Origin of the sequence: Aquimarina sp. AU474 (genome assembly GCF_900312815.1) — a bacterium.
In the GTDB taxonomy this organism is placed as follows: domain Bacteria; phylum Bacteroidota; class Bacteroidia; order Flavobacteriales; family Flavobacteriaceae; genus Aquimarina.
In genome coordinates this window covers 346,028-401,357 of the sequence record NZ_OMPE01000004.1, presented here as the reverse complement: position 1 = coordinate 401,357, position 55,330 = coordinate 346,028, and the positions used below count along the sequence as shown (strand labels likewise).

The window sequence follows — 55,330 nt, the reverse complement described above, 5'->3', positions numbered from 1 at the left end:
AGTGGTACTGATCTGCCATTGATAGGTAATTGTACCATCAGCAGTAGTACCCGTAGTCTCACTAAAGCCTGCTACATCTCCACCAGAACATACCGTCTGATCTGCAGCAATGACTCCTGCAGTAATATTGTTTACCGTTACTGCTAACACATTAGTGGTTGCTGTACACGCTACACTATTTAAGGTACTGGTATCTATTCTTCTAAACCAACTATCCACCGTGACGGTACCATGATCGTACGTCGCTGTAGTCGCTGTAGCAATATCACTAAAGCCAGCACTATCGCTAGTGGTACTGATCTGCCATTGATAGGTAATTGTACCATCAGCAGTAGTACCCGTAGTCTCACTAAAGCCTGCTACATCTCCACCAGAACATACCGTCTGATCTGTAGCAATGACTCCTGCTACTATTTGACAATTATCTCTAAATGAAAGATCGCTACTTAATGCTATCGGTGTTGGTGCAGCATCATTATCTAAATCTCCATAAGTAGCTTGTAAATCTGCAATATCACCTGTAGTAACCGCATCATTTACATCCCAAGTAACAGTATTATCCACAGTATCGAATAAATCATCTATTCCATCTCCATCAGCATCTGCAAAAGTAGTAATTGCATTATCCGTATCTCCATTTTCCTCTATATCCAATATTGTATCTTGATCGCTATCCGAATCTAAATAATCAGGAATAGCATCTGCTGCACCATCAGTGTTTACTGGATTGAGTCCCGGACCTCCTCCATTCGTTGTGAGATACGCATTATTTACCCCGTTATTAGTGGTATATTCTGCAGGAGTAGTTGCTGTGGAAATGATATTCCCTCCTGTAGTTTGTGCTTCTACATTATCAGGAATCCCATCATTATCTGAATCCAAATCTAAATGATTTGCAACACCATCACCATCGGTATCAAAAGCAGGGTCTAGCGTATCGCAAACCCCGTTAATATCAGCGTCTAAACATACCGGAGCTGTACCTGTTCCATTATTATCAAAATCTTGATAATTAAAAATACCATCTCCATCGGCATCGGCTGAAGGGTCAACCGACAAACTGTTTTCGGTAATATCCAAAATACCATCATTATCATCATCAATATCAACAGGATCGCGAACGCCATCTCCATCAGTATCAAATGTACCTATGATAGTAATAATTAAATTTGCGATATCAGTACTAGGAGTACTATCCTGTAAGGTATAAGGCGTTGAATCTATCAACGTATCTCCTGGTGCAAGAGCAATTACAGCAGGATTCGTTTGATCTAGAATATAAGTATAAGAACCGTCTGCGTTTATGGTTAAAAAACCATACATAGTAGCTATCGAGTTTCCAACATTACCTGCAACTCCATTGACTTCAATAATACTAACAATATTCTCTCCTTGCCAAAAAATATCTGATAGTCCAGCTATCTGGCCTCCTGGATCTGCATCGGTGGTATTAGGACCATAATTGTATGATATTACTAATTGATCAATTGGAGATTGAAATGCAACATTAATATTACCTGTAGCGTCGGACTCAATCGCAGTACCTAATCCATAAAAAGTATCTCCCCCAGATTCTACAATACCTCCTGTTCTAATAAATTGAAACGTTATTGGAGTTGGAGAGCCTCCGGCAAATCCATGAATAGTAACTTGATCTTGCCACGCTGTCCCTTGAGAATAATCAATATCAGTGATTAAAAATCCAACATTAAAAACTTCTTGGCTAAAATCAATCACCAGTTGTGTATCTGCAACTGGGTTTGTTGCTGGATCAATATTAAACAAAAGATATCCTGTATGTCCTCCGTTGGTCAAAGTATTTTGGGAAGATTGATTAAATCCAGTTCCTATACCGTCTGGGTCTAATGAAGTAAAATCTAAATCAACTCCTCCTATGGTTACTGTCGATCCGCCTACAAGAGTACCGTTTGCAAATTCGTTTTCCCAGATCAATCTAGATAAAGGTCTATCTAATAAATCCTCTCCATTAACTCCATCACCTTCTATCACATTACCTGTGGCTGTGGTAACAACACCTACGCTAACACTGTTGGTATCATCTACGGCTACAGGTGGATCATCTGCTCCATCTATTGTAATTGTTAAAATTCCGTAATCAAATGCTCCGGTACTATCTTCTGTGGTATATGCAATAATATCATCCAGAGATGTCGTACTAGTTAATCCTGCTATCGCAGAATTTGATGTATCTACTGTATATGTATAACTACCATTGGATTGTACTACTATAGAGCCATATAATGTATTATAAGTAGATCCTACAGCAGCAGGGAATACATTTACTTCTGAAACAGAAAGCACATCTCCTCCAACAGAATTATCTACATCATTAGTAAGTAAGTTACCTGTTGCGGTAGTGGTAAGATTAATATCTACACTGTTAGAATCATCCACCGCATCTGGGGCTACAACAACATTTATAAAAGTTTGAGAGGTTGAAGATCCTCCTGTGGTATCATTAAGGGTTACATCTAGGGTTCTCACTCCCTCTGAATATGGAGAAGTTAAATCACCATAGAAAATTTGTTCCAAGAAATCTGCCATTACGGCATTCGGAATAGGAGTATTTGTTGTCTCTGTAATGGTAAAACTCGTTCCAGTTTGGACTACTCTTAATACTATACCTCCTCCTTGATTATATGTAAAATCGTTATTATTACCTAAAAAATATAAATCAAAACCTCCTCCAGCATTGGGTATTGCCAAAAGCTCACTTGCATCTAGATTACCTGCTACTGTAATAGAAGCACCCGATAATGTTCCTGTATCCGAAGTAATAGCAACATTACCTCTTGTTATACGAAAAACATTAGTAGTAGTCGGTTCTAAAAAGAAGGTATAATCATCACCCGCTTCAATTTCATCAAGATCTAAGGTAGGAGGGTCTAATGGAGATTTAGTACTAAATGTACTTTTGGCTAACCTAAAAGATGGTACTTCCGATTGATCAGACTGAACATTCCTCAAGAATAAGTCGTTGCCGCTAGTGTTAAAAATCTGATCTTGTATATAGAAGTTTTCATATGGTTCTACGTCTATCTTGTCCCTAATATTTTGTCCGAAAAAGGTAACAGAACTACATAAGAATAATAATGTTAATGCGTATTTATAAAAACGATACATATTGTTGTGTTTTTTGTTCTCAATATTGTTTTTTAAGAAGGAAATCGTACTATAATTCTATTCTTGCAAGTCTTAATTAATAATTCTTACAGACAATTCATACAGTACCAATAGACACAGTTTTATATTGATTACTTAAGGTAAGAGACCTTATTAAAACACTCTGGTAAAAAAAAACATGATTAATGATAAAATCTTTTTTGAATCTTTTACGGGTATAAAAAATCAGATTAAACATAAGAGGTAATTTTTAGATAATTGTTAGCATTGAGTTAAGTACCTGCCATGCAATGCATGATAAGTAACACTTTGACTCTACATTTATCTAATCTAGATCATATAAGCAGTTTTGTAATTTTAAAAAAATCACTTAGAAATATAACTCGAAGAGGGGTTTAATTATATTTTCTAATAAAGGGAATTATTACTGCCTATTGATATAAATACTTGTATATAAATTATACTTTTTCTTTAGTTATCTAAATTTAGATATTATACCTTGATATACAATATCTTAAAACCACAAAATTAATATGGCTTAACCATATCAAGATATTTCTTAATATATTGCTTAACAAGTATTTAACATATTGATTCGTCATTAAAACAGATTTTCTATTAAATAATAAACAATAAAAATCACTTTTATGACACGTAAATTGACGATTTGCTATTTACGTATTTTTAATTTTTACCGAGCAGTATTTAGAAGAAAATATTAAAAACAATAAAAAGACCTCTCTTTAATAAGAAAGGTCTTTTTTATTTAAATAAGTTAATTTTTAAGAACCTGTAATACAAGTGCATTGCCCTGTAAAGATATTCCCTTGAACTGTTCCCGGACAAAAATCAAAACAACTATTCATCACATAATCACCACCGTGAATAGTTTTTTGCGCTGATTTGTCTAGTGTTTTTACTCCGTTTAAACTTAATAAATCTTTCATAATTGAAAATGTTTTAAAAATTAATTGTTCTTGAACATTTAAAGACACTCAAGACATACGTCTATTAAAGTTGAGTACGTTAATTGACAATGTTGTGTGTGAATTAAAAAATTTAGAATTATGATTTTGTGTAGTTAAGTGGGATAAAACTACTGGATATAAATCGATTACAGAAAAATTAAATATGGTTTAACCTCAGTTAACATTTATTTAACTATTTGATTTACAGTAATTTATGGGAATCCGTAAAAAACTACGGCTTTACCTCAGTCATTTTGAGCACGTATGTTAATCATGTTCTATTTGACCCCAGTCTTTAAAACAAAACGTGACTATATATCTTACAAAATGGCCAAAGTACTATGTAAAAAAGAATAAGCTGCAAAAACATAGCCTACTAATAAAAGGGTAATGATTCCTATTACACCCACAATTTTATAGGTTAACTTATACTCTAGTTGTTTTACATTTGTTGTTTCAGGGGTTTCTTCTGCGGGGCAAGCTTTTGACTCATTCCTTGAAGTAAAGTTATTGAACTTCATCATAGTTAATTTTGTGTTTATCGTTATTCAAGTCTCTGCTATGCTGGCTCACCAAAGTTTTACATATACAGAGTAGTTTCTTTAAAAGTTAACTACCTATTAAAAAAAATATTACTAGGTTATATGGTTATAGTAAATGACTTTATGGGTATTCCTAAGTATATAATCATATAGGGTATCCAAAAGAACCTTTATCATTTTTATCACACTTCTACGTATGCCAATATTTATATGTGGTTTAAGAAACAGGAATAATGATCGTAGAAAAAAAACAGCAACCATTATTAATAAAAAAATAAAATTGTTCATAAACAGGTATTATATTAAACATTGCTTAATTTACTATACATGCATATTAGTGCATAGATAGCCATATCTGCTTTTTGACAAGTGTAATTTAATAGAGTAGAAAAATTATAGATATGAAAAGTAAATAAGAAAAGGGCGGGTAATTAATATAAAATCCTTCTGCATTTTCATGACATTGTGTACTCTAAAAACATTAAGGTAACCTTAATATGTCTAAAATTATCAATAAAACTTTAAATCACATCAGATACCTACCACAAAAATTTTACGGTTTTGCCATAAAAATAAAAGACTACCAAGAATGGTAGCCTTTTTTATAATAGATATTTTAATGTATTCTTTATATAAAACCTCTTTTACGAGCTTCTTCTAGTAGTTTTTGATCATCTGCTTTGGCAATCGAAAACATCTCTTTAATCTGATTCTTTCTCTTCTCGATAGCACTAAGAGACAAACTCACATAATTTGGTAAATTCTTAGTTTTTACACCTCGTGATAAATGATACAAGATTTTAAGATTCTTTTCGTCCAAAGAAAACTTATTGGTCATCATTTTTCTAAAATGATCATTTACCGTAGCACTATAATACGCTTTACCTTTTACAATATTATTAAATGCCAATAAGAGCTCACTAGATGTAAGATCACTCTTAATTAAAAACCCTGCTGGGTTTATATTTTTAAGGATATTATGAATCCTGTGATCTTCGCGATGCATTGTAAGGATAATGACCTTTGCTTTTGGTAACATTTCTTTGGCGTGCTTTGCCAAATCCTCTCCAGATGTAATCTTACCATCAGATGAAGGTGGTAATTTTATGTCTACAAAAAGCATATCATAGGGAGTAGACTCTGAAGATTTTACAATATTATCGTACGCATCATCACAATTGGATGCAATATCAATTTTAATTTGATACTCTTTTTGGTTTTCTCCTAATAAGGTATTCTTATACCCTTCGATAATCATCGGGTGATCATCAATCATAAGAACTTTTAGCTTTTTCTTCATTTCAAAAATTTGTTGTTTTACTCTTCGAACGGCTCATCATAATATTTAACTTTTTAAAAACACAAATATTATGATCTCTATCAAAGAATTATTGTGTGAACATTAAACTGGTACGCTAACAGATACCACAGTACCTGCATTGTTGTTACTTAAAAATTGAACTACTCCACTCATCTGACTAACTCTCGAAGTAATATTTTTTAAACCAATTCCCTTTTTGACCTTATTACTTTTAAATCCTATTCCATCATCCAAGATAGTAAGATTTATTTTATCTTCAATATAATCGAAATTAATTTTTATACTTTCTGCATTGGCGTGTTTGAATATATTTTGCAAGGATTCTTGCAAAATTCTAAATAAGTTTACTTTTTTCTGGTCATCGATATGCTCCCAATCTATATCCTCATCATTGCTAAACTCAAAGTGTAAGTTATTTACCTCACACAGATCACTAATCAAACTCTCTACAGCATCGATATACGCCACATCAGACGGTATGGCCTCGGTACCTAGATCATGAGAGATTAGGCGTATTTCTTTTTCTATCGATTTAAGCTCATCTATATATTTATTACGTGCCTCGGTAAATCCATCATTAGCCCGTTGGTTAATCCCATCCAAACTTAATCGCACTCCAAACAATCTACCTAGTACCCCATCATGCAACTCCTCAGACATACGATGTTGCTCGAGTTGGCGACCTTCTTCTAGCTTAATTTGCTGATTTAATAGTAATCGATAAATCTCTTGATTGGCCTCTTGCTGGGTTTGTGCGAATAAGAGCTCTTTATTACTTTGCTGCTGCCTAAAAATAATATACCCTAACAAAAACAGCGCGGTTAATCCCAAAATCGCGATGATTAAAATTTGATTTTCTTTACTGATTTGGAGGTTCTCAGCTTTCATTTCATCCGTTTCAAATTCTATACGTGCAAATTTATCTCTAAATAAGCGTTCTTCTTTGACCAAACTATCATTAAGCTTTATATAATTTTTAGCATAATCTAAACCAACTTTGCTTTCAGAAATTTCTGAAAGAAGTTGATATGATCTAAGCAGTTCTTCATTATTATTAACCTCTAAGGCTGTATTCTTTGCTCTATTCGCAAAAAATTTAGCTAAACTATCATTATTAACAGATTTATAATATTCTGCTAAATGTAAAGTATTGGTCGCAATACCTACTAGATCATTAACGCTATCTCTTTTTCTAAGCGCTTCATAAAATAAATCCAATACCTTTTCACTATTATCTCCTGACAAAAATTTGGCATATGCCAAATTATCTAATAACAAGGTGTACCTTTTAGGTCTTTTTTTTAAAAATTCCTTATAAGACAATCCTTTATTGTAATACTTTTTTGCATCTTCATAACGATTTTGAGATTTGTAAACTGTTCCTATATTATTGTTTCCGATAATTGCATAACGTACCTCTTTGTTCGTATTCTTAGCATATTCTATAGATTTTTTATGGTAATTAACAGCATCATCATATCTCCCTAAATACTTAGCAACTGTACCCAAATTTGAATAAGACAGAGGCAAGAAAGATTCGGTTTCATCTTGCGCAATTTCAAATTTTTTAATAGCTCTTACTGTAAGTTCTTCACTTTCAGTATAATTTTTAACTTTTCTAGATAATTTGGCTAAATCTAACAAAATTTTACCATGATCATACGCATATTCTGTCTTATCCACTCCTAAATTATTGTCTAAAGAAAGATAGATTTTGTCCGCTTCTTTAAAACTCTTATAAGCACTATCTAATTCTTTATTTCTATAATATATTCCCAAAAAACCATTAGATTTAGCAATTTTGATGGAATCTGATATTTGTTTCGATAGATCCAGCGCTTTTAAATTTAAATACTTAAACTTTCCATAATCTTTTAAAGAATAGTATACTATAGATATGGCATGAAGTCCTTCTATCTTATTTTTTGAGTTAGGCAAAGTACTTACTATACCGTAAGCTTTTATTAACTCTCCTTTTCGCTCTTTTTTTGACCTTGACCTATCTTTTGATTTCTCAACATGAGATTCAATTAAATTCAATTTCAATTGATCTTCTTCGTGGATTTTATCTTTTGATTTATCTGAACAGCCAATGAAGAGAATCAAAAAAAATAATATCAAAGTTTTTTTGAATAAAAGTTTCATTTCGAAATTAGAATTAAACAGATTAGCCTAAAATAATAATTAAAAACTACAAAAAAAATTAAGGAGAGACTAATTTCCATTAGTCTCTCCTTAATTTTTTATATCTATTTAATATAAATTTATAAAGTTGGTGGGATATCTTCATCTGCGTCTTCTCCATAAACATTATCTATATCCTCAATTCCTATTTCCTCATTAACAGAATTCGTTTCACAAGCAAGAAACATTGTACTTAAAAATAATATAGCGAATAGTGTTTTTATAATTTTCATAATTGTCTTTTTTTAATTTTTTCTAAATTTCTTGATTAATCATCCTCTATGAAGGTTGTATTTCCTCATCTGCATCTTCTCCAAATGTTTCAATATCTTCAATTCCTACCTCATCATTTACTGAATCTGCTTCACAAGCGATAAAAAATGTACTTAAAAATAATATTGCGAATAATGTCTTTATAGTTTTCATAGTTGTCTTTTTTAACAGTTTAATACGTTGTTTTTTGGGCGAAAAGCATTGCTACTTTTCTAACTTTTTAATTTCTAATTTTAATTAAGGGGCATCCACTGCGCTGGTGAATTATACTTTAGTTTACTTAAGCAAAATGTGCTTCTCTAATTGTACACTACAAATGTACGGCGCCGTGCCTCGCGCGCCCAATATATTAAGGTGTGTTTAGTGAATGACCCGATGTGAGAAGTACTTGTACCAATTATACGGGTAGATGGACGGATTTTAAAAAGCTTATAATTTACTGTAGGAAATTAATTACAATTGTTGATGTATTGTACTAGTAAGATACATAACAAAAAAAACCGATAGACGCTGTTATCTATCGGTTAATATTTAAATAATGGTATGTTAAATCAAATTTGCACCAAACTTTTCTTGGCCAAATTATCTTTGATTTCTTCTACATTCATTTTATAAGACTTAGAAAATGGGATCATATCATTGGTGTTTTTGATAGCGCATTTTGCCTTACCAAAATGAATTCTTGATACATAATGCGTATTAATGATATAGCTATTATGAATGCGTACAAAATGATCTGGTAACAGACCTTGAAAATGTTTTAAGGTCTTAAATGCCTCCACCTTATTGCCGTTACTCATGATAAAATCGGTAGTATTATTATCGGCTTTTAGGTACAATACTTCTTCTACATCTACAAAACGATAATCTCCATACGATTTAAAACATAATGTACTGTCAACCACTTGATCAAAGTCTTTTTCGAACCGTAAAAGCGTTCTTACTAATTGGCTTTTACTTAATGGTTTAAGGATGTAGTCTAAAATCCTATTTCGTATACCTTCGATAGCATATTCCGAGGTCTTTGTGATCACAATAAACTCTGGTAACTCAGACATGTATTTGGCTAACTCTGTCATTAATGAGTATTGAGTTTTGTCGCAGTGTATTCCTGGCACTTCTGGTTCTAAAAAGACTAATCGGGGCTTTCTCTCTAAAATTAAATCCAATGCTTCTTGCTCGTCTTTAGCGATTCCTGTACAGATATAATCTGTTTTTTCGTCTAAAGCGATTTGAATAGAATCTGCAATTTTTTGATCATTATCAATAATTACATAAGGATATTTCATAGGGTATGAGATTAAAAAATTAATGTTGGTTGATAAGCATTGTAAAAATCTACTTACAAGATAGGGTTTTCATCCTTTCTTTATATACGGTTTTACCGTAATATTAATACGGAAACCTTTTGTAATCAGATAGTTACACATTGCTTTTAGTCGGCTTTTAAACGCTCTTTATCGATAAAAAACCTACGATGACTTACAACGTTCAAAACTTGATTTAAGTATACCAGAGTAGCATATATTTAAAATAACAAGTGGTTTTGGTAATTAATGTGGGTTTTCACATGTATAAACCCTTAAGTTATTGATATTGTGACCTTAAAAAATCTATTTGTTTTTAGGTATCGTTCTTCAAGAATTTTGAATAATTTTAAAGATACATTCAGACGATATATATTTGATCATGAAAAAAATAGTAATCCTTACAGGTGCAGGAATTAGTGCCGAAAGTGGAATCAATACTTTTAGAGATGCCAATGGTTTGTGGGAAGGTCATGATATTATGGAAGTAGCTTCTCCCATAGGCTGGGAAAATAATCCAGAACTAGTATTAGATTTTTATAATAAGAGACGTAGTCAATTACTAACCGTTGCTCCTAATCAAGGGCATCTGGCTTTGGTAGCTCTTGAAAAAAATTATGATGTATCTATCATTACGCAAAATGTAGATAACTTGCATGAACAAGCTGGGAGTAGCAATGTTATCCATTTGCATGGTGAGTTACTAAAAGTGCGAAGCCAGTTTGATGAAAACCTAGTATTAGACTGGAAAGAGGATCTGCATCTTGGAGATTTTTGTGAACACAACTCGCAATTACGCCCTCATATTGTTTGGTTTGGAGAAGATGTGCCCATGATGGATCTAGCTATATCCATAACAGAGCAAGCAGATGTTTTACTTATTATTGGTACCTCTATGCAGGTGTATCCCGCAGCTGGTTTAATACAATACATCCAACATCATACACCTGTTTACTTTATTGATCCAAATCCATCTATAACACCATCGGATCGCCTTACCATTATTGCCGAAAAAGCAACAACAGGAGTCCCAAAGGTGGTTAATGAATTATTAACCATATAATATAAGGACTGCATAATCTTAGAAAAGTGCAATCTTCGATAGGCTCAGATTGATAGGATGTACTAAAATGTCACTCCAAGCCTGTTGGAAATAACAGGCTAAGAATGACTGGGCGCTTTCAAAATAAGCAAATCGTTTATAAATTGGTATTATTCTGTGGTCTCCGTATCAGGAGTTGCTACGGTTAATGAATCATTTATTTTTATATCTAATGTATCTTCTACAGGTATTGTATCATCACGTTCACGAAGTTGTGTTGCCCAATCTATAAGTTTTTTGGCATCACCGCTAGATAATTCGCCATGGATCCACGTATAAGGTTTTAATGGCATTTCTTTATGTTCAATCTCTTCTATAAACTCTTCAAGTTTATGATCTTTTCGCTTATCGGTATAGGACTCCCACTCAGAGACATTAAAATGTTCTTTACCTTCATCGATATGATGTGCCATCCAATGAGAAATAGGGCTGACCTCCATATACCACGGATATCTAGTACTATTACTATGGCAATCATAACATTGTGCTTGTAAAATAGTCTTTACCTCTTGTGGGACCATTGCTTGCTCCTCGAAGGTGGCAATAGTATCATAGCTAGCTTCGTTCTTATCGGGCCTTAGAAATTGTGCAATCACCAAAACCAATAGCAATAGAATAAAAATATTTTTAAGCATTGTGCGAATTATTTAGTAACATGATCATAGCCTATTACAGAAGAGATAACGTTTTTAACAAGTAATTATTATCAATATCTTCTATTATGCCTTTTCTTCAAATTTAGAATATTAAGAAAAAAGGAGATATTAACTTTGTGTTACATGTCAAGGCATAGGCATTGTATTGATTATTTTTTATTTTTGAAATCCAAAGCACAGCACTCTATGATATCTCTTGAAGACACTATTAGTAACATTAATCATTCTCGAGAACAAAGAGGTTCGTTTGCTAACTTGATTCATACTCATCCCGAATTACTACCTGAACTTTTACAAATATGTGCCAAAATTGATGATGAGATTTCGTGTAGAGCTTCTTGGGGCTTAGAATTTTTATGCAAGAAAAAGCTAGAAGCTATCTTACCGTATTTGGATAATCTGATAGCATTAGCACCAAAGGTACATCAACACCCTGCCGTACGCCCTATAGCAAAAATATACGAGTATCTTATTATAGCATATTATCAGAAAAAACACCCTAAAGTACGACAATCTCTTACACGTATACATCGAGAACACATTACTGAAACTTGTTTTGATTGGTTGATTACAGATCAAAAAGTAGCTCCCAAAGCGTATTCTATGACATCTTTATATCTATTAGGTACAGAGTTTGACTGGGTTCACCCTGAGTTAAAGATCACTTTAGAAAACAATTATAATACTGGCAGTGCAGCCTATAAGGCCAGATCAAGAATGATTTTAAAAAAAATATCTTAGTTTTTTCAAAAAAGTTACTCGCTACCACAAGAACTCCAGAAACTTGGAAAAATCTCATTTCCAGAATCGTAAATCGAAACATAAACTTTATCTTTGCACCTTTCAAAAAAAAACACAACATTATGTCTATATTTCCTTTGCAAGCTATTTCTCCTATTGATGGTCGTTATGCTGTAAAAACTAAAAGCTTAAGCACTTTTTTTAGTGAGGAAGCATTAATTAAATATCGTGTCTTAGTAGAAATCGAATATTTTATTGCTTTATGTGAGTTACCCTTACCACAATTGCAAGATATAGATACTTCTTTATTTGATAAACTTAGAGATATCTACATTTCTTTTTCTAGTGAAGATGCTATGGCAATTAAGGACATCGAAAAAGTAACTAATCATGATGTTAAGGCTGTTGAGTATTTTATCAAAGATAAGTTTGATGCACTTGGACTACAGCAATACAAGGAGTTTATTCATTTTGGATTAACCTCGCAAGACATTAACAATACAGCTATTCCTCTAAGTATTAAAGAGGCAATTAGTAATGCATACATCCCACAATACTTAGAGTTGTTAGATAAGCTAAAAACTTTGGTTACAGAGTGGGCTCAAGTATCGATGTTGGCACGTACACATGGGCAACCAGCTTCTCCTACCCGCTTAGGAAAAGAGTTTCAGGTATATGTAACTCGATTAGAAGCTCAGTTTGATTTATTAAAAGATATCCCAAGTGCAGCAAAGTTTGGTGGTGCGACAGGAAATTATAATGCACATAAAGTTGCTTACCCTACGATAGACTGGAAAGCTTTTGGAACCCACTTTGTTCAAGAAAAATTAGGATTACACCATTCATTCCCTACTACTCAGATCGAGCATTATGATCATATGGCAGCATTGTTTGATGGGTTAAAAAGAATCAATACCATATTACTAGATCTAGATAGAGATGTCTGGACCTATGTATCTATGGATTATTTTAAACAAAAAATCAAAAAAGGTGAAGTAGGGTCTTCGGCCATGCCACATAAAGTAAACCCTATCGATTTTGAAAATAGTGAGGGTAACCTTGGTATTGCCAATGCGTTATTTGAGCACCTTGCAGCAAAATTACCAATAAGTAGATTGCAACGTGATCTCACCGATAGTACAGTGTTAAGAAATGTAGGGGTTCCTTTTGGGCATACGCTTATTGCTTTTCAAGCTACACTTAAAGGATTAAACAAACTTTTATTAAATGAAGAAAAGTTTGCTCAGGATCTCGAAAACAATTGGGCGGTTGTGGCGGAAGCAATACAAACTATATTAAGGAGAGAAGGATATCCAAATCCTTATGAAGCTCTTAAAGGGTTAACAAGAACTAATGAGGCTATTAATCAAAACTCTATTGCTAGTTTTATAGAAACACTAGAAGTATCTGATGCTATTAAATCTGAATTAAAACAGATCACTCCTTCAAATTATACAGGGATCTAGATCAACATATACCCAATAAAAAAGCCTTGTAATATAATAATTACAAGGCTTTTTTCATTTTTTGATTTGATGAATGTTATTTTATTTAATCAAAACTATCTGCAATTTGTTTAAACGCACTTAAATCCATTTTTTCTGCAGTTTTTACCAATTTCGCAATCTTCTCTGGCTTCATATTATTACCTAACACCCTTACTAAGGCTAACCCTTTTTCATCATGCTTAGCAAATACGATAACCTCATCGATCTCATCTTCGTCACCCAAAAATTTTATAACTGCTTTGGTACCATTAGATCCTACTCGCATTAATGTTTCATATTTTTCATTGCTCAGTATGGCATTAATAGCCTCACTTTCTTCTTCATATTTACTTTGTAAGTCATCATTTAATTTCAATGCCAAAAAGTTCACTTTTTTTATACTTTCTAAAGTTTCTTTTTCATCTTGCGAAAGGTCGACCTCATTTTTATCCAAAAGACTAGATGGTATATCAACAGCTATAAACGCATTATCGTTTTGATGATCTACAAAATATTGTTGTAATGATGTCTCGCTATTACAGCTCATTATGGATAAAATCCCTATTGCGCCTAAGACTTTAAATATATTCTTCATGATCTTAATTTTTTTGTCTCTAAATTTATGTTAGAGATGGTTGATTGATTGATGAAGACCAAATTTCTTCTAGCCAATGCTAGAAGAAATTTAGTCATTATATTAAATAGGTACTAGTTACCTTTTTTTACCTTTTTCAATTCTTCACCTCCTGGTACATTAAGGTGGTCTGCAATTTTAGATACTTGCTTTAAATCGATATCACCTGTAATGGTTAATACCACAGTATCTGGTCCGTCTCCATTTTCTTTTACTCCATCCAAAAACATAAACAACTCACTTACATGATCGTCGTCTTTTCCTGGCTTAGAATAAAACTTCACATTTTTACCATCACTATTTACTCTCATTAACTCATCTAGTGTAGAGCTTTTAAGATATGATGCTACATCTGCCTTCATTTTCTTTCCTATCTCATCATTATCTGTAGCAAAGACTTTTATGTTTTTAATCTTTTCTACCAGGTTCACATATTCTTGAACCTCTTTATCATTACTTTCTAAATCTATTTTACTTAATAATTTGAACATTTTGCTGGTTACGATCACAGAAGATACATCTTTCATGTTCTCATATTTATCAAAACTATTCTGAGCACTGGCCATATATGGTACCACTGCAAAAACTAAAATAATCACTAACTTTTTCATAATATTTACATTTAAAATACCGGATCATTGTTTACCATATTCCGGAAAATCGTTTTTATCTATTTTATTAACTCTTTTGTTGTGTTTTCGAACTCATTGAGATACACCAAGTTTCTTTTGGCATTATCAAATTCATTCAGGTACACTAGGTCCTCTTTACCCTCATTCATTATTTGAGAAACCATATTGAGGATTTTTTTGGTTTCTTGTAACGCTATTTCTGGATCTTCAAAAGTTCCTAACTCTTCTGGTTCTGGTGAGGTCTTTGTAAAAAAGATCCCCGCAATCAGAGCAACCGACGCGGCAACTCCTACCCATTTTGACCATGAAGTTTTACTTGTTGGAATTTTTGTATCCTTAGTAGCAGTTATGTTGCTCTCTTCCGAAAAAAACTGAAATAAATCTTTGTATCTCTCTAGATGCGACGGCACAGTTTCTCTGGTAAAGTAAACCTTTAATTCTTTTTCTTCAGAAATGGTCGTTTCGCCTTCGAAATACTTCTCCAGTAATTTTTCTATGTTAGACAACTCCATAATTATGTTTTTTTAATAATTCCTCTCTTATTTTTTTTCTTCCTCTTGATAATGCAACTCTTACTGCCGTTTCGTTAAGTCCTAACATTTCGGCTATTTCTGCATTATCATATTGTTCTATATCTCTAAGCTGAATAATCATTCGTTGTTGTTCTGGCAAACCGTTCATGATTTTACCTACCCAATCCAGACTATCTTTTGCTTCAACTTGTCTTTGTAATGAAGCTCGCTCATCTTTATAATTACTATGTACGATCTTCAAATTTCCAGTTTCCTTTGCCTTTAACTTATCATAACAATAATTTTTGGTCATTGTCATCGCAAAAGCTTCTACATTCTTATATTCAGCCATCTTACTTTTATTCCTCCATAACTTGAGCAATATCTCCTGGGTGGCATCCTCTGCTTCTTCATTACTCACCAGTAGACGTTTGGCCAGCCTAAAAAGCTTGTCCTTAAATCCATTAGTAAGCGTTATAAATGCTCTTTCTTTCATTTTTTGATTGGTTGATGTATAAAACTTTTGGTCTTATATTAGGGAGACGACTATACCTACAATTTGTTACATTCTTTTTTAAAATTACAATAAAACAGGTACTTTTAGCGCTATATACTTAAAAAAGACACTATGTTATACTTCAGGCATTTTTTGCTATTCGTTTTAATTGGAAGCCTGAGTACAGGATGTTTTGATGATAAGGATGATGTCCCTCAGATCGCAAGTACAACAGATATAAATAATTTTATCTGGAGAGGCATGAACGTATTTTATTTATATAAAGCCGATGTTGCTGATCTGGCCAACGATCGATTTGCCTCAGATCAAGAGTATAACACCTTTATAAGTAGTTTTGATACTCCTGAAGCCATTTTCGAATCTTTAAAATCTAACGTAGATGAATTTAGTTTTTTGGTTGATGATTACATTGCCTTAGAACAAGCCTTTGATGGTTTAACCATGAATAACGGAATGGAGTTTGGCTTAGTGCGCTATCCAAATGTTCCATCCAACATCTTTGGATTTGTGCGTTATGTGCTCCCTAACACTGATGCGCAAACAAAAGGGATCCAACGAGGTTATATTTTTAATACCATCGATGGTACTCAAATCACCGAAAACAATTTCAGACAATTATTAGAACCTGATACCTATACCATTGGTCTAGCAACTTTTGATGGTACTGATATAACACCAACTGGGGAATCTATTGAACTCACTAAGGCACAATACACCGAAAACCCAGTTTTTATCTCAAAAACCATTGATGTAGGTGGTAGCCCAGTCGGGTATATAATGTATAATGCATTTACAGCAGATTTTGATGCTCAACTTAATGCCGCCTTTGGTCAATTTAAATCAGATGGTGTAACTGATTTAATTCTAGATGTACGATATAATGGTGGTGGATCAGTAACTTCGGCAATTGATTTATCAAGTATGATCACAGGTCAATTTAATGGCCAAGTTTTTAGTACCGAAGAATGGAATAGTGAATTACAAAGTCAACGCGGCGAGGTTAACTTATTTGATACCCAAATTAGAACGGGAGAAGCGATAAATAATCTAAACCTGTCTCGAGTTTATATTCTAACAACAAGAAGCTCGGCATCAGCAAGCGAATTGGTGATTAACGGTCTTGACCCCTATATAGATGTAATACAGGTGGGGGCAACAACCAGAGGTAAGTTTCAAGCGTCTATAACTATTTATGATTCCAACAATTTTGGTCGATTAGGAGCTAACATAGGACATACATATGCCATGCAACCTTTGGTACTTAAATCCATAAATTCTGTTGGGTTTACTGATTATTTTAATGGATTCGTCCCAGAAATCCCGATAGAAGAAGATTTCACGAATCCTGGCACGATTGGTGAGGCTAATGAACCTTTACTGAAAGCAGCAATTGACAACATTATAGGCAACAAAAGTTTTCATAATTATAATATATCAAGGTTAAAAAGTGTTGGCAATAGCAACATGTTTAATCGCGATTATGAACTTATGTATGAATAACGAATTCTGAATGTCAATGTACCAATTAACAGTTGTTAGTATTGCTTAGTATTAGATAAAATCATATTTTTACAAAAATTTAACATTTAAGCTATGAATGCAATCAAATTAAAATTATTACCCCTTTACCTACTTTCATTGCTATTACTTTTTTCTTGTTCTAGTGATGATGATGGCCCAGATCCAGGTCCCGTGGCCATTAATAATCCCGATCAAGATATAGATGAATTTATTTGGCGAGGTATGAATTTTTGGTATTTATATAAAGGAAGCGTTAATGATTTAGCCAATGATAGATTCGCAAATGATCAAGAGTTATTTCAATTTTTACAACAATTTGATTCTCCTGAAGCAACCTACGATGCTTTAAAATCCACAAGGACCATAACTGTTAACAATCAAGTTTTTAATGAGGATCCTTTTAGTTTTATCATTCCGGATTATGTAGTTTGGGAAAATTCGCAACAGGGTGTTGTAACCAGTAATGGTATGAGTGCAGGTTTTATAGTAGTCCCAAACACTAATAATGTTTTAGGATATGTACGCTACGTTGTACCTGGGAGCGATTCTGATACTAAAGGAGTTACCAGAGGAATGTATTTTGACGCAATTGATGGTATAAAATTGACTACAGCAACAGATTTAAGTGCATCTTTTTTTAGTCCTAATGCCTATACCATTGATATTGTTACTTTTGATGGAGCAACAGTAACAGGAACCGGACAAACCATTTCGTTAACAAAAGCCGAAATAACAGAAAATCCAATTCTTAGCTCAAAAACTATAGATTACCAAGGAGAAAAAATTGGATATATGATGTATAATGCATTCCGTGATCCTTTTGACGGAGACCTTAACGATGCATTTGGCCAATTTAAAAACGATGGTATAACAGATTTGATACTAGACTTAAGATATAACCGAGGTGGATCAGTTAGAAGTACTACAGTATTAGCTAGCTTAATTACTGGCCAATTTACTGGTGAAATTTTCAATAAAAGAAATTATAACCCAGAAGTACAGGCTATCTTCCAAGATCAAGCTCCACAAGTTCTTACTGATATATTTACCAATGTGACTCTTGAAGGAAACAATACCCCTCTAAATACATTAGGTTTAACAAGAGTTTATGTTTTGACCTCAAGATTAAGTGCTTCGGCCAGTGAATTAATATTAAACGGTCTTGATCCTTATATAGATGTTATACAAATTGGTGAAACCACTTCTGGAAAATACCAAGGATCTATTACAATTTATGACACTGATAATTTTTCAAGAACTGGTCCTAATCTAAATCCTGATCATAGGTATGCCATACAACCGCTGGTAGTAAAATCATCGAACGCTAACGATGTTACAGATTATGCCGCTGGATTTTTAGCTGATGTGTCCTTCAGTGAAATTAATAGATTATTCGCTGGGCAAGATATTGGAGTAATTGGAGAAGTTGATGAACCTCATTTAAAAACCGCTCTGGATTTAATTACCATGGGTACAACTGCAACTACAGATAGTAATAAGGTTGGAATTACCGATCATGAATTATATTGGGATCCGGAATCAGAACTTCCTGGTTATCAGCATATGTATTATGATCTTGAAAACAGTCCATTTTCCAGAACAACAACAAAAGAGTAAGACTTTTCTTATTATATTAAAAAACCCGTTCTAAAAATTAGAACGGGTTTTTTATTGTTTGTTATTTACAATAATGAATTAGAACTCTAGATTAAATCCTATTCTTGCATTTCTTCCTTTTGTACTAAATCCAAGGATTTCTTGATAATCTTCATTAGTAATATTACTTAAAGAAGCATATACGCTTAATCTTTTCATTAATTGGTGGCTTACATAAAAATCTAATAAACCGTAACTGTCCAATGAAACTGGTGTTGGGGCAAAAGTAACTGGATCTACATTAGCAAAATCATTGTCTGCTCTTTCGGTATTAAATTGATAACTTAAAGAAGTGTAGGTTTTATCATTCCATTGATACCCTATATTAGCATTAAGCATATGCTCAGGTATTCTAATATTATCATCTAGTTTATCGATATTAGTGTAGGTGTAATTTGCTCGAATAACTAACTTATCATCTACTAACTTTGCCGAGGTCTCTAACTCTACTCCATCAACATCAATATCTGTAGGTGAGTTAAAGTTTACAAAAGTTGTAGGATCAAAAGTGATAAAATTCTCTGATTTTCTGTTAAAATAAACCACACTTACAGTTGCTCTTTTTTCATGAGATAATTCAACACCCGCCTCTATGGTCGTACTCTCTTCGGGATCTAAATCAGGATTACCAGTAAAGAAGGCTGAATCAAATAATTGAAACAATGATGGTGTAATATACGCAGTACTATATGAAGCTAACCCTTTGATATAATTGCTCCCAAAAGTATGTGTAAATGATGGGTTAACACTATATACCAACTGATTGCCATAGGTACTATGAATATTTAAACGAGCTCCTGCATTAACATTTAATCCAAAGTCAGAAGTATATACAACATTAACATATGGATCTACGATGTCAAAATCTGCATCATTATCATTAATGGTTTGTACAAGGTCATCACTTCCGAAAGGAATATTAAACAAATTAAAATCGCTATTCGACCCATTTACCCCTAAAACCGTGTAAAATGTATTATTAAAATTATATTTATTATATACATCAAAAGTATAGATCTTACTTTCATATCGTGAAGGGAAACTTGAATCAAACTCACGTTCTAATAAAGCATAACTATTTACTGCATTAAAACTTCCGTTTTTATATTTCAATTCAAACGCGAAACCTCCTCGTAGTTGCTCACTATCGAAACGATTGTCTCCGTCTACTCCTGCTCCCGCATCAAAATCATTTTTGTATCGATCGATATTTCCGAAAAAGTGAAACTTAAAATTTTTATTCCACTGATATCCTAATTTGGTATATACATTATATTTTGAAAACGCATCGCTCTCTGCTCCTTCCGCTTCGGCAGCCGATACTCCATCAGAAAACTGATTTCCAAAATTTGCAACATAACTTACTTTTCCTAAGGTACCATTAACCGAAGCAAAGTTTACAAAATCATTAATGTCATAATCTTGATCTTCTTGCGATTGATTGGTTCCGATACTGGATTGAAAATTGGCCGAAATTTGCTCTTTACTACCTGATTTTGTAGTAATATTAATCACAGCTGTTGCCGCTCCTGATCCATACAAAGTACTAGATGCTCCTTTAAGGATTTCTATTTCTTGTATTTGATTTACAGATAATAATCTAAGATCAAAATCACCACCAGAGGTAGAAGGGTCACTTACTGTTAATCCATCTACTCTAATTACTACCTGGCGATTTCTACCTCCTCGAATGTATACGCCCAAATTTTGTCCTGCAGGGCTACCGTTACCATTAATAAACAGTCCTGCTGTTCTTGTTAATACGGTGGCTACTGATTCTCCTTGGTAACGCCCCAACTCTTCGGCTGTAATCTTAGTGATTACCTTACCGCTCTGTTCTCGTTTTAAACTGAATTTTGAATCAGAAATAACTACTTCTTCTAATTCATTTACAGTTTCGTTTTCTTGAACCTCCTGTCCAAATACAACAGAGGATCCCAACATCATAAATGCTGCTCCAAAAAAAACTTTTTTGTTCATTACTTAATTACTTATTTTTTTACAATAACCGGAAAAAAGTATGTAGTTTCCCCATACCCAAACCTTTATCCCGAAAGTTTGATACTCGTGAATAAAGGCAGGTCTCCTGGCTTGCGTCTTGTTGTTTACCTTCCCGTTTCGAAATTATCGAGACAGTGGTTCTAGCAGAACTAACAACAAGCACCAATTACAAATTGACACATTACATATCAATTATCAATCGGCACAGCTTACAGTTGCGGGAACAGCTCAGGAATATTAATTTACATCGTTATATTAACTACATAATTATTTCACCTGATTCCCTTTTAATCTTCAACTCTTATATGAAGAGCATCAGAACCAAAATTCTGCGCGAATGTATTATATTTTATGGAATTTGAGATTACTTTAACAAATAAATAATTTATAGAACTACCTTTGCGATCTCTAAAACACAATGTACATGTTATACTACGTTACAGGGGGAGAACGCTCGGGAAAAAGTAGTTATGCGCAGAATCTTGCATTAGAATTATCCCAAGCCCCCTATTACTTGGCAACTTCACGTATTTGGGATGGTAACCATCGTAAACGAATAGATCGCCATATCGCAGATCGAGATGACCGATGGACATCTATCGAAGAAGAAAAAGAAATTGCTAAAGTTATTACCACAGGAAGTGTAGTTGTTATTGATTGTGTTACGCTATGGCTTACCAATTTTTTTGTAGACACCAAAAATGATGTATCTCAATCGTTAACTCTAGCCAAACAAGAATTTGACAAATTACTTCAGATTAACGCTACCATCATTATTATTTCTAACGAAATTGGAATGGGAGTTCACGCTACTACTGAGATAGGAAGAAAATTTACAGAACTACAGGGCTGGATGAATCAACACATCGCCAAACATGCCGATAAGGCTATTTTAATGGTCTCTGGGATACCTGTAGAAATTAAAAGTTAAAACTAATAAAACTACACATGGATTTTAACATCGAACATGTTTCGAATGAGGAGTTGAAAAAAACTCTGCAATCTAAAATAGATCAAAAAACAAAACCAATTGGCGCCCTTGGAACCCTGGAAGAACTTGCTATGCAAATAGGCATGATTCAAAATACGGATCAACCTAAACTTATTAATCCCAGCATCGTTGTTTTTGCTGGAGATCATGGAATCGCAAAGAGCATGCAGGTAAACCCATATCCACAAGAAGTTACTACCCAAATGGTTTATAATTTCTTAAATAATGGAGCGGCTATTAATGTCTTTTGTCAACAAAACAATATTGACTTAAAAATAGTAGATGCGGGAGTTAACCATGATTTTGAAGGGGTTACGGGTTTAATCGATGCAAAAATTGATTATGGAACTAATGATTATCGGCACGAAGCTGCAATGAGCCCTAAACAATGTAACTTGGCTATACAAAGAGGGGCTGATATTATAAATACTATTTATGATCAAGATTGTAATGTAGTAGGATTTGGGGAGATGGGAATAAGTAATACTTCTTCTGCCTCCTTATTAATGTCCTATTATACAAAAATCCCAATTCGTGAATGCGTTGGTTCTGGCACAGGGCTTGAACCAAAAGCTATTACTTTAAAAAAAGAAATTTTATCAAAAGTATTTGATAGATACACACCATCCACTAGTATCGATGCGTTAGCCAATTATGGAGGTTTTGAGATCGCTATGATCGTTGGGGCTATTTTAAGGGCCGCAGAACTTAAAATGACAATCGTTATTGATGGTTTTATTGTCACAGCTGCATTCCTAGCTGCATTTGATATCCACCCAGAAGTTATCGATTATTGCGTATTTGCGCATACTTCTGGAGAACAAGGGCATCAAAAAATGCTTGAATTCGTAAATAAAAAACCTTTATTAAACTTAGGAATGAGGTTAGGAGAAGGTACTGGAGTTGCGGTTGCCTACCCCATCATAACATCGGCAGTAGCATTTTTAAATACTATGGCAAGTTTTGAAAGCGCAGGAGTATCAAACAAATAACAAAACAATCTAGTTCTGTACAAGAATTAGTGAATAGGCTTTAACACAATGAAAAAAGAAATTCATATTTTTTTTACGGCACTAATGTTTTTTACACGGATCCCCTGCCCTAAATGGGTAAATCATGATCCTGATTATTTAAGATTAAGTGCAAAGTACTTTTCTCTTGTAGGCAGTATAGTTGGTAGTATTGGGGCGATTGTCTTTTATGGGTTTTCTTTAATTTTTTCTGTTGAAATTGCATTACTCTTATCTATGTTTTCTACTGTGTATGCTACAGGGGCTTTTCATGAAGATGGTTTTGCAGATGTATGTGATGGTTTTGGTGGCGGATGGACTAAAGACAAGATTCTTTTGATCATGAAAGATTCGCGGTTAGGTACTTACGGTACTATTGGATTACTTTTGTTATTGTCAATAAAATTTGCTGCATTACGAGAAACCGAACTGTATTATATTCCACTTATTATCATTTCGGGGCATAGTGTAAGTCGCTTTATAGCCACAACCTTGATCTACACGCATCCCTATGTTAGAGATACAGATGACAGCAAAGCTAAACCTGCTGCAAAAAGTATACATTCTTCTACATTATTAATTAGTGGAATTTTAGGTATTATCCCTTTGTTCTTATTTAAAAACCCATGGATATTTCTTACATTGATCCCAATGTATCTATCTAAAATGTGGTTAGGAGGCAAATTCAAAAAATGGATCGGAGGCCAAACAGGAGATTGTGCAGGTGCAGTTCAACAATTAAGTGAAGTGATATTTTACCTTTCAACAATAGCCCTATGGAAATATATTTGGTAAGACATACCACTCCTAATATCGATAAAGGTATTTGTTATGGTCAAAGTGATATTGGCATTACCGATTCGTTTCAAACCGAAGTAGAAAAAATACACAATCAAATTCCAATTTCTGAAATCTCTAAAATATATTGCAGCCCCTTGCAAAGGTGCAAATTATTAGCAAAAACTTTTAAAAAAGAAGTCGTGTTTGATAACCGCCTCAAAGAACTCAATTTTGGAGATTGGGAATTACAACCTTGGGATGCCCTCCCTCAAAAAGAACTTCAACCTTGGATGGATGATTTTGTTAATGTACAAGTTCCTAATGGCGAATCCTATGTAGAACTGCAGCAGCGAATATTATCCTTTTTTTCTTCGTTAGATCTATCGCTAACTGAAAAAAACATTATTGTGTCACATGCTGGTCCACTTAGAGCTTTACTTTCTCATATTAGACAAATTGATCTTAAAGATTCTTTTAATATAAAAATAGGCTATGGAGAAGTAATTAAATTGTAATCCAATTTTGTAACCTTATACCATTTTGAGATGCAAAAAATTATAATTAGATGTTGTCTCTTTTTCTAAAATCTCAATTTCAATTTTATTCTTAAAAAAGGGAGCATTCGTTACTAAGGTATGATACTCTCCATTTTCACCACAAGTATCTATTCCTAAGTTTTCCAATTCATTGACAAGGTTATGATCTATAGTTCTACCTAAGAAATCCTTTCCTAATTGATGATTACATGATACAATTATGGCTTCGATACCATAATCTATCATATCCAGTACTAATTGTTTTCTCGATTGCTGCCATAACGGAAGGATTGGATGTAAACGAGCAGCTTTGGATACTTTTTCTTCCCAAGCCCTATGGGATATGATATCAATATCACCAAAAACAGAGGTATCAATATCATAAGTTTCTGTTAGTGAAACAAGGTTTTGAATGTACAATCGTTCGTAATCATTCCAGGTACTTTCAAAAAAATGAATAGGTAAACCCATTGCGTCTGCTTGTGCCATCAAAACATCTTTGGGTATACCATGAGATCGAGATCTATCACCGTATTCATTTAACACATTAAGTAAAACTGTAGGTATCATCCCTTTATCTTTTGCCAAATGCAATGCATAACAGCTATCCTTTCCTCCACTCCAGGAGCACATAAATGGATTCTTGTTCATTTAAAATAATTCTTATTGTTTTAATTTCTCGTTAAATCATTTCAGCACCACAAATTAACACTAAATCCAATTAATGTATTTAAAAACTATTATCGATTTAAAATTGTTTTAAGTTTAAAATTGCCCTGATTTATTACTTTTACAGAAACAATTTTTACTATGCGCAGCATTATTGCATTTTCACTACTGTTCATTCTATGCACTTCTTGCAAAAAAACTAAAGAAAAAACAGAACAGCTTACTGTAATGTATCTGGCTCCTCAGAATATAGAATATGCCAAAGGGTTTTCTATACAGCATCATAAAACGTATAAAGAGATAAAAGTTACATCTCCTTGGCCAAATGCAAAAAAAGAGCTCAGGTATATATTACATCCCAAGGGAACAGAAAAGCCCTTTTCGGCTCCAAATACAATATTTATTCAAGTACCTATAGAACAGGTTGTTGTTACATCAACAACTGATATTCCGATGCTGGAGTATTTAAATTTAGAAGAAAAATTGGTCGGTTTCCCACATACAGATTATATTTCTTCAGAAAAAACAAGAGTTCTTATAGACAAGGGTAATATTAAAGAACTCGGAAAAGAATACAACTTAAATACTGAAGTGGTACTAGAACTTAATCCGGAGCTTATTATTGGGTTTTCGGCTACTGGTGACACAAAGGCTTATGATCTTATTCAAAAAACAGGAATACCTGTGGTTATGAATGGTTCCTGGATGGAAGAGCATCCTTTGGGAAGGGCCGAATGGATAAAATTTGTCGCTGCATTTTTTGGTAAAGAAACTGCTGCCGAAGAAATTTTTCAAAATATCAAAAAGGATTATAACGAAGCTACTACTTTGGCACAAAGCACTACCAAATCTCCAACAGTATTGTCTGGAAATATGTATAAGGATGTATGGCATGTTCCTGGCGGAAATAGTTTTGTGGCTAAATTTTTGAAAGATGCAAACACCAATTATATTTGGGAAGATATTAAAAAAACCGGAAGCATCGCGTTGAGTTTTGAAAGTGTTCTCGAAAAGGCTCAAAATGCAGACCTTTGGATAGGATCAGGAAATTCTAGATCTCTTTTAGCGCTAAAAGAAAGAAACCATCAGTACGCTTTATTTGATGCATTTAAAAATAAAACCGTATATTCTTCAACATTAAAACTTGGAGCCAAAGGTGGTTTAACTTATTATGAATTGGGCCCTATGAGACCCGATTTGATACTTAAAGATATTATTAAAATTGCGCATCCAGAACTTTTAACAAATTACGAACCTTATTTTTTCGAAAAGCTTAATTAATTGACCCCAAACAAATCATACAAAAAAGTTTTTATTGGTATCAGTGTGCTTTTAGGTATTTGTTTTATTACAAATATTAGTCTGGGCTCGGTGATCATTCCGTGGTTAGATACCTTAAGTAGTCTTTTTGATGGTCCCGTCGAAAAAGAATCCTGGAAACATATTATCATCAATTATCGCCTACCAAAAGCTTTTACTGCTATTATAGTTGGTAGTGGATTGGGGGTTTCTGGTTTAATGATGCAGACCTTATTTCGAAACCCACTTGCCGGTCCTTTTGTCTTGGGTATTAGCTCGGGCGCAAGTTTAGGTGTTGCCATCTTAATCTTAAGCAGTTCTTTTACGGGAGCGGCATTATCGGTGTTTTTAATTTCAAAATGGGGATTAGTTATTGCTGCAAGTTTAGGTAGTGTATTAGTATTGTTTATGGTTATGCTCGTTTCTATTAGAGTGAGAGATACCATGGCAATTCTTATTATAGGCCTCATGTTTGGTAGTATAACATCGGCAATCGTAAGTGTGCTTTCCTATTTTGCACCTGCAGATCAATTACAACAATACATTTTTTGGGGATTTGGGAGTTTAGGTAATCTATCCTGGAATGATGTCCTTATCTTTTTCGGAATATCTTTTTTAGGGTTGTTATTATCTATTCTTGCGATTAAACCATTAAACACATTATTACTGGGCGAAAATTATGCCCGAAGTCTAGGGTTAAATATAAAAAATAGTCGATTTCTGATAATTATGGCAACTGGATTATTAGCAGGAAGCAGTACTGCATTTGCTGGCCCCATAGCATTTATTGGATTAGCAGTACCACATCTTACTCGACAACTTTTTCATACTTCTGATCATAAAATCTTAATTCCTGCTGTAGTATTAATAGGAAGTATTATTATGTTGGTATGTGATACCATTGCACAATTACCTTCTAGTCAATATACACTCCCTATCAATGCAATCACATCATTAATAGGAGCGCCAGTAGTAATATGGCTTTTAGTAAGGAAACGTAAAATGTTATTCTAATTAGAATAATTTTGTAATCCTTATTTTTAATATGTTCTAAAACCTGTATCTTTAAAACAAACCACATAATCCGTATGAACGCCACTCAATATCTTGAAGGAATACAAAAGCAATTTAAATACTATCAATCTTTAGGAGAAAAAACGATTGCGCAACTTCCCAATGAGCAACTTTTTTGGCAGTATAATGACGATAGTAATAGTATTGCCATTATCATTAAACATCTTTGGGGTAATATGAAATCGAGATGGACCGATTTTTTAACCTCTGATGGCGAAAAAGAATGGAGAATGCGTGATGCAGAGTTTGAAGATGATATTAAAACCAAAGAAGAAGTATTAATTAAATGGAATGATGGATGGCAGTGTCTTTTTGATGCTCTAGATAGTATTAATGAAACTAATTTCGACAATCCTATTTACATTCGTAATATCGAACATAGCATCACCGAGGCTATTAATAGACAATTAGCGCATTACTCATATCATATCGGACAAATTGTAGTGATCGGAAAAATGATTGCAGGACCTTCATGGCAAAGTTTATCTATCCCAAAAGGAGAATCATCGGTATATAACAAAAAACGTTTTGAACAACCCAAACACAAAGCACATTACACCGATAAACTTATGGACGATTCTTCTAAGCAATAAATCAAAAATCATCGTTTGTAATTTATAATTGGTAGCAGATAGTCAATAACTCCCTTAGGTTTGTTAATAACTATGGTTTTATGCATACCAAAATCCTTATCGATTACGATTATATTTGCGTAAAACTGAGTAAAACTGTCGCTCGTATTTATTAAATAGATCATTACAATGCTACTCGAATAGTATCAATGTATTACGGAAAATTTTGTTTTACAACTAACAAACAATAAAGAAACACCAATGAAATTTATAGTATCCAGTTCATACTTATTAAAACAACTCCAGGTACTAGGTGGGGTAATTAATAACAGCAACACCTTACCTATATTAGATAATTTTTTGTTTGAATTAGATAATAATGCATTAACTGTTTCTGCATCTGATTTGGAGACTACTATGTCTACCAAACTAGAAGTAGAATCTTCTGATCAGGGAATTATAGCAGTGCCTGCCAAATTACTGTTAGAGACGTTAAAAACTTTTCCTGAGCAACCGCTAACCTTTGTAGCGGGTGATAACAACACTGTAGAAATAAGTTCTAATCATGGTAAATATGCTTTGGCTTATGCAAATGGTGAAGAATTTCCTAAAGCGGTAGAGTTAGAAGACCCAAGTGCTACAACTCTTTTGGGTGATATTTTAGCTACTGCAGTAAGTAAAACTATTTTTGCAACAGGTAATGATGATCTAAGACCTGTAATGAGTGGTGTGTTTTTTCAATTTTCTACAGAAGGCTTAACATTTGTGGCTACTGATGCTCATAAGTTGGTAAAATATACGCGTGGTGATGTAAAAGCCTCACAATCGGCAGAGTTTATTATGCCAAAAAAACCTTTAAACTTATTAAAAGGAATTCTAGCAGGAAGTGATAGTGAAGTCTTGATCGAATATAATGAATCTAATGCTAAGTTTACTTTTGACGAAACTCAATTGATCTGTAGATTAATCGACGGAAAATATCCTAATTACGAGGCTGTAATCCCAAAAGAAAACCCTAATAAATTAACTATAGCTCGAACGCAGTTCTTAAATTCTGTGAGAAGAGTATCTATTTTCTCTAATAAAACAACCCATCAAATTCGTTTAAAAATTGCCGGAGCAGAATTAAATGTATCTGCAGAGGATATTGATTATTCTAATAAAGCCGAAGAAAGACTAACATGTGATTATCAAGGTGATGATATGCAAATAGGATTTAATTCACGTTTTCTTAGTGAAATGCTTAATAACCTAAATGCCGATGATGTGCAGTTAGAAATGTCATTACCTAATAGAGCAGGAATTCTTACACCTGTAGATGGTTTAGATGAAGGTGAACATGTGACCATGTTGGTAATGCCAGTGATGCTTAACAATTAATATACTTTAAATACTATATAGAAAATCCAACCTCTTACAGGTTGGATTTTTTGTTAAAAACGATGATCTATTATAAATAAATCAGCTTTTTTAAAAGAGTTTAGAAAAAAATAACGAGATTTAAACATTAGTTAAAGCATTATTTACCCCAAATAAAGTAATCAAAAACATGAAAATCAAGCTATTTTCCTTATTGCTATTACTAGTTATTATTACGATGAGTTTTACTACTCAAAATAATAATGATGACAAATATACGTATGTACTTACTGTGACATCTCTTAATGATCAGACACAAAATTTTGATCTTATTCTAAAGAGTCCAAATAAAAAAGATGTTATATTCAAAGATTTAAAAACTCCTTTTGAAAAGAAACTAGGTGTCGGTACTTATGATATTATTGTTGATAAAGGTATTGCAGATGGGTCTATTGAAGCAAATGTAGCAGGAGTACTTAAAGAAAAAAAATGGACGTGGGCTGTTTACTCCAACAAGGATCACAAAATGATAAAACTTCAGGCAGGTCCCGAAGGTCAAACCGGAGTACTTACAGATTGGTAGTTACGATTTTCTTTTTTTAAACATTAAAATGAATGAAAAAATAGCCTTATTATAAAATTATATATCTAAAAAAGTATCATTATGAAAATTAAAATTATAGCTATACTTGTTCTTATCGGAATTGTTGGCACAAGTTTTACTACCGAAAATGTAAATGAAGGGTACACTTATCTTCTAACAGTAAAATCAGTAAAGGGTACTGTCGAGACTTTTGATTTAAAAATCCTAAGTTATTCGAATACAAGCAGAGAACCTAAAGAAACTATCTTAAAAGCAGTACAAACTCCTTTTGAGAAAAACTTGGGTAATGGTAAACATGTTATCACAATAACTTCAGATAAAGACGATGCTTCTATTGAAGGAATGGTGGTAGGTGTTTTAAATGGTGAAAAGAAAGGATGGGCATCCTCTAAAAATGAAAGGACTAAAGTAATTGATTTACAGGCCGGACCTGGAGGAGAATACAGAGCTGCTCAATAAAAGTAAAGATATTGATCAACATCTATTGTATTACATTAAAAACTCCATGTAATATGTCGATAAAGGTTAATTGTTAAAATATATATTCGGCCTCTGATTAGAGGCCATTTTTTTAGCATCAAGAATTTAAATGATAGATCAAAATATAATGATGATATGAAAAAAATTGCAGTTATAGGAGCAACCGGAATGTTAGGGCATCACGTCGCCAAACACATTTTAGAAGATCCAGATAACTTGCTTTACGTTATTCATAGAAAAACTTCGGATCTCTCATCAATTAATGAACTGGATTATAACGGACGAATAGCTGATCTCAATGATCAAGAAAGTCTTTCAAAATCTTTTGAAGGGTTGGACTATGTTCTTAATTGCGGAGCCTACTACCCTTCTGCTCCAAAACCATTGAAGGATGAAATAAAAATTGCCAAACAACAAATGGGTAATTTTATTAATGCTCTTAAGAAGAGTACCGTTACAAAAGGACTTTACCTTGGCGGAGCCATTGCAATACCAAAATCCGATAGTGGTACAGCCAACGAAAATGAGATTTATACTAGTAGTCCAAAAAACAAATCTGCTTATGTTCAAGTAAAATGGATTATGGATAAAATGGCAAGAGAAGCTGGCCAATCAGGTATTCCGATTGTAATCGGTATACCTTCTATGACCTTTGGGGAATATGACCATGGACCATCAACAGGGCGTATTATTACCAATACAATAAACCAAACATTACCAGGGTTTGTAAATGGTAATCGAAACGTTATTTATGCTGGTGATGCTGCAAAAGGCCTTCTGGCGGCCTGTATTCATGGTCGTATTGGTGAACGCTACCTTATCACCGGAGAGAATATTTCTATGAAGGATGTTATTCATAAAATAATTACGATCGAGGGTATGGATACAATACCTAAAGAAGTATCACTTGGTCTGGCCAAAATGGTTTCTAAATTTAAAATTACAAAATACAAGTTATTTGGTGGTGAATTACCTTTACTTGATGATACTGCCATTGCCGTAATGTCTGCAGGGCAATTTTTAGACGGCAATAAAGCCAAAAAAGAATTAAATTATGAGCCTAAGACTTCGATAGATACTGCTATACAAAAGACAATAGCTTGGTTTAAGTCCAATAACTATATTAAAAGCTAAATTATCACTTTTATTAAATGATCAACATTAGAACTAAAGACGGTTATTTACTTTCGGCAAATATGTACTTGGCGTCTGCATCTATACCCAAAAATAAAGTTTTAATCATTAATTCGGCTACTGCCGTGAGTAAGACTTTATATCATCATTATGCTACATTGATGTCCAAAAAAGGGTATAATGTAATTACTTATGATTATCGAGGTATTGCCGACTCAAGACCCAAACGATTAAGAGGTTTTAAAACTACATTTCTTGAATGGGGTCAACATGATTTTTCGGCTATTATAGATTATGCCAAAATAACTTTTGTAGACGATAAAATAATAGTATTAGGACATAGTATTGGTGGTACCATCATCGGAATGACAGAAAAAAACAAAGATATAAGCGGTATTATTACTATAGGTGCTCAAACTGCTTATTATAAAGATTGGTCAAAAAAACACAAAACCAAAATCTATATCATATGGCATATGATATTACCTATGATAACGACTGTTGTGGGGTATTTTCCTGGAAAAAGACTTCGAATGTTAGAAGATGTACCAAAAGGTGTGATCAAACAATGGCATAGTAGAAGGCACCACGAAAACATGAAAACACAATTAGAAACCAAAGGAGTACAATTCTTTTATCATACGTGCACTGCAAAATTACTCACCTTAGGTATTGAGGATGATCCTATAGGGACCGAAATAGCTATTAAGCGAATTCATGATTTTTTTGAGCAATCGGATAAAAAATTAGAGATGATAAAATTAGCTGATGTTCCTACTCAAAAAATTGGGCATTTTGGTTTTTTTAGTCGAAAGTTTAAAGACACACTTTGGGTAAAAACCTTAGACTGGTTTGATTCTATATAAAATCACCATTTACAATTAAAAAATGTAACACAACAACATGACTAAAAAAGATCTTACCGACTGCAGCGCACGAATAAAACCATATATCCACAGAACCCCAGTACTTACCTCTACTCTACTTAATGAAATCTCTAAAGCATCTATCTATTTTAAATGTGAAAATTTTCAACGCATGGGTGCTTTCAAAATGCGAGGTGCGGCTAATGCTATTTTACAATTATCAAAAGAACAACAATCAAAAGGTGTTGTTACTCATTCATCAGGGAATTTTGCGCAAGCATTATCTCTTGCTGCCAAAAGCCTCGGTGTAAAAGCGTATATAGTGATGCCATCTACAGCTCCCGAAGTAAAAAAAGAAGCAGTAAGGGGATATGGTGGAGAAATTATAGAATGTATTCCTACTCTTGAAGAAAGAGAAAAAGCAGCAGAGGTGATACAAAAAGAAAAAGGAGCGTTTTTTCTGCACCCTTCAAATGATCTTGATGTCATCCTAGGCCAAGGTACTGCAGCTCTAGAACTTTTGGAAGATTTACCTGATCTTGAATATATTTTCACTCCTATTGGAGGGGGTGGTTTAGTTAGTGGTACTGCCCTAGCAACTCATTATTTTGGGAATGATTGCAAGATCATTGGCGGAGAACCTTTTGAAGTTGATGATGCCTATCGTTCTTTGCAAAGTGGTGCAATTGAGACTAACACTACGGCTAATACTATTGCCGATGGCCTTAAGACCCAACTCGGTGATATCAATTTCCCTATCATACAAAAACATGTTTCTGAAATTATACGAGTAGAAGAACAAGAAATTATTAGCACAATGAAGCTAATATGGGAACGAATGAAGATAATTATAGAACCTTCTTCTGCAGTTGCGTTTGCAGCACTTTTACGAGAAAAACAACGTTTCGAGAATAAAAAAATTGGAATTATCCTTTCTGGTGGCAATGTGGATCTCGCTAAATTACCATTCTAGAATATATTCACAAATATTTAACAATACCCAAAAACTCTTTCAAAATCAACATCTTACAAGATTAATTCCTAACTCGTTAGTTAAACTACTAATAAATTAGTTGTAAAACTAATAAATTAGTAGTAGGTTTGTTTTGTAAAATAATTACCATGCAAAAATTAGCAAAAAGAGAAGAACAGATCATGCAAAGTTTATGGAAACTTGAGAAAGCTTTTATAAAAGAGATCATAGAAGAATTGACAGATCCAAAACCACATTATAATACCACTGCCACTATTGTAAAAATTCTTGAAGAAAAAGGGTTTATTAGCCACGTAGCTTATGGTAATAGTTTTCAATACTATCCATTGATATCCAAGGATGCGTATCAAAAAGAAGTATTAGGAGAGGTAGTACATAATTATTTTGATAACTCTCCTCTGGCCCTGGTAAAGTTCTTTGCTAAAGAAGAAAAAATCAATACCGAAGAATTAGAAGAAATTATTCAACTAATAAAAAACAAAAAGTAATGGATTACATCATTCATAGCTCCGCCTTAATAGCATTGTCTTATATTATTTATCGGTTTTTTCTATCAAAAGAAACGTTCTACGGTTTAAATCGGTGGGTACTATTATCTCTAATAGTATTATCATTTACCCTACCCTTTATAAGCATACCGGAAAATTTATCCTTCAAAAGTCTTTTGGCACAAGAAACGCTGGATACACCTGTGTTATCCAACATTTCTCCTGATACTATCGAATTATCACAGCCACCTGTAGTGCACCAAGAATCAACTACTTTATCTGAAAACACTTCTGTAATTACCGATTCGGTTGCTACCTCAATAAACTGGAAAACCATAGTACTATACATTTACATACTAGGAATCCTTGTGTTTGGTATTCATTTCCTTATTCAGTTAGGAGTTTTGGTATATCGAATGTTAAAATACCCTACAGTAGAAGTAGACGATTATAAAATTGTAGAAACTACCAAAAATCACGCACCTTATTCTTTCCTGAATCGCATATTCATGAATCCAAGTCAGTATAATCCTGATACATATTTACAGATTTTAAAGCATGAACAAATGCACATTAAAGGTAAGCATACTATGGATATGCTCCTTGTAGAATTGCTAGTCACGTTACAATGGTTTAACCCTTTTGCATGGTTATATAGAAAAGCTATTGATAATAATCTAGAATATCTTACAGATGACGGAATGCTTAATATAGGTGAAAATAAAGAAGCCTATCAAATGAATCTTTTAAAAGTCTCAACTCCTAATATGCCTACCGGCTTGGCAACAAGCTATAATCAATCATTTCTCAAAAAACGAATACTCATGATGAATTCAAAAAAATCAACTGCAAAATCAGGATGGAAATACCTAATCATTATTCCATTACTAGCGATTACGGTGCTTTCTTTTAATCCCGTTAAGCCAAATGAATCTTTGGTGAATACTACTGAAGAAACCATTGAAAATCCTGTCGTAAAAACAGATAAAACATCCATTTTAAAAATGGACTATACCAAAGGTGTCTGGGATGCCGAAGTTGGAGGTGGAAAACTCTGTATTATGTATAGGAGTGCCGAACCTCTTAAACGAAATTTTTGGTCTACTACAAGATGCTATGATCCCGTGTATTTTAATGGTTTCCCAAAAGGGGATAGACAACAACTAGTAATTACAAAAGATGCTGGAACCATGACCTATGTAGGGCAATTTGAAAACAATCTGGGAGATGGAAGATATACTTTTGCACCGGATGAAAGTTTTATAAAATCACTTAAAGCTTATGGCTTAGAGGGTAATAACAGAGATCTTGTGCATTGTTTTCTTACTGGTTTTGATAACACATATTTAAGTTATCTTAAAAAGGAAAATCTTAATATCGACCAGGATGATTTTGAAGATATCATTCATAAATCTCTTCCTCTTGATAAATTAAAAATGTACCGGAAAGAATTAACTGCACTGGGGTATAATCAATATACCATGGAAGAGATTAGCAAACTAAACCTTTTTGATGTTGATATCAAATACATCAAATTTATCAATAAACTGAATACAACTCAGGCTTCTTTAAAGAAAATTACGAAAGCAAAAATCCATAATGTAACTCCCGAATTTGTAACATCATATACTAATAAAGGATATGGTAAGATGTCTTTGGATGATTATATGAAATTAAAAATTCATAACGTAACTCCTGATTTTATAAGTTCGTTTAAGAAAGAAGGTTATGCTAACATATCCACAAAAGAAGCTAAAAACCTTAAGATTCATAACGTAACTCCAAAATACATTAAGTCTATTAAAAATATTGGATATACTAATGTTTCATTAAAAGAAGCGAAAGAATTAAAAATTCATAACGTATCACCAGCATATATTACGAGTCTTAAAAAAATTGGTTTCCCTAATATTACATTACAAGAAGCCAAAAAACTAAAAATTCATAATATTACTACCGATCTTATACAATCTTATAAAAAATCAGGACAAACCAATCTTAGTATACAAGATGTAATCAAATTAAAAATTCACAATGTAACTCCGGGACAGGTAAAAAGCTCGCATAATCATTCTGATGTTTTTGAAAGTTCAGATTCACAGTCAAGTTCTACCAATAGTTATGGTAAAAGCTATCAAGATAGTAAGGGTAACCCCAATGATTTTATTAAACAATTTAAAGAACTTGGATACAAGAACATTTCTGTAGATCAAATTATTTCACTCAAGATTCATAATGTAACTCCTGAATTTATTAAGAGATTCAATGCAGCCGGGTACAAAAACATTCCTATTGATGATGCTATAGGGTTAAAAATACATAATGTAACCCCAGAGTTTATCAATTCATTTAAGAAAGCTGGATACAAAAACATTACCTTAGACAAAGCGTCTTCTTTAAGAATACATAATGTATCTCCTGATACAGCTTCAGAATATGCCAAACTTGGATATAAGAATATCGGGATTGATGGATTGATCTCTCTAAAAATTCACAATGTATCTCCAGAATACCTGCAGGCATTCAAGAAAACTCGATTTGGAGATCTTCCTTTGGATGATATTATCTCGTTTAAAATCCATAGAGTAACTCCAGAATTTGTAAAATCCTTTGAAGATATTGGGTATAAAAACATTACTGCAGAGCAAGCACAAAGTTTAAAAATACATCGAGTAACTCCAGAATTTGTAAAATCTTTAAAAGAACAAGACAAGAATATATCCTTAGATCAGGCTATACGTATAAAAATACATTTTTAAGCGTATAAATTCGAACTAGCCATCATCAATCACTAAAAAGCTACTAGTTTAATCAGGTTAGTAGCTTTTTTTAAATACACTAGACTAATACAACATATATCATAAACTAACTCAAATGAAGCGCCTATACACATTATTAATGGTTTCGCTCCTACTGTTTAGCTGCCAAACTAAAAAGAAAGAGCTTAAAGGCAATCTTCAAAATGTTTCATCTGAAAAATCCGTAAAAAGATTCGTTAAAGACAATATCCTGACTTCCTACAAATTACCTGCAATTGAAATCACTGTAGCTACAGAATTTAACTATATCGGCAAATTTGATTTTGAAATAATAGCTTCTTCAGATGAATATGTAGAAGATATACAAGGAAAGTCAATTGCCACTGGCGAAAGATATGTTTTTGTTTCAGTAGATGAAAACAGATCAATAAGCAAGTTGTTTGTTGTTCAATTTGAGGGGTTTTTATCTGAAAATGATTTAATCTATAATTATGATTTTAGCAATGCAGACTACATTGGTAACAATAAATATCGCTACAACACCTGGTTTTATGATAGCAAAAAATCGGCAATAGAAAATCCGAACGGAGAAGGAGCTAAAACAAGAGCGTTTTTAGAACAAAAAGGTTATACACTTGAAGATCAATTTATGATGTCACGCTTGGTAGGATTAGCAAGTAAAGACCGAAAAAATGAAATTATTATTTTTTATCATGAAATGCTTCATAAAACTACTGGATATTCATTAGAAAAATATGAAAACTCTATTAGCGACGAGGAAGCTACATCCATTCGAAATTCATTCACAGAGCGCTCTCGTAATAGCTTTAAGATTACCAAAGGATAAAACACATTCATCAATCATTAAAAAAGGCTGCTAACCATATTTGGGTTAACAGTCTTTTTTTCTTAACACTAATCATTAAATTCTACTAAACTCTTGGTAAATCTCCTTCTCCTTTAAGTGGTAGGTTAGAGGATCCCATTAAATAGGTATCGATATGATATGCCGCTTGCCTTCCTTCAGCAATGGCCCATACAATTAGCGATTGTCCTCTTCGGGTATCTCCAGCTGCAAAAATACCTTTTACATTGGTTTCATAATTCTCTTCGGTTGCTTTGATATTAGTTCTAGCATCCATATCGACTCCCAATTGTTCTGCAATAGTTGGCTCAGATCCTGTAAATCCTAATGCTAATAATGCTAATTCGCATTTCCATTCTTTTTCGGTATTTGGAATTTCTTTTAATGTAAAACGACCATTTTCTTTTACCCATTCTACTTCGGTGGTAATTAGCCCTTTTAAATTTCCGTTTTCGTCTCCTAAAAATTCCTTGGTAGATATACTCCAATTACGTTCTACTCCTTCTTGATGAGAAGAACTTGTACGTAATCGCATTGGCCAAAACGGCCAAGGTTGATTTGCAGGTCGCGCTGTAGTACCTTTACCCATGATTTCAAAATTCGTGACCGAAGTAGCTCCATGTCTCACAGAGGTACCAATACAATCAGAACCTGTATCTCCTCCTCCTATTACGATAACATCTTTATCTGTTGCCAAAATTTCTTCGCCCAGATCTTTGATCCCATCCACTCTCCTATTGTTTTGTGGTAAAAAATCCATGGCCTGTACTACTCCTTTTAAATCAGCTCCTTTTACCGGTAAATTACGACGTACTGTTGCACCTGTGCATAAGACCACCGCGTCAAAATTTTCTTTTAATTGATCGGCTTTGATATCTTTTCCTATAGCAGTATTTGTTTTAAATACAATACCTTCTTCTTCTAAAACAGCTACACGGCGATCAATTACATCTTTTTCCATTTTAAAATCTGGGATACCATAACGCAATAACCCTCCTACTTTTTCATCTCTTTCAAAAACGGTTACTAAATGTCCCGCACGATTTAATTGCTGTGCCGTTGCCAATCCTGCTGGACCCGATCCTATAACTGCTGCTGTTTTTCCTGTTCTTTCTCTTGGCGGATTTGCTTTTATCCATCCATTTTTAAAAGCTTCTTCTACAATATTTTTTTCAATATTTTCTATTGTAACCGGATCTTCATTGATCCCCAAAACGCAAGCTTCTTCGCAAGGTGCTGGACATAATCTCCCCGTAAACTCTGGAAAATTATTCGTAGAATGTAGTATTGTAGCTGCTTTTTCCCATTTACCGCGATATACCGCATCATTAAAATCAGGAATCAAATTACCAAGTGGACACCCACTATGACAAAATGGAATTCCACAATCCATACAACGAGCACCTTGGTCTTTAAGTTTTTTCTCTGGCATTGCTACCGTAAACTCATTATACCCTTTTATACGATCTTTAACAGGTTGGTACTGTTCGATCTCTCTTTCAAATTCTAAAAATCCAGTTATCTTTCCCATGTTACTATCGTTTTATGCTTGTGCTAATTTTTCTTCTTCTAATCGTATCAATGCTTGCTTATACTCCTCTGGGAATATTTTGATAAATTTTGACAATTCTTTCTCCCAATTTTCTAATATTCTTTGAGCTAATGGGCTTAAAGTAGCGTTATAATGATTTTCAATGAGTGTTTTCAATTCTTCGATATCCTGTTGTTGATCTACTGGATCAAGGTTTAAAGCTTCTTTATTACAATGTGCTTCAAAGGTTTTTTTATCATCATATATGTACGCGATACCTCCAGACATTCCTGCTCCAAAGTTTCTTCCTACCTCACCTAGAATAACTGCTATACCGCCAGTCATATATTCACATCCATGATCACCTATTCCTTCTACTACAGCTTTCGCTCCCGAATTACGAACACAGAATCGCTCCCCGGCTTTACCATTAATGTACACTTCTCCGGCTGTTGCACCATACAGCGTAACATTACCGGTAATTACATTATCTTCAGGAACAATTGTCGCCTCTTCAGGAACTTTAATAATCACCTTTGCTCCTGATAATCCTTTTCCTAAATAGTCATTTGTATTACCATTAACCACCATTGTTAAACCTTTGGTAGCAAAAGCCCCAAAACTCTGCCCGGCCGCCCCAGTAAAGTTTAATTTTAATGTATTATCTGGTAACCCTTGAGCTCCGTAAATTTTAGAGATTTCATTACTCAATATTGCTCCAACCGCTCTATCCGTATTGGTGATATCAAAATCTAATGTTGTTTTTTCCTTGCGAAACAATGCAGGATGTGCCTGTTCTATAATTTCAAAATCTATTGATTTACCTAATCCATGATCTTGAGTTTCGGTATTGTACACTTCAACTCCTTTAGGCGCATCGACTTGATGTAAAATTGGAGTCAAATCAATTCCTGCCGCTTTATAATGGGCTATTGCTTTATTATGATCTAATTTATTTACTTGCCCGACCATCTCATTTACTGTACGAAAACCAAGTTGGGCCATAATTTCACGTAACTCTTGTGCTACGAAATACATATAATTAACTACATGTTCTGGTTTTCCTTTAAACTTTTTACGCAGTTCTGGATTTTGTGTGGCGATACCCACAGGACATGTGTTTAAATGACAAACACGCATCATAACACACCCTGAAGCCACCAACGGAGCTGTTGCAAAACCAAACTCCTCGGCTCCTAATAAACAGGCTACTGCAACATCACGGCCTGTTTTTAACTGGCCATCACACTCTAATACAATTCGACTACGTAGATCATTACCTACTAATGTTTGTTGTGCTTCAGCAATACCCAGCTCCCAAGGTAATCCAGCATGTTTTAATGATGTTAAAGGTGATGCCCCTGTTCCTCCATCAAATCCCGAGATAAGAACGACATCTGCTTTTGCTTTTGCTACACCCGCCGCTACTGTTCCTACTCCTACTTCAGAAACTAATTTTACATTTATTCTGGCTTGTCTATTGGCAGATTTTAAATCATAAATTAGTTGAGATAAATCCTCGATAGAGTAAATATCATGATGTGGAGGTGGCGAAATTAATCCAACATAAGGTGTAGAATTACGAGTTTTTGCAATTTCAGGATTTACTTTTGGCCCTGGCAATTGTCCTCCCTCTCCCGGTTTAGCTCCTTGAGCCATTTTTATTTGAATTTCGGCAGCACTTGTTAAGTAATTCGAAGACACTCCAAATCTACCTGATGCTACTTGCTTTATCGCACTGTTTTTCCAATCACCATTCACATCTTTATAAAAACGTAAAGGGTTCTCTCCTCCTTCTCCAGAGTTACTTTTTCCGCCAATACGATTCATGGCTACCGCTAGGTTTTCATGAGCTTCTTTACTGATAGATCCATATGACATTGCTCCTGTTTTAAAACGTTTTACAATCTCGGTCCATGGTTCTACCTCATCGATAGAAATTGGATCATAATTAGAAAATTCTAATAATCCTCGAATAGTCATTAAGCTCTTTGATTGCTCGTTGATCAGATTTGCATATTCTTTATATGTTTTCGAATCGTTATCTCTTACCGATTTTTGCAACTTTGCAACAGATAATGGATTAAACTGATGTTTTTCTCCATTACGCCTCCATCTATACTGCCCTCCTATTTCGAGGTCTAGATTAGCTGCAACTTCTTGCTCAACATATGCACGTTTATGACGTTTTGCAATTTCTTTCTCAAGTTCATACAACCCTATTCCTTCAATTCGTGTGGCTGTATTAGGGAAATATTGATCCACTACTTTGGTATTGATACCAATGCACTCGAACAATTGCGAGCTTCGGTATGAATTAAGCGTAGAGATACCTATCTTATTCATCACTTTAAGCACTCCTTTACCAACTGCTTTATTATAATTTTTTATTGCTTCGTCAAAATCGATTCCCGTTATATTATTTTCTTGAAGCTGCTCTCCTATAATTTCATTTACCATATAAGGATTGATGGCACTGGCCCCATATCCAAACAATAAAGCAAAATGATGTACTTCTCTTGGTTCTGCAGATTCGATAATAATACTCACCTTAGAACGTTTGCCCAATTTTTGCAAACCACTATTTACATAAGAGCATCCTAATAAAGCAGGTATTGGCGCTCTATGTTTACTTACATTTCTATCAGAAAGAATAACCACGTTGGTTCCCTCATCAATCACATCAGAGACATCGCTTAGCATAACCTCAAGAGCATCTTCTAACCCATTTAACCCTCTATTGATATTATACAACATTGGGATCGATGTTACTTTGAATCCTTTATTAGTAAATGTTTTAATCTTATCCAAATCCTCTTTAGAAATAACAGGATTATTGATTTTTAATTTATTACAGTGCTTTTCATTAATATCAAAAATATTATGATCAGACCCTAATGTTAAGCTTATATCTGTTATTAACTCTTCACGAATACCATCTAAAGGAGGATTGGTCACTTGCGCAAATAATTGCTTAAAATAATTATATATCAATTGTGGACGCTCAGAAAGTACCGCTATTGGAGTATCAGATCCCATAGAACCAATAGGTTCTTTTCCTAACTGCCCCATAGGAGCAATAATAGTATCAATATCCTCTTGTGTATATCCAAATACTTCTTTACGTTTTGTAATGGTTTCTTCTCCCAAAAACAAAGGGCAATCATTATAAGGGATATCTTTTAGATGTACCAAATTACCATCCAACCATTCGCGATATGGATGTCTGGTTGCTATTTCTTCTTTAATTTCCTCATCATTTACTATTCTACCTTCTTCCATGTTTACCAGAAACATTTTTCCCGGTTCTAATCTTCCGTGATGCGAAATATTAGCAGGTTCGAGATCAACCACCCCCGTTTCTGAAGACATGATTACATATCCGTCTTTGGTAACACTGTATCTTGATGGGCGTAAACCATTTCTATCTAATACCGCACCGATATAATTACCATCTGTAAATGGAATTGAAGCAGGACCATCCCAAGGTTCCATAGCGCAAGAGTTATATTCATAAAACGCTTTCTTTGCTTCAGACATCTCAGGGTTTTTCTCCCAAGCTTCAGGAACCATCATCATCATTACTTCTGGCAAAGATCTACCTGTCATTAATAATAATTCTACCACCATATCCATAGAAGCAGAATCAGATTTTCCTTTTAACACTACCGGAAGTATTTTTTTGATATCTTCTCCGAACCAATCGCTTTGTAATAATTCTTCTCTAGATCGCATTCGCGTTACATTACCTCTTAGCGTATTAATTTCTCCATTGTGGCACATGTAACGAAAAGGTTGAGCCAAATCCCAAGTTGGAAATGTATTTGTAGAAAATCGTTGATGCACTAATGCTAATCGCGTAACTACTTTTGGATCCATTAGGTCCTTATAGTATAACTTAATATCCTCTGGCATTAGAAGCCCTTTAAATATCAAGGTCTTTGTGGATAAACTAGGTAAGTAAAAAAACTTACTTTCTGAAAGCTTAGAACTATAGATGGTATGCTCTGTAACTTTTCTTGCCGTAAACAGCTTAAGGTTAAAATCAAAATAACTTTGATCCTTATCGCCCTTACCAATAAATATTTGTTTAATAAAAGGTTCTGTTGTTGCGGCAATCTCACCTAAATGTATGTGATCAACAGGAACATCCCTCCACCCAAGCAATACAAGTCCTTGATCGGTTATATTAGTTTCGAAAGTATTGATACAGAACTGTCTTTGGTTTTCTTTTTTAGGTAAGAACACATTACTTACTGCATATTCTCCAGGCTCAGGCAATACAAAATCGCAATTTTCTGTAAAGAAGTTGTGGGGAATGTCGATTAATATACCTGCACCATCTCCAGTTTTTCCATCAGCACTAACCGCTCCTCGGTGTTCTAGTTTTTCTAAAATCTCTAGAGCTTTATGAATGATGTCGTTTGACTTTTTACCTTCGAGGCTACATATAAATCCGGCACCACAGGCGTCGTGCTCAAATTCTGGTAGATACATTCCTTGTTTCTTCATAATAATTTCCGACTTAATTCTGAAATGACCTTATTTTTTAACTAAAAAGTAAAAAGTTCACATCTTTACTTTATTTCATTTTTTAATGGTCATTCAATGTTTCAAGTGTATGAAATTAACAAATCATTAAGGATTGAAAAAGAAAAAGAAGGCTTTGAACACTACTTTTCTGAGCTCTCTAAAAAAACGGCATTCAGAATAAAATAATCACAAAATAACGACTTCTATTTACGAATTTGATAATGCGCTTTTCTTAAAAAAAGTCAAATAAAATAGGGCTTTGCGCAAAATGATAGTCTATTGATTATCAATATCTTTTTATGAAAACGTTTTCGTAAAACACCAAACCAACGCTACTGTTAAATCATCAATTTTATATCCAAAAAAATAAATACCCCTAATTTTTAGGGGGTAAATATTCTAAAATGATAAAAATTACACCATTACCCCAATTTATTTGGGTGCAAAAAATAAAATCACATACTTTTGAATGGAATTTAACATTAATTTTAACTTTTATTCTTTATGAAGAAAATAGAAGCAATAATCAGAAGATCAAAATACAGAGTGGTAAAAGAAGCACTACATGAAAAAGGGATCACTTTTTTCTCATATTGGGATGTTACCGGAGTAGGAAATGAACAAAAGGGAAGCGTATATAGAGGAGTATCTTATAGTACAACAGATATTCAAAGACGTTTCTTATCTATAGTAGTAAATGATGATTATGAAGAAGCTGCTATATCTGCAATTCTTGAAGCCGCCAAAACTGGCGAAGTAGGGGACGGAAAAATCTTTGTTTCGGATATTAACGAAGCATATCGCATTCGTACATCTGAAAAAGGTGGAAGTACGCTAAACTAACCATCACTCTTATCAAGAGTATTAACCAACCGAAAACAAAAAATAATTTTAATAGTAATTAAACAATGGAAATGTTAACTATCAATAATGTATGGATGATGGTGTGTACTGCACTAGTATTTTTCATGCACTTAGGATTTTCTTTTTTAGAAATAGGATTAACTCGTCAAAAAAACACAATTAATATACTTTTCAAAAATGTATTCATTATTTGCGTAGGTCTATTATTATATTGCCTAGTAGGATTTAATCTAATGTATCCTGGTTTCGAAGAAGGAGCTACAGGGTTTTTAGGATTCGCAGGTTTTGGATTAGATTCTCCGTTAACAGCAGAAGGAGCTCTAGATCTCACCTATAATGAAGGATATACATATTGGACAGATTTTCTGTTTCAAGGAATGTTTGCTGCTACTGCAGCTACCATAGTTTCTGGTGCCGTTGCAGAACGTATTAAACTTGGGGCATTTATGATCTTTACAATTATCTATGTTGGATTAGTGTATCCAATAGTCGGTTCTTGGCAATGGGGAGGTGGATTTTTATCTACTTTTACAATTGGTGAAGCTGAAGGGTTTTATGACTTTGCTGGTTCTACTTTAGTACACTCTGTGGGTGGATGGGCAGCGCTAGTCGCAGTTTATTTATTAGGATCTAGAATTGGTAAATTTAGTTCTGAAGGTAAACCACAAGCTATTCCCGGACATAATATACCACTTGCAGCAGCTGGTGTTCTTATTTTATGGTTAGGATGGTTTGGTTTTAACGGTGGATCCGTTCTTTCTGCAGATGCAGCAGGAACATCTTTAACTCTAGTAACTACATCTTTGGCCGCAGCGGCTGGTGGAGTTGTTGCTTTCTTAGTTTCAACATTAATGTATAAAAACTATGATCTTACCATGTTCTTAAATGGAATCTTAGGTGGATTGGTAGGTATTACTGCAGGCGCTGATCAAATGTCTCCTACAGATGCCGTATTAATAGGTGCCATTGCCGGGGCAATCATCGTATTTGGTGTAGCATTAATTGATAAGATAAAACTTGATGATCCTGTTGGAGCTATCGCCGTACACCTTATCTGCGGTATCTGGGGTACACTAGCAGTGGGTATCTTTGGTGCAAAAGCTGGTTTTGATCAATTTCTTGTTCAAGGAGTTGGTGTATTGGCTGCTGGAGGGTTTTGTATACTTACCTCTTTCATTATTATTTTTACGCTTAAGAAAACTATAGGAATCAGAGTTTCTGAAAAAGAAGAAATTGACGGTCTCGATGGCCATGAGCACGGAATGGATGCATATCCTGATTTTAGAATTAACCAACACTAAACCTTAAATAGTGTTTTTATATAAAAGAGGCCGGTTTTAAAACCAGCCTCTTTTTTTTATATTATTTTATAATTCTCATCGATAATGGATAAGAAGGTCTTTCGCCATTACTTGCCCTTACAGCATTAACGATTGGAAAAACAAAGCACAGTATTGCAATCACTGCTAATCCCAAAAGCCCTAACCCAAATAATAATATTAACGGTATACAAATAATAGCATAAATGAACATACTGATTTGAAAATTCATTATTGATTTACCGTGTTCATCCATTGTCATTACCTGTTCTCTTTGAGTTAACCACAATATTAGTGGTACTAAAAACCCTCCAAAACCTGTAATAAGATCTAATAACTGTGATAAATGTGTAACAACTAATACTGATTTGTCTTCTCTCATGATTCTTTTGCTTTTTGATTGATTGATGATTTTGCTAATATTTTTAGCAATTGTACTTATATGACGAAAAAAAACTCATTTTGTTACACGTATTACTTATAATTACGATTCACTACTTGATCTCTTAATAAGATATATAAAAAAAGCACCTCGATCAGTTTCGAGATGCTTTTCATTATAAATTTAATGTCTTTTTATTTGTTTTTACTAGTTTAAAATTAGCTTTCGAGTAATACCTTCTCCTTTGCTATTATTAAACTTAATCATATAGATACCTTGTCCTAAGGATAAGCTACGTGTAGAAATTCTATTTTCTCCCGAATGAAGTTCTAATTGAGCTTGTTTTCTACCTAAAATATCATAAATGATAGCATTTGTTGTTCCGGTAGTATATCTACTTAAATAAATAGAGAAAATATCTTGTGCTGGATTTGGTGTTATTTTCAAATCTAACAAATCACCCTCTTCTTGATCTCCCATAATAGGTGTTACATTTTCAAATGCAGCTATCACACTTTCTGTACTTGCAGATTGTCCACAAGAGCCTTCATAAATTTTTACATTAGAGAAAGTTGAGTTATTACCCGAACCAGCGTCATTATCATTAATGAATACCAACCTATCCATATTACCGGTATAGAAATTACCTACAGGAATAATATACGTAGTTGTACCGCTTGAGTAATTATCAAAATTAGTTACTCCATAATTTTGACTACCATGTACCTTAAAGTATCTAGAAGATGTAAGTGAGTTATCATCTTCAAAACCAACTGCATGAATTTCTCCTTGAGAAGTACTACTAAATTGGAATTCTATTACCGTACTTGAAGTAACATTATAACTTAATGCAATAGATTTCCAAGTGTTATTGGTTAATGATAATGAGTTTCCTCCATTACCAATAGACGAATTACCGGCTGAATCCTGATTAGAAAATGAAGTAATCTGGAAATCATTGAAGTTTAATGTATCACATGTTGGTGGTGGTGTTACAGTACCATTTTGAATACTCACATCGTCAATAGCGATATCACTTTGCCACCCGCTACCACCAGAACCAGTAACTACATTAAATCTTAGTTGCACACTACTTTGTCCTGCGTATGCAGATAAATCCACATTTGCCGCATTCCAGCTATTTCCTTGATCTCCGGTTTGACTAAATACGCTTGTCCAATTTCCAGAATTGTTAGTTCTTGCCTCAACAGCTAGACTATTGATTGCTGTACCTAACATATGATATTGAAAAGAAATCGTAGGGCTAGAAACCCCACTAAAATTCAAACAAGGAGAATTTAAAATCGCTCTTTTATTTGGATATCCCGTACCATTACCAGAAGCTTCTACATAAAGATAGAAACTACCATCTGCAGCACTTCCTGGTCCTGTACCATTAGAAGGTGTTCCTCCAGAATTTCTAGTCCAATTGATATCATCAGAAGTAGCTTGCGCCCACTGACCAAGGTTGCTTTCAAAACTTTCGCTAAACGGGAATGCTGTTACGTTTCCTGAGCAATCTTCACTAGGTGGTGGCGGAGGCGTACCACCAAGTCCCATAGCATCCCAAAAAGCGGGGATTGTTGCTCGTTCACCAGAATTAGATCCTCCTGACCCTGAGCAACCACCATAGGCATGTACACCTACTGCATTACCAGCAGCATCTATAATCGGACTACCAGAGTTTCCTCCCGTAGTATCCGTTCTATAACGTACAAAAGTATTGGTTACAGAAGATTGAGGCCCCGTATGTGTTTGTTGCGTTTGGTTATCAATACCGGTATCTGTTCCAAAACCAGTAATCGTTATATTACCAACAGGAGCACTTTGTACTACATTATAAGATTTTCCTTGTGCCTGTATCGGTGTTTGTCCTGTTTGTGAATTTGCACTAGCCGTAAATACTGCCCAGTCATTAGCTTGACTTGGACTATTTGGGTACGGCGATACAAAATTACCGATTGGATACTGATCTTCTGGTCCAGGATGTACTATAGTTCTATCTGGATTAGATTTGGGCACATTAAATTCTATGATTTGTGCTCGACTTCCAACACAATGTCCAGCGGTTACCAATCGACCATTGGTAATAATCCAACCTGTACATCCTATGGGTACTATTCTACCAATCGCATCATCGGTAGAATCTACTCTATCATCATTTGATCCACATTGTGATTTATTATTTGGGTCTTCTTTACCCACTCCTATTTCGTGGATATTAAGACCAATAGCGGTTTCTCCTGCCGCTATATTAAGTGTAATAGTTACTTTATCTCCATTAAAATAAGCACTTGCATTTTGCCAATTTTTAATAGAGGCACCACTTAACGTTTGTGATGCACCATCTAGATCTGAGGTGATAGTTACTGTACTATTACTTCCAAGATTTACATCTTTGAAAAATAAACGTAACCATGTAGCTCCTTTTTCTGAAATAGTTTGTGTTACTATTTCTTGACTGCTCTTTGCTGTACTACTTTCTGACATGATATCAATATCAGCGCCTTTATAATATCTGGGCAATTCTTCTTGAGCAAAATTGATAAAGGGTAAACATAAAAAAGCTAGAATACTGAAATGTTTCAGCAATAGCCTTCCCTTAGTGTTAAATGAGTTTGTGTTGTAAAAATTCATACGAATAAGAATTAGTTATTATTGGTTAGACATTAAATTTAACGTACATAAAAATTGTTGCAATTTATACTACAACAATCCTGTTTCCCAACAAATCCAATAGTTAAGACGTTACTTAATATCGAATCCAATTTCTCTCCTAATTCTTGTTCCCTAAAAGGGATCTGGGTAGATTTAAAAAAGTGATTTACACTTATTTGAAGTACAAGATAGGAAAGAAAAACTACTCCTCAAAAAAAGATTTACACTGCGTATTTAAAGTGTATATTTTAATCTCTATTTTTGCCATTTAGCAAATGAATATGATTTCACAAGATACTATAGTAGCGTTAGCTACACCATCTGGGGCTGGAGCAATTGCCGTGATAAGGGTTTCAGGAAAAGAAGCTATCGCCCTTTGTTCTCCTCTATTTAAATCTATAAGCGGAAAGGAACTAAAAAAACAAAAAAGTCATACCATTCATTTGGGACATATTATTGATGACGATAGAATATTAGATGAAGTCCTAATATCTATTTTTAAAGGAACAAATTCTTATACAGGAGAACCTACAATAGAAATTTCTTGCCATGGATCTACATACATCCAGCAAGAAATAATTCAACTTTTACTACGTAAAGGCTGCCGCATGGCAAATGCAGGAGAATTTACGTTGCGTGCTTTTATTAACGGAAAATTAGATCTTTCTCAAGCCGAGGCTGTTGCCGATTTAATTGCATCAGACTCTGAAGTTTCGCACCAAATTGCTATGCAACAAATGCGAGGAGGTTTCTCGAATGAGATTAAAGCATTACGAGAAGAATTATTAAATTTTGCTTCCTTAATAGAGTTAGAACTTGATTTTGCTGAAGAAGATGTAGAATTTGCCGATCGTACACAATTTAAAGATCTGATCACCAGGATCACTAAAGTCTTAAAACGTTTAATAGATTCATTTGCCGTAGGAAATGTAATTAAAAACGGTATCCCTGTTGCTATTGTGGGAGAACCTAACGTAGGGAAATCTACATTGCTTAATGCCTTACTTAACGAAGAAAGAGCTATCGTATCTGATATAGCAGGAACAACAAGAGATACTATTGAAGATGAGATTAATATTGGTGGTATTGGATTTCGATTTATAGATACAGCAGGAATAAGAGATACTGAGGATGTAGTAGAAAGTATCGGAATCCAAAAAACATTTGAAAAAATCGAACAGGCTCAAGTGGTAATCTATTTACTTGAAGCCGATAAATTTTTAAATGCCCAATCAAAATTTATTATAGAAATAGAAAAAATTAAAAATAAATATCCGCAGAAACCTTTAATTATTGTTGCCAATAAAATGGATAAGCTTAATGCAACAGAATTAGAAAAACTAAAAATACATCTAGATAAAATAGAAGGATCTGTATTGCAATTACTCTCTGCCAAGCAACATATAGGAGTAGACGAATTGCAAAATAAACTTCTTGAATTTGTAAATACCGGTGCGTTACGCAATAATGATACTATAGTAACTAATACCAGACACTATGATGCTTTATTAAAAGCTTTAGAAGAAATTCAAAAAGTACAATATGGTATTGATTCTGGGCTTTCCGGAGACCTTATGGCCATAGATATCCGCCAGGCACTGTATCATTTTGGAGAAATTACTGGTGAAATATCTAGTGATGATTTACTTGGTAATATATTCGCTAATTTCTGTATCGGCAAATAGATTTCCTTGCCTTTGATATACTTTTATTTTCCTTTGTTTCACTTCGTTTACATTTGTTTGATACTTTGTTTAGAAGAATCAAAGATTTTCTATTCAAAATAGACTTCGAAACAAGCTTTTAAAGTACTTTATTACGTATTCTTTTTAATTGTCATTTTGCTAACAATTGTTTACTCTATATTATTTCATCTTAAACAATATGTGATAGAACTGGCTTTTTAAAATTATTTTCTTTATATTGTTAAAGTTCGGTTAATCAGTAATATATATATCGAACAAGACAAGAATACTATTATATTTATAGCGCGAATGATGGATGGTTTTAAAATAAATTTTTGATACATCATAAATTGTATTTTATAAAAATGAATGAAAAAAAAGAAAATATTAAGAATTTTTTAAGGCAAACAATCTTTATTCTTGTAGTATTTACAATGATCATTCAACCCATTACTCAAACTTTTGCTTTTTTTACTCAAAGTGACTATGAATTAGCCAATTATGATTATGATAAAGACACTAAGAAGAAGAAAAAGAAAAAAGAAAAAAAAGAAAAGGACAGCAAAGATGAGAAAATAGAAATTCAGGTTAGTGAATATTCATACCTCTTTGCCAATAATAAAAAATCATTGTGTTCTTGGGCACAAGCTTCTCTATGGGATGTTCATCTAGAAATCCTTATCCCTCCTCCTGAACGGGTATAATCCAATGCATTCTTATTAATAGTGTTAAACACCAGACCGTGTTTACCTATACAAGTATGTTTTTCTTTAAAAACTTATCAATAAAAATTGTGCGTTTTCTAGTCGAAAAATTATAAAGATCTGCTTAATAAGGTGCAGCATATAGCCGTAGATCAACCGTATAAAAAAATCAAATATTTCTAAAGATTCTAAAAGATAAGCTACTATTATATAGTATCATCCTTTGGTATTTTAATTTGTGTAGAAATGTCATTGACTATAATCTATACAAAAAGAACTATTAAACTCGAAATCATGAAAAACCAAAATCAGAAAAATAAATATCAACTATTAGTCTTAAATGATCTAACTCAAAAGTCTGACACCGCATTGAGAAATGCCATTAATATGGCAAAAACAATAAATGGAAGTATTGAAATATTCTATGTAAGTCCACCGCAGGATGTGGTAAAATATGACAATCAAGTTTCTGCCATGCGGGAAATCGCTAAGAAACGTATTACCACTGAAAAAAAGCTACGAGATTTGGCACACCTTATCTCAGAAGAAGAAAATATTCCCGTTTCTTATGATTTTACCTTGGGTAATGTAAAAAATGAAATCCAACACCATATCGAGAAAACCAATCCAGATATTGTAGTTATCGGAAAAAGGAAGAAAAAACTAGTAGATTTCCGAGACGATGGAGTAACCAAGTTTTTATTAAATAAACATTCGGGACCTATTTTGATTGTAGGAGAGGGTAACGAGATCCAAGCAAATGGAGAGATTTCATTAGGTTTTTATAGTAATACTATGGATGATCATACCCTTAAAATTACTAAAGATCTCAATGAGAATTCTAAAACTCCCATAAAATTCTTTAGCATTCGTAAGAAATCTGCGGCAGCTGCAACAAAATCGAATATTGACCAAATAAAAGCTGTTTTCAATGATCAGAATACGGTAGAATATGAATTCGAAGAAAATTCATATTCACTTGATGGCCTAAACAATTATGTTTCTAAAAACAATGTAGAGTTATTATGCATGGGTCGCTTTAGTACAGAAAAAGGATGGATAGATCGACTTTTTAACAGAAAGTCCAAAATGGATGGCATTATTGAAAAAGTAACTGTTCCTCTACTCATTACAGGAGGAAAATAATATCACTTAACCAGTATACTCTACTCATTATTTCAGAAATATGGAAAGGCATATTATAAAAAAATAATCTAAAGTCTATATCATATCACTATATGTATAGACTTTAGATTATAAATTTTGGTACGTATTGTATTGGAAACAATTTTTTACTCCCTATTGACAATGATTTACTACCGGGATAAGTTATTATGTATACTTTTCTAATAGTGTACACTGCTCTTGAATAGCCGTTTTAAATTCGGTTTTTAAATCTGAAACTAAATCATGTACACTAATTGAATTACTTATAGTCGCCACACCCTGACCTGCGGACCAAATAGTAGCCCAGGCTTTTGCTTCATTTTCATTGACCGTTAATTCTTCTCCAAAATCAACTTTCTTCTTACTTGTTAACATTTCTTCTGTAATACCCATAGCTTTCAAACTGGGTCCTAAAAAATTGGCTGAAACACCAGAAACAGCCGCGGTATATACAATATCACTCGCTCCGCAATCTATAATCATATCTCTATATGCTTTTGGCGCTTTACTTTCTTCGGTATTGATAAAGCGGGTTCCCATATACGCCAAATCTGCACCCATTTGCATAGCAGAGGCAATATCTTTTCCGGTACTAATACAGCCTGAAAGCAATATAGTTTTCTTAAAGAACTTTTTTATTTCTGAAACAAATGGCATAGGATTTAGGGTCCCTGCATGACCACCGGCTCCAGCTGCAACAAGAATTAACCCATCTACACCTGCTTCATTCGCTTTTTCGGCATGACGTTTTTTGATGACATCATGAAACACTAATCCTCCATAACTATGCACAGTATCTACCAATTCTGAAACAGCACCCAGTGATGTGATAATTAATGGCACTTTATGTTTAACGCATAAGGCTAGATCAGCTTTTAATCTTGGGTTCGAATGATGAACAATTAAATTAACACCAAATGGTGCAGCTTTTTTACCTGTTTCTTTTTCAAAATCTGAAAGTGCCTTTTTTATCTCAATAAGCCATTCTTCAAATCCTTCAGAAGTTCGTTGATTTAATGCCGGAAAAGTCCCTACAATTCCGTTCTTACAACACTCTATAACCAATTGTGGCCCTGAGATTAAAAACATTGGAGCCGCTATAGCGGGTAAGGTTAATTCTTTAATAAAAGACGCTTTACTCATTCTATACTATATATTTAAGAGATGACTTTAAATGAAACTGTCATCGATTAGCAGTTTTCTTTCTGCAATATAATATTATAATGTATATATACCACAAAAGCTCCATTATCGCAAATCAGGTATAATAACGAAGTTACAGCAACTATTTATAACAGCCTTAAAGACACTCATATGAATTATCATCCAAACCCTGATGATGACTTATCCTGAAATATTTTTGCTAATTTTTGTATTGGGAAGTAATTCTTTTTATGTAGCTTAACAATTAGGCAACTACTAATTCTTGGTACATAGGATCTTTTTCGATCATCTTTAATAATTGCTTTTTGGCCATGAATTTTTTCTTTCGGGTATATCCTTCGGTATATCCTGTAATGTTCGAGATTTCTTTCATAGATCTACCCTCAAAAAATAATTGTAAGAGTTTCTTATTGTCTATACTCAATTTCTGAAAATGTTTTCTATACAAGTGTTCACGTTCTTGATTTTCTATATCATTCATTATAGTGTCATTAACTCCTTCAAAACGGCTTTCTTCATCATCTAAGATTAGTCTTTGCTTTTTTCTTAATCTATTCCTCCATAAATTTTTACAAATTCCATAAAAATAAGTGGTAATAGGTACTTTAATCTCTAAAAGACCAGATCTTAATTTTTGATATAATACTACTAAAGCATCCTGAAAAATATCTTCGACATCCTCAGAGTTTCCGTAATTACGTAAAATATACCCTTGTATATAACGTATGTTTTCTCTATAAAAGCGAGTTAGTATTCTTTGATCCCCATCAATGATTCCGGCTATGAGTACTTGATCTTTATTCATCTTTATAGTGTGTTTGTGTAGTTTCGGTAATTAGAATAAATTCATTCTCATCTCTCATTCATCTGCTTTTACGGCACAAACATAAATCGACTATGGTATATATCCTTACAGATTTCTGTAAAGCGACATTTTATTTTGAAAAAACAAACTGCATACCCCTATTTATCGGGGTACTATTTCTGAAATTTAATATGTAAAAAATTAAATAGAAGAATGATGTCTTTATAGCTTTTAATCTGGCTACAACAATCCTAGATCTTTAACAATGGCCACCAAATGTGTAGTGTTTTTGGCCTTAAAATCATCAAATAGTTTGCTTACTTTTTTATCGATAGAACTCTCGCTATTTGGAGTAATTTTTTGTTCTTTTAGTTTGAGTCTAATTTCCTTTTTGGTAAATCCCTTAGCCAGTTCTTCGAGCAGAATCATATCCAGATCATCTAGAAGGACCATTTGATTAGCAGTAGAACTATCGGTTAACACCTTGGGTAACATAGTTTTTTCTTGATATACGCCATCTATACAATTCGTTAACTCTTTTATGGCGTCTTGACCTTTACATACATACCCATTAATGTTATATTTATCAAAGAGCATATTGATTTTATCCGGTCGATCCTCTTGAGAATACACAATAACCTTAATATCCGCCTGAATATTTCTGATATCTCTAATCAATTCGATACCCGAAGTTCTAGTTTGCACTTTATGATCTTCTTTAAAGGAAAGGTCTGTAATTAATAACTCAAACGGTGCCATATCTTGATGCGCTTTTCTAAATTTTAGATACGCATCATCACAATATTTGGCCTCTTCAATTTGAGGTATCCCAACAGTATC

General features: G+C 33.7%; 48 protein-coding genes and 1 riboswitch (1 of these 49 only partly in view). Of the genes, 26 read left to right on the top strand and 22 right to left on the bottom strand.

Annotation, left to right across the window (positions count from 1 at the left end; genetic code table 11):
* The 8 genes from DK508_RS02865 to DK508_RS02840 all read right to left on the bottom strand — a co-directional run.
* Window positions 1-3,144, bottom strand: a 3,144-nt coding sequence (locus tag DK508_RS02865) for an S-layer family protein (protein ID WP_200831832.1), incomplete at its 3' end; no start/stop codon positions are given.
* Between the two features lie 782 nt (window positions 3,145-3,926).
* Entirely contained in the window at window positions 3,927-4,091 is a 165-nt protein-coding gene (locus tag DK508_RS02860; RefSeq protein WP_160114539.1) for a hypothetical protein, read from the bottom strand.
* A gap of 341 nt (window positions 4,092-4,432) precedes the next feature.
* Complete coding sequence (locus DK508_RS02855; RefSeq protein ID WP_235016254.1) at window positions 4,433-4,636, bottom strand: hypothetical protein; 204 nt, start codon at window positions 4,634-4,636, stop codon at window positions 4,433-4,435.
* A gap of 646 nt (window positions 4,637-5,282) precedes the next feature.
* On the bottom strand, window positions 5,283-5,954 hold the full coding sequence (locus tag DK508_RS02850; RefSeq protein ID WP_109299233.1) for a response regulator: 672 nt from the start codon (window positions 5,952-5,954) through the stop codon (window positions 5,283-5,285).
* Between the two features lie 102 nt (window positions 5,955-6,056).
* Window positions 6,057-8,120: a sensor histidine kinase gene (locus DK508_RS02845; protein ID WP_109299232.1), complete on the bottom strand. Its 2,064-nt coding sequence runs from the start codon at window positions 8,118-8,120 to the stop codon at window positions 6,057-6,059.
* Between the two features lie 119 nt (window positions 8,121-8,239).
* The gene (locus DK508_RS21005) at window positions 8,240-8,392 is read right to left on the bottom strand and encodes a hypothetical protein (protein ID WP_160114538.1); all 153 of its coding nucleotides are present in this window, start codon (window positions 8,390-8,392) and stop codon (window positions 8,240-8,242) included.
* Between the two features lie 46 nt (window positions 8,393-8,438).
* Window positions 8,439-8,585: a hypothetical protein gene (locus DK508_RS21000; RefSeq protein WP_160114537.1), complete on the bottom strand. Its 147-nt coding sequence runs from the start codon at window positions 8,583-8,585 to the stop codon at window positions 8,439-8,441.
* A gap of 398 nt (window positions 8,586-8,983) precedes the next feature.
* Entirely contained in the window at window positions 8,984-9,721 is a 738-nt protein-coding gene (locus tag DK508_RS02840; RefSeq protein ID WP_109299231.1) for a LytTR family DNA-binding domain-containing protein, read from the bottom strand.
* Window positions 9,722-10,121: 400 nt separating this feature from the next.
* Here DK508_RS02840 and DK508_RS02835 point away from each other — a divergent pair, with 400 nt between their 5' ends.
* Window positions 10,122-10,802 (top strand): NAD-dependent deacylase, encoded by a 681-nt coding sequence (locus DK508_RS02835; protein WP_109299230.1) that lies wholly within the window; start codon window positions 10,122-10,124, stop codon window positions 10,800-10,802.
* Between the two features lie 149 nt (window positions 10,803-10,951).
* On the opposite strand, the gene DK508_RS02830 is transcribed toward DK508_RS02835, so the two are convergent.
* Window positions 10,952-11,476, bottom strand: coding sequence for a heme-binding domain-containing protein (locus DK508_RS02830; RefSeq protein WP_109299229.1), 525 nt, complete (start codon window positions 11,474-11,476; stop codon window positions 10,952-10,954).
* Window positions 11,477-11,620: 144 nt separating this feature from the next.
* On the opposite strand from DK508_RS02830, the gene DK508_RS02825 reads away from it, so the two are divergent.
* Together DK508_RS02825 and purB are read left to right on the top strand one after the other, a co-directional pair.
* Entirely contained in the window at window positions 11,621-12,238 is a 618-nt protein-coding gene (locus DK508_RS02825; RefSeq protein ID WP_235016252.1) for an adenylosuccinate lyase, read from the top strand.
* A gap of 122 nt (window positions 12,239-12,360) precedes the next feature.
* Window positions 12,361-13,704, top strand: a complete 1,344-nt coding sequence (gene purB, locus DK508_RS02820; RefSeq protein WP_109299227.1) for an adenylosuccinate lyase — start codon at window positions 12,361-12,363, stop codon at window positions 13,702-13,704.
* 85 nt (window positions 13,705-13,789) lie between these two features.
* Here purB and DK508_RS02815 read toward each other — a convergent pair whose 3' ends face one another.
* From DK508_RS02815 to DK508_RS02800, 4 genes are all read right to left on the bottom strand, one after another.
* On the bottom strand, window positions 13,790-14,320 hold the full coding sequence (locus DK508_RS02815) for a DUF4252 domain-containing protein (RefSeq protein ID WP_109299226.1): 531 nt from the start codon (window positions 14,318-14,320) through the stop codon (window positions 13,790-13,792).
* A gap of 113 nt (window positions 14,321-14,433) precedes the next feature.
* Entirely contained in the window at window positions 14,434-14,970 is a 537-nt protein-coding gene (locus DK508_RS02810; protein WP_109299225.1) for a DUF4252 domain-containing protein, read from the bottom strand.
* A gap of 59 nt (window positions 14,971-15,029) precedes the next feature.
* Window positions 15,030-15,503, bottom strand: a complete 474-nt coding sequence (locus tag DK508_RS02805) for a hypothetical protein (protein ID WP_109299224.1) — start codon at window positions 15,501-15,503, stop codon at window positions 15,030-15,032.
* Entirely contained in the window at window positions 15,490-15,999 is a 510-nt protein-coding gene (locus tag DK508_RS02800; RefSeq protein ID WP_109299223.1) for an RNA polymerase sigma factor, read from the bottom strand. The genes DK508_RS02805 and DK508_RS02800 overlap by 14 nt, the downstream gene beginning before the upstream one ends.
* Before the next feature lie 132 nt (window positions 16,000-16,131).
* On the opposite strand from DK508_RS02800, the gene DK508_RS02795 reads away from it, so the two are divergent.
* Window positions 16,132-17,520: a S41 family peptidase gene (locus DK508_RS02795; RefSeq protein ID WP_109299222.1), complete on the top strand. Its 1,389-nt coding sequence runs from the start codon at window positions 16,132-16,134 to the stop codon at window positions 17,518-17,520.
* Between the two features lie 93 nt (window positions 17,521-17,613).
* Complete coding sequence (locus DK508_RS02790; protein WP_109299221.1) at window positions 17,614-19,158, top strand: S41 family peptidase; 1,545 nt, start codon at window positions 17,614-17,616, stop codon at window positions 19,156-19,158.
* A gap of 78 nt (window positions 19,159-19,236) precedes the next feature.
* On the opposite strand, the gene DK508_RS02785 is transcribed toward DK508_RS02790, so the two are convergent.
* Window positions 19,237-21,177: a TonB-dependent siderophore receptor gene (locus DK508_RS02785; RefSeq protein WP_109299220.1), complete on the bottom strand. Its 1,941-nt coding sequence runs from the start codon at window positions 21,175-21,177 to the stop codon at window positions 19,237-19,239.
* Between the two features lie 78 nt (window positions 21,178-21,255).
* A riboswitch (cobalamin riboswitch) is annotated at window positions 21,256-21,539 on the bottom strand.
* 83 nt (window positions 21,540-21,622) lie between these two features.
* On the opposite strand from DK508_RS02785, the gene DK508_RS02780 reads away from it, so the two are divergent.
* From DK508_RS02780 to cobC, 4 genes are read left to right on the top strand one after another with little or no spacing between them, the layout of a single operon-like run.
* Window positions 21,623-22,129, top strand: a complete 507-nt coding sequence (locus DK508_RS02780; RefSeq protein WP_109299219.1) for a bifunctional adenosylcobinamide kinase/adenosylcobinamide-phosphate guanylyltransferase — start codon at window positions 21,623-21,625, stop codon at window positions 22,127-22,129.
* A gap of 17 nt (window positions 22,130-22,146) precedes the next feature.
* Window positions 22,147-23,181: a nicotinate-nucleotide--dimethylbenzimidazole phosphoribosyltransferase gene (gene cobT / locus DK508_RS02775; RefSeq protein ID WP_109299218.1), complete on the top strand. Its 1,035-nt coding sequence runs from the start codon at window positions 22,147-22,149 to the stop codon at window positions 23,179-23,181.
* 48 nt (window positions 23,182-23,229) lie between these two features.
* Window positions 23,230-23,994, top strand: coding sequence for an adenosylcobinamide-GDP ribazoletransferase (locus DK508_RS02770; protein WP_109299217.1), 765 nt, complete (start codon window positions 23,230-23,232; stop codon window positions 23,992-23,994).
* Window positions 23,976-24,494 carry an alpha-ribazole phosphatase gene (cobC, locus tag DK508_RS02765; RefSeq protein WP_109299216.1) on the top strand — a complete coding sequence of 173 codons (519 nt, stop codon included), beginning with the start codon at window positions 23,976-23,978 and terminating at the stop codon, window positions 24,492-24,494. Before DK508_RS02770 ends, cobC begins: the two co-directional genes overlap by 19 nt.
* Before the next feature lie 15 nt (window positions 24,495-24,509).
* Here the strand turns inward: cobC and DK508_RS02760 are convergent, their stop codons facing one another.
* The gene (locus DK508_RS02760) at window positions 24,510-25,166 is read right to left on the bottom strand and encodes a diphthine--ammonia ligase (RefSeq protein WP_200831831.1); all 657 of its coding nucleotides are present in this window, start codon (window positions 25,164-25,166) and stop codon (window positions 24,510-24,512) included.
* Window positions 25,167-25,325: 159 nt separating this feature from the next.
* Here DK508_RS02760 and DK508_RS02755 point away from each other — a divergent pair, with 159 nt between their 5' ends.
* The 12 genes from DK508_RS02755 to DK508_RS02700 all read left to right on the top strand — a co-directional run bounded on the left by DK508_RS02755 (window position 25,326) and on the right by DK508_RS02700 (window position 37,660).
* Window positions 25,326-26,465: an ABC transporter substrate-binding protein gene (locus DK508_RS02755; RefSeq protein WP_109299214.1), complete on the top strand. Its 1,140-nt coding sequence runs from the start codon at window positions 25,326-25,328 to the stop codon at window positions 26,463-26,465.
* Entirely contained in the window at window positions 26,466-27,497 is a 1,032-nt protein-coding gene (locus DK508_RS02750; RefSeq protein ID WP_109299213.1) for an iron ABC transporter permease, read from the top strand.
* Window positions 27,498-27,571: 74 nt separating this feature from the next.
* Window positions 27,572-28,150, top strand: coding sequence for a DUF1572 family protein (locus tag DK508_RS02745; protein WP_109299212.1), 579 nt, complete (start codon window positions 27,572-27,574; stop codon window positions 28,148-28,150).
* Window positions 28,151-28,390: 240 nt separating this feature from the next.
* Window positions 28,391-29,509, top strand: coding sequence for a DNA polymerase III subunit beta (dnaN, locus tag DK508_RS02740; RefSeq protein ID WP_109299211.1), 1,119 nt, complete (start codon window positions 28,391-28,393; stop codon window positions 29,507-29,509).
* 169 nt (window positions 29,510-29,678) lie between these two features.
* Window positions 29,679-30,071, top strand: coding sequence for a hypothetical protein (locus tag DK508_RS02735; protein WP_160114536.1), 393 nt, complete (start codon window positions 29,679-29,681; stop codon window positions 30,069-30,071).
* Window positions 30,072-30,152: 81 nt separating this feature from the next.
* Window positions 30,153-30,551 carry a hypothetical protein gene (locus tag DK508_RS02730; RefSeq protein ID WP_109299209.1) on the top strand — a complete coding sequence of 133 codons (399 nt, stop codon included), beginning with the start codon at window positions 30,153-30,155 and terminating at the stop codon, window positions 30,549-30,551.
* Between the two features lie 156 nt (window positions 30,552-30,707).
* A complete protein-coding gene (locus tag DK508_RS02725) occupies window positions 30,708-31,706 on the top strand; it encodes an NAD-dependent epimerase/dehydratase family protein (RefSeq protein ID WP_109299208.1) in 999 nt (332 codons plus the stop codon).
* Between the two features lie 17 nt (window positions 31,707-31,723).
* A complete protein-coding gene (locus DK508_RS02720; protein WP_109299207.1) occupies window positions 31,724-32,572 on the top strand; it encodes an alpha/beta fold hydrolase in 849 nt (282 codons plus the stop codon).
* Between the two features lie 37 nt (window positions 32,573-32,609).
* Window positions 32,610-33,545, top strand: coding sequence for a threonine/serine dehydratase (locus DK508_RS02715; RefSeq protein ID WP_109299206.1), 936 nt, complete (start codon window positions 32,610-32,612; stop codon window positions 33,543-33,545).
* A gap of 149 nt (window positions 33,546-33,694) precedes the next feature.
* Window positions 33,695-34,054 (top strand): BlaI/MecI/CopY family transcriptional regulator, encoded by a 360-nt coding sequence (locus DK508_RS02710; RefSeq protein WP_109299205.1) that lies wholly within the window; start codon window positions 33,695-33,697, stop codon window positions 34,052-34,054.
* Window positions 34,054-36,813 carry a M56 family metallopeptidase gene (locus tag DK508_RS02705; protein WP_109299204.1) on the top strand — a complete coding sequence of 920 codons (2,760 nt, stop codon included), beginning with the start codon at window positions 34,054-34,056 and terminating at the stop codon, window positions 36,811-36,813. Before DK508_RS02710 ends, DK508_RS02705 begins: the two co-directional genes overlap by 1 nt.
* A gap of 115 nt (window positions 36,814-36,928) precedes the next feature.
* Window positions 36,929-37,660: a hypothetical protein gene (locus DK508_RS02700; RefSeq protein ID WP_160114535.1), complete on the top strand. Its 732-nt coding sequence runs from the start codon at window positions 36,929-36,931 to the stop codon at window positions 37,658-37,660.
* Window positions 37,661-37,745: 85 nt separating this feature from the next.
* Here DK508_RS02700 and DK508_RS02695 read toward each other — a convergent pair whose 3' ends face one another.
* Together DK508_RS02695 and gltB are read right to left on the bottom strand one after the other, a co-directional pair.
* Window positions 37,746-39,209, bottom strand: coding sequence for a glutamate synthase subunit beta (locus DK508_RS02695; RefSeq protein WP_109299202.1), 1,464 nt, complete (start codon window positions 39,207-39,209; stop codon window positions 37,746-37,748).
* Window positions 39,210-39,221: 12 nt separating this feature from the next.
* On the bottom strand, window positions 39,222-43,721 hold the full coding sequence (gene gltB, locus DK508_RS02690) for a glutamate synthase large subunit (protein ID WP_109299201.1): 4,500 nt from the start codon (window positions 43,719-43,721) through the stop codon (window positions 39,222-39,224).
* A gap of 525 nt (window positions 43,722-44,246) precedes the next feature.
* Here gltB and DK508_RS02685 point away from each other — a divergent pair.
* Entirely contained in the window at window positions 44,247-44,585 is a 339-nt protein-coding gene (locus tag DK508_RS02685) for a P-II family nitrogen regulator (protein ID WP_109299200.1), read from the top strand.
* A 65-nt stretch (window positions 44,586-44,650) separates the two neighbouring features.
* On the top strand, window positions 44,651-45,907 hold the full coding sequence (locus DK508_RS02680) for an ammonium transporter (protein ID WP_109299199.1): 1,257 nt from the start codon (window positions 44,651-44,653) through the stop codon (window positions 45,905-45,907).
* A 61-nt stretch (window positions 45,908-45,968) separates the two neighbouring features.
* Here DK508_RS02680 and DK508_RS02675 read toward each other — a convergent pair whose 3' ends face one another.
* Window positions 45,969-46,307 (bottom strand): DUF4870 domain-containing protein, encoded by a 339-nt coding sequence (locus DK508_RS02675; protein WP_109299198.1) that lies wholly within the window; start codon window positions 46,305-46,307, stop codon window positions 45,969-45,971.
* 207 nt (window positions 46,308-46,514) lie between these two features.
* Window positions 46,515-48,944 carry a trypsin-like peptidase domain-containing protein gene (locus DK508_RS02670; protein WP_109299197.1) on the bottom strand — a complete coding sequence of 810 codons (2,430 nt, stop codon included), beginning with the start codon at window positions 48,942-48,944 and terminating at the stop codon, window positions 46,515-46,517.
* A 302-nt stretch (window positions 48,945-49,246) separates the two neighbouring features.
* Here DK508_RS02670 and mnmE point away from each other — a divergent pair, with 302 nt between their 5' ends.
* The 3 genes from mnmE (at window position 49,247) to DK508_RS02655 (ending at window position 52,500) form a co-directional block, all read left to right on the top strand.
* Window positions 49,247-50,650: a tRNA uridine-5-carboxymethylaminomethyl(34) synthesis GTPase MnmE gene (mnmE, locus tag DK508_RS02665; protein ID WP_109299248.1), complete on the top strand. Its 1,404-nt coding sequence runs from the start codon at window positions 49,247-49,249 to the stop codon at window positions 50,648-50,650.
* Window positions 50,651-51,015: 365 nt separating this feature from the next.
* Window positions 51,016-51,354 (top strand): hypothetical protein, encoded by a 339-nt coding sequence (locus tag DK508_RS02660; protein ID WP_109299196.1) that lies wholly within the window; start codon window positions 51,016-51,018, stop codon window positions 51,352-51,354.
* 294 nt (window positions 51,355-51,648) lie between these two features.
* Window positions 51,649-52,500: a universal stress protein gene (locus tag DK508_RS02655; protein ID WP_160114534.1), complete on the top strand. Its 852-nt coding sequence runs from the start codon at window positions 51,649-51,651 to the stop codon at window positions 52,498-52,500.
* 186 nt (window positions 52,501-52,686) lie between these two features.
* Here the strand turns inward: DK508_RS02655 and DK508_RS02650 are convergent, their stop codons facing one another.
* From DK508_RS02650 to DK508_RS02640, 3 genes are all read right to left on the bottom strand, one after another.
* The gene (locus DK508_RS02650) at window positions 52,687-53,664 is read right to left on the bottom strand and encodes a nitronate monooxygenase family protein (protein WP_109299194.1); all 978 of its coding nucleotides are present in this window, start codon (window positions 53,662-53,664) and stop codon (window positions 52,687-52,689) included.
* Window positions 53,665-53,929: 265 nt separating this feature from the next.
* Window positions 53,930-54,490, bottom strand: a complete 561-nt coding sequence (locus DK508_RS02645; protein ID WP_109299193.1) for an RNA polymerase sigma factor — start codon at window positions 54,488-54,490, stop codon at window positions 53,930-53,932.
* A 240-nt stretch (window positions 54,491-54,730) separates the two neighbouring features.
* Window positions 54,731-55,330 carry the 3' portion of a response regulator gene (locus DK508_RS02640; protein ID WP_109299192.1) on the bottom strand. The gene runs 69 nt beyond the window's last position, so only the last 600 of its 669 coding nucleotides appear in the window; the start codon falls outside the window, past its right edge; the stop codon is at window positions 54,731-54,733.

Bases quoted from the DNA above. Each gene is read 5' to 3' on its own strand.
- DK508_RS02860 (WP_160114539.1), bottom strand. From the start codon at position 4,091: ATGAAAGATTTATTAAGTTTAAACGGAGTAAAAACACTAGACAAATCA.
- DK508_RS02855 (WP_235016254.1), bottom strand. From the start codon at position 4,636: ATGATGAAGTTCAATAACTTTACTTCAAGGAATGAGTCAAAAGCTTGC.
- DK508_RS02850 (WP_109299233.1), bottom strand. From the start codon at position 5,954: ATGAAGAAAAAGCTAAAAGTTCTTATGATTGATGATCACCCGATGATT.
- DK508_RS02845 (WP_109299232.1), bottom strand. From the start codon at position 8,120: ATGAAACTTTTATTCAAAAAAACTTTGATATTATTTTTTTTGATTCTC.
- DK508_RS21005 (WP_160114538.1), bottom strand. From the start codon at position 8,392: ATGAAAATTATAAAAACACTATTCGCTATATTATTTTTAAGTACAATG.
- DK508_RS21000 (WP_160114537.1), bottom strand. From the start codon at position 8,585: ATGAAAACTATAAAGACATTATTCGCAATATTATTTTTAAGTACATTT.
- DK508_RS02840 (WP_109299231.1), bottom strand. From the start codon at position 9,721: ATGAAATATCCTTATGTAATTATTGATAATGATCAAAAAATTGCAGAT.
- DK508_RS02835 (WP_109299230.1), top strand. From the start codon at position 10,122: ATGAAAAAAATAGTAATCCTTACAGGTGCAGGAATTAGTGCCGAAAGT.
- DK508_RS02830 (WP_109299229.1), bottom strand. From the start codon at position 11,476: ATGCTTAAAAATATTTTTATTCTATTGCTATTGGTTTTGGTGATTGCA.
- DK508_RS02825 (WP_235016252.1), top strand. From the start codon at position 11,621: ATGTCAAGGCATAGGCATTGTATTGATTATTTTTTATTTTTGAAATCC.
- purB (WP_109299227.1), top strand. From the start codon at position 12,361: ATGTCTATATTTCCTTTGCAAGCTATTTCTCCTATTGATGGTCGTTAT.
- DK508_RS02815 (WP_109299226.1), bottom strand. From the start codon at position 14,320: ATGAAGAATATATTTAAAGTCTTAGGCGCAATAGGGATTTTATCCATA.
- DK508_RS02810 (WP_109299225.1), bottom strand. From the start codon at position 14,970: ATGAAAAAGTTAGTGATTATTTTAGTTTTTGCAGTGGTACCATATATG.
- DK508_RS02805 (WP_109299224.1), bottom strand. From the start codon at position 15,503: ATGGAGTTGTCTAACATAGAAAAATTACTGGAGAAGTATTTCGAAGGC.
- DK508_RS02800 (WP_109299223.1), bottom strand. From the start codon at position 15,999: ATGAAAGAAAGAGCATTTATAACGCTTACTAATGGATTTAAGGACAAG.
- DK508_RS02795 (WP_109299222.1), top strand. From the start codon at position 16,132: ATGTTATACTTCAGGCATTTTTTGCTATTCGTTTTAATTGGAAGCCTG.
- DK508_RS02790 (WP_109299221.1), top strand. From the start codon at position 17,614: ATGAATGCAATCAAATTAAAATTATTACCCCTTTACCTACTTTCATTG.
- DK508_RS02785 (WP_109299220.1), bottom strand. From the start codon at position 21,177: ATGAACAAAAAAGTTTTTTTTGGAGCAGCATTTATGATGTTGGGATCC.
- DK508_RS02780 (WP_109299219.1), top strand. From the start codon at position 21,623: ATGTTATACTACGTTACAGGGGGAGAACGCTCGGGAAAAAGTAGTTAT.
- cobT (WP_109299218.1), top strand. From the start codon at position 22,147: ATGGATTTTAACATCGAACATGTTTCGAATGAGGAGTTGAAAAAAACT.
- DK508_RS02770 (WP_109299217.1), top strand. From the start codon at position 23,230: ATGAAAAAAGAAATTCATATTTTTTTTACGGCACTAATGTTTTTTACA.
- cobC (WP_109299216.1), top strand. From the start codon at position 23,976: ATGGAAATATATTTGGTAAGACATACCACTCCTAATATCGATAAAGGT.
- DK508_RS02760 (WP_200831831.1), bottom strand. From the start codon at position 25,166: ATGAACAAGAATCCATTTATGTGCTCCTGGAGTGGAGGAAAGGATAGC.
- DK508_RS02755 (WP_109299214.1), top strand. From the start codon at position 25,326: ATGCGCAGCATTATTGCATTTTCACTACTGTTCATTCTATGCACTTCT.
- DK508_RS02745 (WP_109299212.1), top strand. From the start codon at position 27,572: ATGAACGCCACTCAATATCTTGAAGGAATACAAAAGCAATTTAAATAC.
- dnaN (WP_109299211.1), top strand. From the start codon at position 28,391: ATGAAATTTATAGTATCCAGTTCATACTTATTAAAACAACTCCAGGTA.
- DK508_RS02735 (WP_160114536.1), top strand. From the start codon at position 29,679: ATGAAAATCAAGCTATTTTCCTTATTGCTATTACTAGTTATTATTACG.
- DK508_RS02730 (WP_109299209.1), top strand. From the start codon at position 30,153: ATGAAAATTAAAATTATAGCTATACTTGTTCTTATCGGAATTGTTGGC.
- DK508_RS02725 (WP_109299208.1), top strand. From the start codon at position 30,708: ATGAAAAAAATTGCAGTTATAGGAGCAACCGGAATGTTAGGGCATCAC.
- DK508_RS02720 (WP_109299207.1), top strand. From the start codon at position 31,724: ATGATCAACATTAGAACTAAAGACGGTTATTTACTTTCGGCAAATATG.
- DK508_RS02715 (WP_109299206.1), top strand. From the start codon at position 32,610: ATGACTAAAAAAGATCTTACCGACTGCAGCGCACGAATAAAACCATAT.
- DK508_RS02710 (WP_109299205.1), top strand. From the start codon at position 33,695: ATGCAAAAATTAGCAAAAAGAGAAGAACAGATCATGCAAAGTTTATGG.
- DK508_RS02705 (WP_109299204.1), top strand. From the start codon at position 34,054: ATGGATTACATCATTCATAGCTCCGCCTTAATAGCATTGTCTTATATT.
- DK508_RS02700 (WP_160114535.1), top strand. From the start codon at position 36,929: ATGAAGCGCCTATACACATTATTAATGGTTTCGCTCCTACTGTTTAGC.
- DK508_RS02695 (WP_109299202.1), bottom strand. From the start codon at position 39,209: ATGGGAAAGATAACTGGATTTTTAGAATTTGAAAGAGAGATCGAACAG.
- gltB (WP_109299201.1), bottom strand. From the start codon at position 43,721: ATGAAGAAACAAGGAATGTATCTACCAGAATTTGAGCACGACGCCTGT.
- DK508_RS02685 (WP_109299200.1), top strand. From the start codon at position 44,247: ATGAAGAAAATAGAAGCAATAATCAGAAGATCAAAATACAGAGTGGTA.
- DK508_RS02680 (WP_109299199.1), top strand. From the start codon at position 44,651: ATGGAAATGTTAACTATCAATAATGTATGGATGATGGTGTGTACTGCA.
- DK508_RS02675 (WP_109299198.1), bottom strand. From the start codon at position 46,307: ATGAGAGAAGACAAATCAGTATTAGTTGTTACACATTTATCACAGTTA.
- DK508_RS02670 (WP_109299197.1), bottom strand. From the start codon at position 48,944: ATGAATTTTTACAACACAAACTCATTTAACACTAAGGGAAGGCTATTG.
- mnmE (WP_109299248.1), top strand. From the start codon at position 49,247: ATGATTTCACAAGATACTATAGTAGCGTTAGCTACACCATCTGGGGCT.
- DK508_RS02660 (WP_109299196.1), top strand. From the start codon at position 51,016: ATGAATGAAAAAAAAGAAAATATTAAGAATTTTTTAAGGCAAACAATC.
- DK508_RS02655 (WP_160114534.1), top strand. From the start codon at position 51,649: ATGAAAAACCAAAATCAGAAAAATAAATATCAACTATTAGTCTTAAAT.
- DK508_RS02650 (WP_109299194.1), bottom strand. From the start codon at position 53,664: ATGAGTAAAGCGTCTTTTATTAAAGAATTAACCTTACCCGCTATAGCG.
- DK508_RS02645 (WP_109299193.1), bottom strand. From the start codon at position 54,490: ATGAATAAAGATCAAGTACTCATAGCCGGAATCATTGATGGGGATCAA.